Genomic DNA, 51,586 nt, shown 5'->3' on the forward strand with positions numbered 1-51,586 from the left:
GGCGCTGCGCGATAGCGCGGGCGGGGTATCGGCGTCTCTCCCCTAAGAGAGGGGGGTGCGCTTTGCGGGAAGGGGGGGCAATATGGCTCCCTGGCACGCTGGAGGCCGTCCCACGCGGGCCGCCTCCACTTCGTCCGGCCGCCTCGGCTACCCGCTGACGGCGGGGATAACCAGAGGGCCAAGAATAATAATGCACCCCGACAAATTGCTCGTTTCCACCAAGCTGGCGCCGCCGCGCGTCAGCCCCAACTCGATTCCACGCCAGCGCCTGCTGGAGCAACTGCAGCGGATGGAGCACTGCTCGGTCGGCGTGATCGTCGGCAGTCCCGGCTTCGGCAAGACGACGCTGCTGGTGCAGTGGCGGCAGACCATGCTCAAGGCGCGCGCCGAGGTGGCCTGGCTGAGCCTCAGCAGCGAAGACCGGCACCTGGCCTCGTTTTTCACCTACCTGCGGGCGGCCCTGCAGCAGCTGGGCATCGACATCGAGAACGACATTCCCCTGGAGGGGGCCAGCGGCGAGTCGCTCGATGGCCTGGTGGCCGCCATCGTCGAAGGCGCGGCCAATCTGCGCAAACAGCTGTACCTGGTGCTGGACGATTACCACCTGGTCAGCGATTCGCGCTCGCACCGGCTGGTGCAGAAACTGCTCGATCATTGCCCGGAGAACCTGCACTTCGTCATCGCCTGCCGCGCGGAGCCGCCGCTGAGCCTGAGCCGGCTGCGTCTGCTGGATCAGGTGCTGGAAGTGGACTGCGCCGGCCTGCCGTTCGACCTGGCCGAAACCCGGGCGTTTCTGGAGGCGCATCTCGCGGCGTTGAAGCTCAATGCCGAGGAGGTTCACCTGATTTATGAGCTGACCAGCGGCTGGCCTGCCAGCCTGCAGCTCATCGTGCTGTTGCTGCGCGGACGCCCGGAAGCGCGGCGCACGCTGCGCGACCTGGGCTGGAAGTCCGACGACCTGCAGACCTACCTGGCCGAGGATGTGATGGCGCACCTGCCGGCCGAACTGGCCCGGTTCATGGAATGCGTCAGCCTGTGCCGCCGCTTCAACGCCGCCCTGGCCGCGCAGTTGAGCGGTTGCTCGAATGCGGGCGAGCTTCTGCAGCGACTCGAGGACGAGAACCTGCTGATCTTCCGTATCGTCGGCGACGACCGCCAGCCCTGGTATCGCTTCCATCCGCTGTTCGGCGACTTTCTCGCCGCACGCCTGGAGCGCCGCGATTCGACCCTGGTAAACGAGCTGCACCTGCGCGCGGCTCGCTGGTTCGCCGAGCGCAAACTGCTGGCCGAGGCGCTGCGCCACGCGACCCAGGGCGGCGACCTGGACTTTGCCGCCGAGGTCGTCGAGCGTTCGGCGCCGACCAGTTGGGGGCTCGACCAGGTCGGGCCGTTGCTGCGCCTGCTCGACCGGCTTCCCCAGGAAACCCTGTTCCGCCACCCGCGGTTGTTCTTCCGTGGCTGCCTGGCCTACGTCCTGACCGCGCGACCGGCGAAGGCCGAGGCGTGGCTGGAGGAGTACCAGCGCAGCGGCGCTACCCAGGACGGCGACGTGCTCCAGCACTTGCGCATGGTCCAGGCGGCCATCGCCATCCAGCGGGACTGCTCCGAGCCCATCATCGAGCTGCTGGAGGGCGCCGGGCACAGCAACGACGCTTATTCGGTGGTGCGTTACGGCCCGTCGGCCATGCTGGCCATCGCCTATTCGGCGGCCGGCAGGCATGCCGATGCGCTGCGCTGCATGGATGAGAACCCGATCGCGGCGGCCGACCGCGATGACGAAATGGCGCTGGTGGTGGAGGGGGCCAGGACGCACTGCTACCTCCTCGAGGGGCGCATGGACGACGCCCTGCGAATCGGTCAGGACCTGTTCAGCCGCGCGGTGACCGCCCATGGCCACCATTCGTCGAGCGCGTACCTGTGCGCCGCCACGCTGGCGGTGATCTATTGCGAGCTGGACCGCATCGATGAGGCGCGCGAGGTTCTGGCCAATCGCGTCGGCCTGCTGCAGTGGTCGATGCCCGATACCATGTTGCGCGCCACCATCTGCCGGGCCCGTCTGGACCTGTTGCAGGAGTCGGCGGCGGCCGCGCTGGCGTTCCTGGAGCGCCAGGAACGGCATTTCCGCAGCCTCGGCCTGGACCGTGGCGTCGTCCATTGTCTGGCCGAGCAAGTGCGCATTCGACTGGCCGAGGGCGATGAGGAGGGCGCGTCGACCTGCCTGGCGCGGATCGCCCCGCTGCAGGCGGTGTACCAGGACGCCAGGGGGTTCCAGAGCGAGATTCCGATCATGGTGCGCTTGTCGCGGGCGCGCATGGCCCTGGCTGCCGGCGACCATGCGGTGGTCCAGGAGGAGCTGCAGATCGTGCGCGACTATGCCCAGAGCATGGCGCGCGGGCAGTTCAAGGTGACGGCGCTGCTGCTCTCGGCCCTGGGCTGCAGTGCCCAGCGGCAGCAGGTGGCCGCCGAGGCGTTCCTGGTCGAAGCCCTGCAACTGGGGATGCGCAGCGGTCTGGTGCGGACCTTCGTCGATGAGGGCAGCGGGATATTCAAGCTGCTCAGCGCACACCGTAGCCGCCTGGTGGCCCAGAGCGACCTGACGGCCTACCTGGACGAGCTGCTGGCGCGCTTCCGCCGTGGCGAGGTCACCGATCACGCCACCCTGTCGCCGCGCGAACTGGCGATCATGCAGCTGGTCAGCCAGGCGATGTCGAACAAGCGCATTGCCCTGGCGCTGAACATTTCCCTGGAAACGGTGAAGTGGAACCTGAAGAACGTCTTCGCCAAGCTCGGCGTGTCGAGTCGCTACGACGCCCTGTCCTGGGCTCGCAAGCACGGCCTCATCCGCTGAGCGGATGACCTGGGCCGAGGGGGAGCCGCGCGGTTCCCCCTCGGCCATATCCCTCGTTCGATCTCGCCACCCTGCAAAAGGGCGGGCCAGGCTCTGGAATCGTGCATCACGGCCCGGAGCCCCCCTCCATCCGAGGGTGGAGGAGGGGGTACAAGGCCCCCGGTGTTGCGCCTATCGTCGCCTCAAGCCTGCCGCGCTTCCGCGGCCCTGAACCGGCACCGAGGAGACCCCGCATGATCCCCCGCACGTTGTTCGAGCATGAGCACGAAGAGTTCCGCAACACCGTCCGCCGCTTCCTGGCCGACGAGTGCGTGCCGAACCATGAACACTGGGAGGAGCAGCATTGCGTCCCGCGTGAAATCTGGCGCCGCGCCGGCGAGCTGGGCATGCTCAACGCCACCACGCCCGAGGCCTATGGTGGCCTGGGCCTGGATCGGCGCTTCTCGATGATCGCCGTGGAGGAGGTGGCCCGCGCAGGCACCTCCGGCCTGAACGGCTTCAACGTCCACGACATCGTCGCCGGCTACTTCATCAACTTCGGCACCGAAGAGCAGAAGCAGCAGTGGTTGCCGAAGATGGCCAGCGGCGAGGTGATCAGCGCGGTGGCCATGACCGAGCCCAATACCGGCTCCGACCTGCAGGCGGTGAAAACCCGCGCGGTGCTCGATGGCGACGAGTACGTCATCAACGGCGCCAAGACCTTCATCTCCAACGGCACCAACAGCGACATCATCGTGGTGGTGGCGCGCACCGGCGACACCGGCAAGGGCTCCCGCGACCTGTCGCTGGTCCTGGTCGAGGCCGATCGCCCCGGCGTGACCAAGTCCAAGCCGCTGCGCAAGGTCGGCCTGCATGCCCAGGACACCACCATGCTGTTCTTCGAGGACGTGCGCGTACCGAAGGACAACATTCTGGGCGGCGTGCCTGGCCAGGGCTTCATCCAGCTCATGCAGGAACTGGCCTGGGAGCGCCTGAGCATCGCCATCCTCGGCATCGCCGCCAGTCAGGCAGTGCTGGAGCAGACCATCGACTACACCCGCGGCCGCACGGTGTTCGGCAAGCCGATCATCGACTTCCAGAACTCGCGGTTCCGCCTGGCCGAGCTCAAGACCGAGATCGGCGTGGGCGAGGCGTACGTCGACCGCTGTATGGAGCTGTGCCTTGAGCACCGCCTTTCCAGCGAAGCCGCGGCCGCCGCCAAGCTGTGGTGCACCGAGCTGTACTCGAAGGTCGTCGACCAGTGCCTGCAACTGCACGGCGGCAACGGCTACATGCTCGAGTACCCGGTGGCCCGCCACTACCTCGACAGCCGCGTCAACCGCATCTACGGCGGCGCCAACGACATCATGCGCGAACTGGTCGCGCGCACCCTCTGACCCCGCTGCAAGGAGTCCCTATGACCCCGTTGATCCCGCGCACCCTGTTCGATTCGGAGCACGAGGCCTTCCGCGACACCGTGCGGCGCTTCCTCGCCGAGGAGTGCGCACCGAACCTGGAACAGTGGGAAGCCTCGCATTGCGTGCCGCGTGCCATCTGGGAGCGTGCCGGCGAGCTGGGCATGCTCAACGCCACCACGCCCGAGGCCTATGGCGGCCTGGGCCTGGATCGGCGCTTCTCGATGATCACCGCCGAGGAGATCAACCGCGCCGGCCTGGCCTCCGGCTTGATTGGCTTTGGCGTGCACGACATCGTCGCCGGCTACCTGGTCAACTTCGGCAGCGAGGCCCAGAAGCAGCAGTGGCTACCTGGCCTGGCGGCGGGCACCGTGATCGCCGCGGTGGCGATGACCGAGCCCAACACCGGTTCCGACTTGCAGGCGGTGAAGACCCGCGCGGTGCTCGACGGTGACGAGTACGTCATCAACGGCGCCAAGACCTTCATCTCCAACGGCACCCTCTGCGACCTGGTGGTGGTGGTGTGCAAGACCGGCGACAGCGGCAAGGGTGCCCAGGACATCTCGCTGATCCTGGTGGAGAACGGTCGCCCGGGCTTCAGCAAATCGAAGCCGCTGCGCAAGGTCGGCCTGCATGCCCAGGACACCACCATGCTGTTCTTCGAGGACGTCCGCGTGCCACGGCAGAACGTACTCGGCGGCGCGCCGGGGCAGGGCTTCGTCCACCTGATGAAGGAACTGGCCTGGGAGCGCCTGTCCATCGCCGTCAGCAGTATCGCCGGCGCCAGCGCGGTGCTCGAACAGACGCTCGACTACACCCGTGGGCGAACCGTGTTCGGCCAGCCGATCTTCGATTTCCAGAACACCCGCTTCCGCCTGGCCGAATTGCACGCCGAGCTCAGCCTCGGCCAGGTCTACGTCGACCGCTGCATGGAATTGTGCCTGGAGCACCGCCTGACTCCCGACGCCGCGGCCTCGGCCAAATTATGGTGCTCAGAGCTGTACACCCGGGTCGTCGACCAGTGCCTGCAACTGCACGGCGGCAACGGCTACATGCTCGAGTACCCGGTGGCCCGCCACTACCTCGACCACCGGGTGCTGCGCATTGCCGGCGGCGCCAACGAAATCATGCGCGAGCTGGTTGCCCGCACCCTCTGATGACTTCGCGGCGGCCCGAGCGGTCGCCGTCACCCGACAAGAACAAACCCCGAGGAGAACGAACGTGTCACAAGAACTGAGTTTCGACGGCAAAGTTGCCATCGTCACCGGCGCCGGTAACGGCCTCGGTCGTGCCCACGCGCTGCTGCTGGGCTCCCGCGGCGCCAAGGTGGTGGTCAACGACCTGGGCGTCACCACCGCCGGCCTGGGCAGCTCGTCCGCCGCGGCCGACGCCGTGGTGGCGGAAATCCGCGCACTGGGCGGCGAGGCCGTGGCCGACTACCACTCGGTCACCGAGGGCGAGAAGATCGTCGCCACCGCGCTGGAAAATTTCGGCACCGTTGACATCCTGATCAACAACGCCGGCGTGCTGCGCGATACCTCTTTCCACAAGATGACCGAGGAGCAGTGGGACCTGATCCAGGACGTGCATGTGAAGGGCGCCTTCCGCCTGACCCACGCGGTCTGGCCGATCATGCGCGACAAGGGCTACGGCCGCATCGTCATGACCGCCTCGGGCGCTGGCATCTTCGGCAACTTCGGCCAGTGCAACTATTCCACCGCCAAGTCAGGCCTGATCGGCTTCGCCAATTCGCTGGCCATCGAGGGTGCGAGCAAGAACATCCGCGTCAACACCATCGCCCCGATCGCCGCCTCGCGCATGGTCATCGCCAGCGGCATCTTCACCGAGGACATGCACGCCAAGCTGCGCGTCGAAGACGTTGCGCCCCTGGTTGGCTGGCTGTGCCACGCGGACTGCCAGGACAGCGGCGGCCTGTTCGAAGTCGGCGGCGGCTTCCACGCCAAGTACCGCTGGGAACGTTCCCAGGGCCGCTTCCTGCACACCGACACCCTGAGCCCGGAGCTGGTGCGTGACAACTGGGAGCGCATTACCCGCTTCGACGAGCATGCCGTGCACCACGCCGACGGCGGCGAAGGCTTCAAGGAGCTGTTCGAGCGCATGGAGTCGACCGTTACCAAGGGCGGCAACCAGTACGTCGACATGGAAGTGGCCGGCAAGGCGGTGTCCCACCTGGAGACCGAGTACGACCAGAACGATGCCGCGCTGTATGCCCTGGCCGTCGGCGCTGCGAAAGATCCGCTGGATCGCACCGAACTGCTCTACGTCAACGAGTTCGTCGGCGAGAACTTCCGCGTGCTGCCGACCATGGCCGTACTGCCGGCCACCGAAGTGTTCCTGCGCGCGGTCAAGTCCGGCGAGCCGCAGCTCGAAGGGCTGAACCTGCCGTTCGGCAAGGGCCTGCATGGCGAGCAGTACACCGAGATGTACCGTCCGCTGCCGCCGGCCGCCAAACTCAAGCACACCATGCGTCTGAAGGCCGCCATCGACAAGGGCAAGAGCTCGGTCAGCGTGCTCGCCATCGAGACCACCGATGAGCACGGCACTCCGTTGTTCTACAACGAGGTGACCGGCTTCTATCCGGGGGTTCCCGGCGCCGGCCTGCAGCGTGTGCCCAGCGAAGAAGTCAACGTGCCGCCGGCACGCGAGCCGGACGCCGTGCTGGCCGACCAGACCGACGTCAACCAGGCCCTGCTGTACCGCCTGTGCGGCGACTGGAACCCGATGCATGTGGACCCGGACTACGCGGCCAAGGCCGGCTACGAGAAGCCGTTCCTGCATGGCCTGTGCACCTTCGGCTACCTGGGGCGCCATGTGATCAAGGCGTTCTGCGGCAACGACTCGCGCCTGTTCAAGAGTGTCCGCGCGCGCTTCGCGTCCATCGTGATGCCGGGCGACACACTGGAGACCCGCATGTGGCGCGAATCGCCGACCCGCATCATCGTCGAGATGCGCGCCGTGGAGCGGGACGTGATGGTGCTGAAGAACGGTGCGGTCGAGCTGTTCGAGAAGGTACCGGAGTGAATGCAGGGAAGGGCGCCGCTGGCGCCCTTCGTCTGCCGCCAGTTGCCGCAGGGGCGGTAACGACTGTCTCAGGAGAGGCCAACAGATGAATCGTCGGGTCAACGTGATTGGCGTGGGCTTGCGCCCATTCTTCCTGCCGTCCGATCCTCGCGCCGCGGCGGTGCCGGCCAGTGAGGCGGTGCGCCTGGCGCTCGCCGACGGCGGGATCGACTACGCCCGTGTCGAGGCGGTCTATTGCGCCAGCGCCGACGGCCGGCCGTGTGCCGGGCAGGCTGCCTGCGCGCCGCTGGGGCTGACCGGCATTCCCATCTTCAACATCGAGAACGGTGGGGCGAGCGGTGCCAGCGCCCTGCACCTGGCGCGCCAGGCCATCGCACTGGGCGTGGCGGACTGCGTGCTGGCGTTGGGCACAGAGGCGGGCGGTAGCGCCGGGCAGTCCGAGGTCGAGCGCGGCAATGCGCTGTTCGCCCGCGCGGCGAGCGAATACCTGGCGCGGCACGCCGTACGCCGCGAAAGCCTGGCGATGATCGCGGTGAAGGCCCGCGAGCATGCCGCGCAGAATCCGCTGGCACTGTTCCGCGAGCCCTTGCGCCTGGAAGAGGTCCTGGCGGAAGCGCCGCTGTTCGAGGTTCTCGGTGCGTCGCAATGCTGCCGTCCGGCGATGGGCGCCGCGGCCGTCGTGCTGTGCTCCGATGCCTTCGCGCGCAAGCACGGCCTGGCGTCTGCGGTGCAGATTCTCGCCCAGGCGCAGTGCAGCGGCCTGGCCGGCGAAAGCGCGCTGTGGGCCACCGGCTATGACGCCAGCGTCGCCGCTGCCCGCCAGGTCTACGAAGAGGCCGGCATAGGCCCGGAGGAAGTGGACCTGTGCGAACTGCACGATGCCACCAGCATCGGCGAGATACTGCTCTATGAGGCGCTGGGATTCTGCCGCGAAGGCGACGCCGAAAAGCTCATCGAGGACGGCGACAATACCTATGGCGGCAATCGCGTGGTGAACCCATCCGGCGGCCTGCTGGGCCGGGGGCATGCACTGGGAGCCAGCGGGCTGGCACAATGCGCCGAACTGGTATGGCAACTGCGCGGCGTCGCCGGGGACCGTCAGGTGCCGCAGGCGCGGCATGCCCTGCAACACAGCCAGAGCCTGGACGGCGCCGCTGTCGTCGCGCTGTATCGCCGGGACTGAGTCGAGTAGAACAACCATCCGTGGGCGCGATGGCGCCCGCATGTCGTAGGACTCGCAATGAACGACCAACAACAAGAACCGACATTGCTGCAGCGCTTCCTCCATTGGGAAAGTCGCATGCCCGACAGCCTCTACCTGACCCAGCCGTACGGGCAGGGGCAGGTCGACACCTATAGCTGGCGTGAGGTGGGGGATCAGGCCCGGCGCATGGCCAGCTACCTGCTCTCGCTGGACCTGCCGGCGCAGTCGAACATCGGCATCCTGGGCAGGAACAGCGCGCACTGGATCATGGCCGACCTGGCCATCTGGATGGCCGGGCACGTCAGCGTACCGCTGTATGCCTCGGCCAGTCGCGACACCGTGGCCTATGTGCTGGAGCACGCCCAGGTGCGCCTGCTGTTCCTCGATCATCTGGACGGCGGCAACGCCGGCTGGGAGAAAGTGCAAGGCGCCGTGCCGCGCGGCCTATCGGTAGTCGAACTGCCGTTGTCAGCCGTGGCGGCCGGGCAGCACTGGCAAGCGCTGATCGACGCCTGGGCGCCGTTGCAGGCGGTGGCGCAGCCACGCCGGGCGGACCTCGCCACCCTCATCTACACCTCTGGCAGCACCGGGCAGCCCAAGGGCGTAATGCACAGCTTCGACAGCATGTGCCGGGGCTGCGAAGCCTCCACGGTCATGTACGCCGGCGGTCGCGGCGCCAGCTCCAGCGACCGCCTGCTGTCCTACCTGCCGCTGGCGCACACCGCCGAACGCGCGGTGGTCGAGACGCTGTCGCTCTATCACGGCTGCCAGGTGTTCTTCAATGAAAGCCTGGAGACCTTCGCCGCGGACCTGCGCCGTGCGCGGCCGACCATCTTCCTGTCGATGCCGCGCTTGTGGGGCAAGTTCTACCACGGCATCTGCGAGCGCATACCGCTCGCCGCGCAGCAGGCGGCGCTGGCCGATCCGCAGCAGGCCGCGGCGATGCGCCAGCAGATACTCGGCGCCCTTGGCCTGGACCAGGTGCACACCGCGCTGTCCGGCTCGGCGCCGCTGCCGGTCGCGGTGCTGGAGTGGTACCGCCAGCTGGGGCTCGAGTTGCTGGAGGGCTATGGCATGTCGGAGAACTTCGGCTGCTCGCATTTCAGCGTGCCGGGGCAAGTGCGCGTCGGCTATGTCGGTGCCACCATTCCCGGCGTCGAATGCCGTATCGCCGGGGATGGCGAAGTTCTGGTGAAGAGTCCGGGGCAGATGCTGGGCTATTACCGGCAACCGGATCTGACCCGCGACTGCTACGGCGAGGACGGTTTCTTCCACACCGGCGACCGGGGCGAAGTGGATGAGCAGGGGCGGCTGCGCATCACCGGGCGGGTCAAGGAGCTGTTCAAAACGGCCAAGGGCAAGTATGTGGCGCCGGTGCCGATCGAGGCCCGCCTGGGCAACAATGGCCACGTCGAGGGGGCCTGCGTCGCCGGGTCGGGGCTGGCACAGCCGATAGCCTTGCTCAACGTGTCCTTGGAAACGCGCCAGTCGCTGGCAGATCCGCAACAGCGCGCGGCCCTGGAGGACGAGCTGGAGACCTTCCTGGGCGAGCTCAACGGGCAGCTCGAAGCCCATGAGCGGCTCGATTGCCTGGTGGTGGTCAGTGAGCCCTGGACCATCGAGAACGGTCTGCTCACGCCCACCCTGAAGATACGCCGCAACCTGATCGAGGAGCGCTACCAGGGGCGCTTCGACCCGTGGTGCGCAAGCCGTCGCAAGGTGATCTTCGAGTAGTCCCACCCACCGCTCTACGCCGCCCCCTCCGTGGGCGGCGGTCCCCTCCAGAACCTGTCTGCCGCCCCCCCCACGCGAGGGGATTCAGCACCCTCGGTGTTCCTCCCTACCATGCCGGTACAAGAGCCTGCTCCGCACCCTGGAGCCTCAACGGGAGAAGAAGCAATGACGCGCAAAGTGGTGGTCGCCGGGGTCGGCATGATCCCTTTCACCAAACCGGGCGCCAGCCTGAGTTACGACCTGATGGGCGCGCAGGCGGCGCGCCAGGCGCTGCAGGACGCCGGAGTCCAGTACCCAGCCATCCAGCAGGCCTACGTTGGTTACATCTACGGTGATTCCTGCTGCGGCCAGCGGGCGCTCTATCCGGTCGGGTTGAGCGGCATCCCGCTGATCAACGTCAACAACAACTGCTCCAGTGGCTCCACCGCGCTGTTCCTGGCCCGCCAGGCGATCCAGAGCGGCGCCATCGACATCGCCCTGGTGCTGGGTTTCGAGCAGATGACGCCGGGCGCACTGGCCAGCCAGTACAACGACCGGCCCAACGCTGCCGATCCCTTCATCGAGCGTTGCGATGCCCTGGTCGGCGTCGCCGAGCTGCCCACCGCGCTGCGTATCTTCGGCGGCGCCGGTCTGGCCCACATGCAACGCTTCGGCACCCCCCTCGAAAGTTTCGCGAAGATCCGCGCCAAGGCCAGCCAGCACGCCGCGCGCAACCCCCTGGCGGTATTCCGCAAGGAAGTCAGCGCGGATGACGTACTCAATGACCAACTGCTCTGGCCGGGTGTGATGACTCGCCTGATGGCTTGCCCGCCGACCTGCGGCGCCGCTGCCGCGGTGCTCTGCAGCGAAGACTACGCTCGTCGCCACGGCCTGGACGCGCGGGTCTGGATCGCCGCCCAGGCGATGGCCACCGATGATTCGCGCAGCTTCGAGGAAGACCTGCGCTACGCCGCCGGCTATGGCATGGCCCTGGACGCTTCGCGCCAGGTCTACGAGGCCGCCGGGATCGGCGCCGAGGATGTCGACGTGGTGGAGCTGCACGACTGCTTCGCGCATAACGAGCTGATCACCTACGAAGGCCTGGGCCTCTGTCCCGAAGGCGGCGCCGCGCAGTTCATCGACGACGGCGACAACACCTATGGCGGCCGCTACGTGGTCAACCCGTCCGGCGGCCTGCTGTCCAAGGGTCACCCGATCGGCGCGACCGGCCTGGCGCAGTGCTACGAGCTGACCCAGCAGTTGCGCGGCACTGCCGAGCAGCGCCAGCTCGAGGGCGCGCGCGTGGCCCTGCAGCACAACGTTGGCATTGGCGGCGCCTGCGTCGTCACCCTGTACCGCAACTGAGGAGGCCGCCATGGATTTCCAACCCGACGCCGGCCTCGACATCTTTCGCCAGGAAGTCCGCGACTTCCTGCGCGACAACCTGCCGGCGGACCTGGCCGGCAAGCCCAGCTGCAGCATCCGTTCGGCCTTGCCGGACCTGGTGCGCTGGCAGCGCATTCTCGACGCCCGGGGCTGGGGCGCCCCCTACTGGCCGAAGGAGCACGGCGGTACCGGCTGGAGCGTGCTGCAGCGACTGGCATTCGACGAGGAGTGCGTGGCCGCCGGCGCGCCGACCCTCGACGGCTTCGCCCACAAGCTGCTCGGCCCGGTGATCAACCATTTCGCCTCCGATGGGCAAAAGGCCGAGCACCTGCCGGGCATCTTCCAGGCCACCCGGCTCTGGTGCCAGGGCTTCTCCGAGCCGGGTTCGGGTTCGGACCTGGCCTCGCTGCGCACCCGTGCCGAACTCGATGGTGACCACTACGTAGTCAATGGCCAGAAGATCTGGACCAGCTATGCCCATCAGGCCGACTGGATCTTCCTGCTGGTGCGCACTGACGCCAGCGCACGCAAGCAGGCCGGTATCAGCTTCCTGCTGGTGGACATGAAGACGCCCGGCATCACCGTGCGGCCGATCCACAGCATCGATGGCTGCCACCACCTCAACGAGACCTTCTTCGACAACGTCAGGGTACCGGTGCACAACCGCATCGGCGCCGAGGGCGATGGCTGGAAGATCACCAAATTCCTGCTCAACAACGAGCACGCCACCGCCGCCGATCTGCCGATCCTGCGGCGCTACCAGCAGCAGTTGCGCGCACTGCTCCGTGAGCTGCCGGCCGGCGCCGAGCGCCTGCTCGAACAGCCGGGCATCGTCCTGCAACTGGTGCGCTTCGAGGCGGAGCTCGACGCCGTCGCCATGCTGGTCAAGCGTGTCGCGGCGATGGAGCAGGCCGGCGACCACGGCCCGGCGGCCCATGCCCTGGGCTCGGTGCTCAAGGTGAGTGGCACCGAACTGCAGCAGCGCGTCACCGAGTTCATGGTGGAGGTCCTGGGTGATTACGGTGCCATCGCCTATCCGACGCCGGAGGCGATGGACACCACGGCCGAGCGACTGCCGCGCGAGGAGCTGGCCCGTGGCATTGCCATGGAAATGCTGTTCCGGCGCGCCTCGACCCTCTACGGCGGCACCAGCGAAGTGCAGCGCGGCATCATTGCCAAGCTGCTTTTCCAACTCTGAACGAGCCTTGCGACCATGAATTTCACTCTTTCTTCCGAGCAGCAGATGCTGCAGGACAGCGTGCGGCGCTTCGTCGACCGGGAGTACGGCTTCGAGACGCGCAGCGCGCTGCTCCGCGCCGGCGTCGATGACGGCCACTACTGGGATACCTTCGCCGAGCAGGGCTGGCTCTGTGCCGCGCTGCCCGAACTGCACGGTGGCCTGGGCGGCTCCGGCATCGATAACCTGCTGATCGCCCAGGAACTGGGTCGCGGCCTGGTCCTGCAGCCTTTCAGCGGCTGCGCCGTGCTGGCGGCCCAGACGTTCATCGCCGCCGCGACTTCCTTGCAGCAGGCCGACTGGCTGCCGGGCCTGGCGGACGGTTCGCAGCGTCTGGCCCTGGCCTATGCCGAGGAGCAGACCCGCGGCCTGCCCGAGGGCCAGTTGGCACGCGCCGAACCGGTGGCAGGCGGTTATCGCCTGAGCGGCCGCAAGACGCTGGTGCTGGGTGGCCCGCAGGCGAGCGCGTTCATCGTCTCCGCGCAGACCCGCGAGGGTTGTTCGCTGTTCCTGGTGGCGGCCGACAGCCCGGGCCTGCAGCTCCGCACCTTGCCGTTGCACGACGGCAGCCAGGCCGCCGAGCTGACGCTAGAGCGGGTAGCCGTCGACGACACGGCCTTGCTGGGCCAGCCCGGCGCCGGACTGGATGCCTTGCGCCAGGGCCTGGCCCATGGCATCGCCAGCCTTTGCGCGGAGCTGGTAGGGGGCATGGAGCGTGCCATCGAGATCACTGCCGACTACCTCAAGGTGCGCCAGCAGTTCGGCGTGCCCATCGGCAGCTTCCAGGTGCTGCAACACCGCATGGCGGACATGGCGGCGCAACTGGAGCTGGCACGTTCGTCGCTGTTCGTGCTGCTCGATGCGCTGGAGAATCCGGCAGACCATGACCTGCGACTGCGCGCCTCGCAGGCCAAGGCACTGGTCGGACGGGCCGCCAGGTTCGTCTGCGGCCAGGCCATCCAGTTGCATGGCGGTATTGGCACCACCGAAGAGTGCAGCGTCGGCCATTACTTCAAGCGTGCGGTAGTGGCCGACCTGCTGCTGGGCAGCGCCGAGCGCCACGAAGCCTGGTGCGCCGAGCACCTGCGCGCAAACCTGGTAGCCCTGGCGCGCTGAGACACCGCACCTGCCTTCGCCACTCCCGTGGCGAGGGTAGGGCGTTATTCTGCCGGGTCGAGGGAGGGCGCCGTGTTCTCCATCGCCACGCGGTTGCACTCGATCAAGGTGTCGATGGCTTTCTGCGCGATCGGCGTCAGGGTCCGGTGCGCCAGGTGAACGATAGCGAACTGGGTGGAGAAGCCCACCGAGTCCTCGAAGACGATCTGCTGCAGGCGGCCATCGTGCAATTGCTCGCGCACTGAGCTCAGCGGCGCACAAAGGATCACATCGGCGCGTTGCGCGAGGCTGCGCAGCACTTCGAAACTGTTGCACTGCACGCTGAAGTTCACGCTATCCGCCGCCCCGTAGCGCATGACCTTGCGCAGGGCTTCACGCGCATCGTCGGGGATCGGCACGCAGGCCACCGCCAGGTCGCGCAGCAAGGCGACCTTCAAACGGCGCTCGCGGAAGATCGGGTGCGCAGGGCGGGCGAACCAGCCACAGGGCATCGCCGGCAACAGCAGGGTATCGAGTTCCGCCGATTCCGGCATGGCCTGGCGCGTCGAGACCACGAAGTCCAGTGACTCGTTGCGCAGGCGTTGCAGCAGGGTGCGCCAATCCTCCACGGCCGCCTGGATGCGCAACCCCGGATGCGCCTGGCTCAATTGCGCCAGGGCGTCGCCGAGCAGCGTCGCAGCGGGGAAAGGGCCGATGCCGAAGTGCAGGTCGCCCAACTCGTAGTTATTGAACAGGCGCACGTCGCGCTCCAGTCCGCGCAGTTCGAACAGCGCCTTGCGCGCGCGCTCCAGCACCAACCGACCTCCCGGCGTCAGCGTGATACCGCGCGGTTGCCGGTCGCACAGCGGTATGCCCAGGGTCTCTTCCAGGCTCTGGATGCTGCGGGTCAGCGCGGACTGGGTGAGATGCACGCGGGCTGCCGCCTTGACGAAGGAGCCTTCATCGGCGAGTGCCACCAGGTGTTCGAGCTGACGCAGGTTCATGGTATGAGTCCAGTGCAAGAAAGGCATTCAACATATGCAATAGAAGTATATCAACTTCTGCCTTAGCCTGCTGGCAGCGCCCTGGAGGCGACCTACAAGAACAAGATGAGACGTTGCCCATGAACTCCCTTGACCTATACGACGTGAGCGGTATCCGCGCCATCCTCGATCGGCAACGCGCGGCCTTCCTCGCCGACCCCGCGCCCACCGCCGAACAGCGCATCGAGCGCCTGGAGCGCGCTGCGCAATTGCTGCTGGTGCATGCAGGCGAGCTGACCGAGGCACTCAACCGTGACTTCGGCGTGCGCAGTCCCACCTTCACCCACGGTGTGGAGATCCAGTACCCACTGGCCAATATCCGCCAGACCCAGGCCGACCTCGAACGCTGGATGCGCAGCGAGTCGCGGCCCAGCCCGCAGGGCAGCGCCTGGGTGCAGTACCAGCCGCTGGGCGTGGTCGGCGTGGTGACACCGTGGAACGGGCCGGTGAACATGTTGTTCAACGGCCTTGCCGGTGCCCTGGCCGCCGGTAACAGGGTGATGCTCAAGCCCTCGGAACTCACCCCCTGCACCAGTGGTTTGCTGGCGCGCCTGCTGCGCTCGGCCTATGCAGAGGATGAGGTGGCGGTGATCACTGGCGGTGCCGAGGTCGCCCGCGCATTCTGCGCCCAGCCCTTCGATCACCTGCTGTTCACCGGCGCCGGCAGCATTGGCCGCGAGGTCATGCGCGCGGCGGCGGACAATCTGGTGCCAGTGACCCTGGAGCTGGGCGGGAAATCACCAGTGATCCTTTCGCGCTCGGCCGATCTCGCCAGCGCCGCGGCCATGGTCGCGGTAGCCAAGATGATCAACTCCGGGCAGATCTGCGTGGCGCCCGACTACCTGTTCGTTCCGGAGGAATCGCTGCAGGCGTTCGTCGCCACGGCTCGGGCGGCCATCGCCGCGCGCTTCCCCAGCCTGCGCGACAACCCCGAGGTGACCTCGATCATTAACCAGCGCCATTTCCAGCGTCTGCATGGCTACATCGACCAAGCGCGCGCCGCTGGCGTCGAGGTGATCGAGCTGAATCCTGCGCAGGAAGACTTCGCCGGACAACCCTTCTACAAGATGTGCCCGACCCTGCTGATCGATCCGCCGGATGAGCTGGGGGTGATGCAGGAGGAAATCTTCGGCCCGCTGCTGCCGGTGAAGACCTACCGCGAGATGGATGAGGTACTGGCCTACATCAACGCTCGGCCGCGTCCACTGGCGCTGTACTACTTCGGTCAGGACGCCGGCGAAGAGCAGCAGGTGCTCAGCCGTACCTGTTCCGGCGGGGTGACGGTGAACGGCATTGCCCAGCACGCCAGCCTGGAGAGCCTGCCCTTCGGTGGGGTTGGCGCCAGCGGGATGGGGGCCTACCACGGCATCGACGGTTTCCGCCGCTTCAGCCACGCCAAGGCTGTGTTCCGCTCCGCCTGAGTCGGCGAAGCCTGCCTCCAATCCCTGCAGGCGTTCGCGCCTGCGCTCCCTTGAGCTGCATTTGTGGATCACAGCATGACTTACGATTACATCATCGTCGGCGCAGGCTCGGCCGGTTGCGCCCTGGCTGGCCGCCTGGCCGACGCTCGGGTGGGCAGCATCGCGCTGCTCGAAGCCGGCGGCCACGACCAGAAGCGGGTAATCAGCATCCCCATCGGTTTCGCCGCGACCGTACCCAAGGCCGGCCCATTCAACTATGGCTTCAACAGCGTGCCCCAGCCCGGCCTCAACGGCCGGCAGAATTACCAGCCGCGCGGTCGTGGCCTGGGGGGGACCTCGTCGATCAACGGGATGATCTATATCCGTGGCGTGCCCAGCGACTACGACCAATGGGCCGAGCAGGGCTGCGATGGCTGGAGCTGGCGGGAAGTGCTGCCGTACTTCAAGCGCTCGGAAGCCAACGCCCGCCTGGCCGGTCACGCCGACAACGACCTGCACGGCGGACGCGGTCCGCTGAAGGTCGCCGACACCCGCAGCACCAACCCCTTTGATCGCCGCTTCATCGAAGCGGCGCTGGCGGCGGGACACCCGTACAACCACGACTTCAACGGCAGTACCCAGGAAGGTGTCGGCTTCTACCAGCGCACCCAACGCGATGGAGAGCGCTGGAATGCAGCGCGCGCCTACCTGCACGGTGGTAGCGGCGCGCTCAATGGAGGGCGCGAAAACCTTGAGGTGCTGACCGAGACGCAGGTGTTGCGCATTGTCTTCGAGGACAAGCACGCGGTCGCGGTGGAAGTCATCCGCAATGGCCAGCGCGAAGTGCTGCGGGCTCGCAGGGAGATCATCCTCAGCGCTGGGTCCTTCGCTTCGCCGCAATTGCTGATGGTTTCTGGCGTCGGTCCGGCGGATCAGCTCGCCGAGCACGGTATCGAGATGGTCCGGGAGGCGCCTTCGGTCGGCCAGAACCTGCAGGAGCACGTCGACCTCAAGCTGCATCACCGGCTGTTCAGCACCGACCTCTATGCCGCCAGTCTGCCCGGTGGCCTGCGCTTGCTGCGCGAATGGCGGCGCTACCAGCGTGAGCGTTATGGCATGTTCGCGTCGATCATCGTCGAGACCGGCGCCTTTCTGAAAAGTCGCGCTGACCTGGTCGATCCGGACTTGCAGTTGCATTTCGGCACCGCCCTGGGCGACCCGCAGAAACTCACCAGACACGGCTACAACTGCCATGTCTGCGTGTTGCGGCCACACAGTCGCGGGCAGGTTCGCCTGGCCAGCGCCGATGCGCGGGTGGCGCCACAGATCGATCCCAACCTGCTGGGCGACCCGCGTGACCTGGAAACCCTGCTGGCCGGAGCGCGCATCGTCAAGCGCATCCTCGATCAGAAGCCGTTGGCGGCGCTGGGTGGCCACGCGCATTTCCATGCGCACCTGAAGTTCGATGGCAGCGATGACGAGGCGGTGAAGCAGATGATCCGCGAGCACGCGGAAACCGCTTTCCACCCGGTCGGCACCTGTCGCATGGGCTCGGATGAGGCCTCTGTGGTCGACCCGCAACTGCGTGTACGTGGCGTACAGGGCCTGCGGGTGGTGGACGTATCGATCATGCCTACCCTGATCGGCGGCAATACCAATGCCCCGGCGATGATGATCGGCGAGAAGGCCGCTGATCTGCTGATTGGAGAACAACAAAGATGAAGTCGAACCTTTTCCCCCGTGCCGGCATCTGGTGCCGGAGTGCACTGGCGGTCGCCGTGGTCGGTGCCAGCCTGGGCGTGGCCCGCGCCCAGGAACAGAGCTCCCTGGCCCTGGCCAAACCGGCCAGCGCGGCGACCCAGGCGAGCAACGCAGCAGTGCTGAAGGCCTTGCCATTCAATGACCGTCAGGACTACGCGGATGCCACCAGGGGACTGGTGGCGGCATTCTCCGGATCAATTACCGATGCCAACGGCAAGGTCGTCTGGGACACTCGCCAGTATGACTTCCTCAGTGCCGATACGGCGCCGGATACGGTCAATCCGAGCCTCTGGCGGATGGCCCAGCTCAATGCCAACGCCGGGTTGTTCCAGGTGGCCGAGCGGATCTACCAGGTACGCGGCCTGGACCTGGCGAACATGACCATCATCGAGGGCGACAAGGGCCTGCTGGTCATCGATCCGCTGATGACCAGCGAGACCGCCCGCGCCGCGCTGGACCTGTATTACCGCAAGCGTCCGCGCAAACCGGTGACGACGGTGATCTACACCCATAGTCATATCGACCATTTCGGGGGCGTGCGCGGGGTGATCGACGAGGCGGACGTCAAGTCCGGCAAAGTGCAGGTGTATGCGCCCAGCGGCTTCATGGAGGAGGCGGCCAGTGAAAACGTGTTTGCCGGCACCGCCATGTTCCGCCGTGCGCAGTACCAGTCCGGCGCTGTGGTGCCACGCGGTGAAAAGGGCCAGGTCGACACCGGCATAGGCAAGGGCGGCGTCAGCGGCGGCAGCGTCGGTCTGATCGCACCGACCGTGCTGGTCGACAAGCCTTACCAGCAGGTGCGCATCGATGGCATCGACATCGAGTTCCAGCTCACTCCCGGCAGCGAGGCGCCGGCGGAGATGAACCTCTACCTGCCGCAGATGCGCGCGCTGTGCATGGCCGAGAACGCCACCCATACCCAGCACAACATCCTTACCCCGCGCGGCGCGCTGGTGCGCGACGCCAAGGCCTGGAGCCAGTACCTGGATGCCAGCCTGGTGCGCTACGGCGACCGTGCCGAAGTGATGTTCGCCCAGCACAACTGGCCCACCTGGGGCGGCGAGCGCATTCGCACGCAACTGGCAGATCAGCGCGACATGTACAGCTACCTCAACGACCACACCCTGCACCTGCTCAACCAGGGCCTGACGCCCAGCGAGATTTCCGCGGTGATGCAGAAGCTTCCCGGGGACCTGGACCGCAAGTGGTACAACCGCGGTTACTACGGTTCGCTCAGTTTCAACTCGCGGGCGGTATACCAGCGTTACATGGGCTTCTACGACGGCAATCCGGCCAACCTGGACCCGTTGTCGCCGCAGGAGGCTGGCACGCGTTACGTCGAGGCGCTGGGGGGCGCGGAGCATGCGCTGGAGCTGATGCGCGCGGCGATGGACAAGGGCGACTATCGCTGGGCAGTGGAGCTGGGCAACCACCTGGTCTTCGCCCAGCCGGACAACCGCGCGGCACGCGACGCCCAGGCCGACGCGCTGGAGCAACTGGGCTACCAGGCGGAAAGCTCGCTGTGGCGGAACATGTACTTGTCCGCCGCCGTCGAACTGCGCAAAGGCGTGGTCGAAGCGACCTTGCGCAAACCCGCCGCCGACCTGGTGAGGGCACTGGAGCCGGCCATGTTCTTCGACTACCTGGCGGTACGGTTGAATGCCGAGCGCGCCCAGGGCCACGACATGCAGGTGAACTGGACCTTCAGCGACCGCAAGCAGACCTTTGCCCTGACCCTGCGCAACGGCGTGCTGACCTATCGGCAGGACAGCCGTCATGCGCATCCGGACGCCTCCCTGAGCATCGACAAGGCAACCCTGGACCGTATCAGCCTGAAGGAGCTGGATTTCCCCGCCGCGCTCAAGCAGGGCCTGGCCAAGGTCGAGGGCGACCCGAGCAAGCTGGGCGAGCTGATGGGCCTGATGGACAACTTCTCGCCGAACTTCAATATCGCCACGCCCTGATCGAGGGCGCTGCCAAAGGCCACCTACGGGTGGCCTTTTTGCTTCGATCGGTTCGAGCCGGTTTCAACTGCGCGCCGGCGGGAGCGGCAGCGCTGGTGACCTGGTGACCTGGTGACAAACGATAACGCCCGGTGCAGGGCACCGGGCGCTGGTTCGCGAGTTCGCTGTCAGGCGTCCTTCAGCGTGGCCATGTCGATGACGAAACGGTACTTCACGTCATTGTTCTGCATCCGCTCGAAGGCGCCGTTGATGTCCTGCATGGCGATCATCTCGCACTCGGGCAGCACCTGGTGCTCGGCGCAGAAGTTGAGCAGCTCCTGGGTGGCAGGCAGGCCGCCCATCAGCGAGCCGGCGATGGAGCGGTCGTTGATCATCAGCAGGGCGCCGTGGATCGGCTCCAGCGGTTCCAGTGCGCCGATCAGCACCAGGGTGCCGCCGCGTGCCAGGAGCATCAGGTACGGGTTGACGTTGTGCCGGGTGGGGATGGTGTCGAGGATGAGGTCGAAGCTGCTCGCCGCTGCCTGCATGGCCGCGGGCTCCTTGGACAGCAGCACGTGGCTGGCACCCAGGGCGCGGGCGTCATCGGCCTTGCTGGCGGAGGTGGTGATCACCGTGACCTCGGCGCCCAGCGCCTTGGCCAGCTTGACCGCCATGTGGCCGAGACCGCCCAGGCCGATGACGGCCAGGCGCGTACCGGCCTTGACCTGGTGCTTGCGCAGCGGTTGCCAGACGGTGATGCCGGCGCACAGCAGCGGCGCGGCATGCTTGAGGTCCAGGCCGGTCGGCACGCGCAGGACAAACTTCTCGCGCACCACGATGGACTGTGCGTAGCCGCCATAGGTGATGTCGCCGCTGACCCGGTCCTTGCCGTTGTAGGTTGGCGTGGGCAGGGTCACGCAGAGCTGCTCCTGACCTTCGGCGCAGGGCTTGCAGTGTTGGCAACTGTCGACCATGCAGCCCACGGCCACCGCGTCACCCACCTGGTAGCGGTCGACAGCGGAGCCGATGGCGGTGACGTGGCCGATGATCTCGTGGCCGGGAACGCAAGGGAACACACTGCTGTTCCAGTCGTTGTGGACGTAATGCAGGTCGGAATGGCAGACACCACAGTAGGCGATGGCGATCTGCACGTCGTCCTCGCGCAGGGCGCGACGCTCCACGTGCATCGGGCTCAGTGGTGCATGGGCCGCTGCGGCGGCGTAGGTCAGGGTTCGAGTCATGGGGATACCTGCGAAAGGAAAGGGCGCGCCCGGCACTCCGGGCGTGCAGCGGGGTTAGAGGGAAGGGCGCAGCCAGGGCGCGGGGGTGGTTTCCGGCGAAGCGATCTGATTGGAGATCCACTTGCCCATGCGTCGCATCGGCTCGATGGCATCCTGCGGCGCCTGCCATTTCATCGCCGCCGCATAGCCCAGCGAAACGATGCGCTGGGCGCCATACAGCGGCAGTACGTTCTTCAACTGGTCCTTGACCGACTCGGGGTAGACACCGACGGTCTGGGTGTAGGCATCCACCGCGTCCATCACTTCGTCCAGCTCGTCCACCGGCACCAGGTTGGCGGTGCGGTCGTCAAGCAGAGTGGAGAAGGGCACCGCCTCGGGGATCTGCGAGCAGATGATTGCGCCTTCGCCATCCTGGCCGCCGATCACCTTGTACCAGTCGTCATCCAGGCGCAGCGCGTCAATGTGGGCCTTCAGGCCCTGGTCGTAACGCTTGGGCGCGGTGCTCAGGGTATTGGGGAGCGCCAGCATGGCGTCGTAGACATAGCGACCGAAACGGTTCAGGCGCTCAAGGCCGGCTTCGTCGGTGCCGCTCTGCACGTAGATCACGCGGGCGCAGACGCAGCCCTTCTGGTTCAGCGCGCCGATGTCGGTAGCCAGCCGCACGGCCGCCTCTCGCTGGCTGGCTTCGCTGGCGAATGTGTCGGCGCCGATGACGCTGGCGCTGCGTTTGGGGTCCAGCGAGATCAGTTCCAGGCCTGGCTGGATGTACTGGGTGACGTGCTTGAGCGCAGCGTAACCGCCCCAGGCGACGACCTTCTCGATGTTCTGCGGCTGGTAGAGGCGCTGCTCCAGGGCCTGGTCGCCGCCTTTCCAGTAGGCGACCGAAAGGTGCCGGGTCAGCGGGTGGTCCGGCGCCATCTCGACCATCGTGCGGGCGATGGCCAGGGCGGTGAACGGGTCGTTGGACGGCGCCTTGATGATCGCATCGCTGCGCAGGACCATGTTGCGCAGGATGGTCACCAGCGACAGCGGCGCCGCGTTGCCGGCGACGATGTGCAGGGTGCGTGCACCGAAGCAGCGGGTTTCCAGTTCGGTGCCGTCACGCAGTTGCTGCTTGACCCAGCCTTCGAGGTACTTCACGCCGACGGTGCTTTCGACCATCTCGACGATGAAGTCGCGGTCGAGGTACTGGCGTAGGCTCATGTACGCGGCCTTGAGCATGGTCGGGGTGACGGGCGCGGTCTGGTAGGACAGCTCGCAGGCTTCCTGCAGGAACGGGTTGCTGGCGAAATCCAGGCGTTCGGCCAGGGCGCTGGCGTAGTCGAGGATGTCCTCGAAGCTCAGCTCGTAGAGATCGGCCAGTTTCGCCGGGTTGCCCAGCGGCAACTTGTCGACGTACTGGTGGGCGTCAGGCGTGAGGAAGCTCAGATCGCCGCCGCGGCCACCCACTTCGATCAGGTTGTCGGTGATGACCTCGCCACGAATGATCATCGGCGCGATGGGTTTGCTCATGTTGTTCAGCCCTCGAAGGTATTCAGGAAGTCCATCGCCTCGCGGTGCGCGTTTTCCGACGCGGCGCAGGTGATCTTGTCGTCGCCGCCGTTCTTCTCGCTGTAGCGCTGGATCGCGCCCACCACGTAACGGCTCGGACGCCCGCAGGCGCAGGGCTGGTCCCATTCGACGGTGATTTCGTCGCCGGTGATGAAGCCTCCCCAGTGCACGTCGGCGCCCAGGTCATAGAAGGCGGCGCGGCCGGTGACTTGGCCGGTACGCGGCAGCGGCTTGCTGGTTTGCGGATCGAGCAGGAAGGGGATCACCGTGGGCGCGAAGTGGTAATGGCCCTCTTCGCAGCGCAGATGCGAGCCACTGACCACTTCGGACATGGCGTAGGACTCGTTGATGCGCTGGGCACCGGTGAAGCGCAGCACATCGTCGCGCCAGCCTTCAGGCTGGATTACGCCTTTCGCACCGCCGGTGGTGGCGATATAGGAGTCAGGGTGGAACACGCCCTCCAGGCCTCGCTCCAGACCGGCCTTGGCCATGCCGTGGAGGAGGTTCCAGGTGCCGCCGATATAGACCCGCTTGCCCTTCAGTTCGCTGGCCATGCGGTCGAAGAACGCCGCCAGGTGCTGAGGCATCTGCGCCTGCAACTGGTCGAAGGATTTCTTCTTCGCCAGCAGCGCCGGGCTGATCACCAGGCGGTCGAGGGTGCCCTTGGACTGTGCGGCGCGCAGCTTGGCGCCCAGGTGCAGCACGTCGCTGGAGAGGGTTTCCGGATAGGCAGCGTGGAAGTTCGACTCGCTGGGCAGCAGCAGCTTCATCAGCGCGACGTTGCCGCGCAGGTGGCTGAGGTAGCCTTTGCGGTAATAGGGGTAGGCGGTGTGCATGTCCGGATGCGGCGAGTCGGGACCTTCCTGCTTCCAGGCGAACATCCTTCGCACGGAAACGGCTTTCTCGTATTCGCGGCTGCTGTTGGGCAGGAAGGAGAGGGTGCCCGAGGTGCCCGAGGTGTGACTGATGCACAGTTGCGGCAGCGCCGCGTCCATGGTTTCGAACCAGTCGTCCAGGCCCTGACAGGCGCTGACGTCCACTGCCGCGATAGCCTCGCCCATGTCGGACGTCACCAGCTTGGCCAGCCATTTGTTGATGGCGGTAAAGTTGTTCTTTTCCAGCAGTGACGGCGGGTAGGACTTGAAGACGGTGTGCTCGAACAGCAGCGGCACCACATCGTCGAATTGTTCGACGCGTTCTACCGCCTGGGCGTCGGCGAGCTTCTTCAGCGTGGGCACGTTGTCGCGCAATTCGCCGAAGCGCTGCTGCAGCGCGGTGAGTTGCAGGGCATCCATTTCGCCGCGAGGCAGGTGGCTCCAGGTCTGGCAGGAGTGCCCGGCGAGGGCGACGGGGTCATTGAGCAATAGCTTTACTTGTTCTTCTGTCGATGCAGGCATCGGTGAGCTCGCTACTCCGGGGGGAAGGCCGGCGCCGGGCGCCGGATCGGGCGGCAGCGGGAGCACAGGCAATCCACACTGATCCGTGGAGTCAGTATAAGGACTGACCAGGCGGCGGACGTTCCGGATTCCGCGCGCGACCAGTGCTCATAACTCATTGAAATTAATGATTAAAATGATGTTTCTCGGGCGACTGAAAACGGACATTCTGGATTTGCCGGTCGACACGTGCCGGCACGTACCGTGTGACGTGCGCCCCCTCTACCGGAGGGGGCTCGCGCGCCTATTTGCGCGCCCTAAGCTGGCGGTGATAGAGGAGCCGCCTGAGTTGCGCAGACGCCTTTCAGGCCGGGGTTCCGTCCATTTGACACTCGCCTGAAGGGAGTCCTGATGCGTACGCTGACTTTCATTACCACCCCGTCCATCCTCGTCGAGCGGGGCGCCGCCGCGCGCCTGGCGGAGCGGGTGCGCAACATGAATTGCCGCTCGGTCCTGCTGGTGACCGACCCCGGCGTGCTCGGCACCGGCCTGCTGCAGCCGGTCATCGAGGACTTCGAACGCACCGGTGTGGCCTTGCAGGTTTTCGCCGAAGTCCAGGCAGACCCGCCGGAGTCGGTGATCCAGGCGGCGGTGGACGCGGCGCTGGATTGCTCCGCCGATTGCGTGATCGGCTTTGGTGGCGGCAGCTCGCTGGATGCTGCGAAGCTGGCGGCCCTGCTGGCATGCAGCGATGAGTCGCTGAGCAGCGTGTATGGCATCGACGTGGCGCGCGGCCCGCGTCTGCCACTGGTGCTGGTGCCCACCACGGCGGGCACCGGGTCGGAGGTGACCGCGGTGTCGGTGGTGACCACCGCCAGCGGCGAGAAGAATGTGGTGATCTCGCCGTTGCTGTTGCCCGACCTGGCGGTGCTCGATGCGGACCTGACGGTGGGGCTGCCGGCGCATGTGACCGCCGCCACTGGCATCGACGCCATGGTGCATGCCATTGAGGCCTACACCACGCGCCTACGCAAGAATCCAATCTCCGATTGCCTGGCTCGCGAAGCGCTGCGTTTGCTGTCGGGCAGCCTGGACAGGGCCTGCGACGATGGCTCCGACATGCAGGCGCGCGAAGACATGTTGCTCGGCGCCTGCCTGGCGGGTATGGCCTTCGCCAATGCCCCGGTGGCGGCGGTACACGCCCTGGCCTACCCACTGGGCGCGCGCTTCCACGTGCCGCATGGACTGTCCAATTCACTGGTGTTGGCGGCCGTACTGCGGTTCAACCTCGATGTGGCGGCGCCGTTGTATGCCGAGCTGGCGGACATCGTGCTGCCGGGCCTGAGCGGGGATGCGCGGAGCAAGGCGCTGGCGTTGGCCGAGCATTTCGCCCAGTTGCCAGGGCGCTTGAAGCTGCCGACTCGCCTGCGCGAGGTGGGCATCGTCGAGTCTGACCTGGACGCCTTGGCCCAGGATGCACTGAAGCAGGTACGGTTATTGGGTAACAATCCACGCGAGGTTCGCCTGGAGGATATTCGCGCCCTGTACCAGGAGGTGCTGTGAGCACCCGCGCGGTACGGCTGCGGCGGGAAGACTTCAGCTGCTTCTATCCCGTCACCACCCGCTGGGGTGATCACGACTCATACGGGCACGTGCACAACGTGGTCTATTACTCGTTCTTTGATTCGGCCATCAGCCAATTCCTGGTCGAAAGCGGCACCCTGGATATCGGCTGCAGCCCGGTCATCGGGTTGATTGCCGCCTCCAACTGCACCTACCACGCATCCATCACTTTCCCCGAGCGGGTCACGGTCGGCCTGCGCATCGCGCACCTGGGCAACAGCAGTGCGCGCTACGAGCTGGGTGTGTTTCGTGAGGACGACGAGCAGGCAAGCGCCACCGGGGAGGTGGTGTATGTCTATGTCGATCGGCAGAGCCAGCGCGCCGCGCGCATCCCCGCGCCGATCCGCGAAGAGCTCGCCAGTCTGGCTGTGTGAGTGCTCCGCCCACCCCGTCGATCCGACGGGGTGGGCGTTGCGCCGTGCCCGCTTTACACTGACAGCTCATTGCTGTGAAGGAGCTCGCCAATGAGCAAATCACCCCCCCAGCAGAGCAGTGTGCCGGAGGAAATGAGCGTGCCGGTGGCCATGCCGCCCGGCCCTCGCAAGGAGCCGAAACAGGCCCGTTCGATTGCACTGGTGGCCGCCCTCAAGCAGGCAGGTCGGCAGTTGCTGGAGGACGGTGGGCGCGATGCGCTGACCGCCTCACGACTGGCGGACGTTTCAGGCGTGGCGATCAGCTCGATCTACGAATATTTTCCCGCCATGGACTCATTGATCGCGGCGATCTTCGAGGACTACCGCACGGAAGTCAGCCAGGAGTTGCTGAACGAGATCATGGCGCTGCCTGCCCACGCGACGCTGTTCGACGGCATCGTCATGGTGTTGCGCTTCGGCCTCGCGGTACACCATCGCAAGGCCTGTCTCGACCCGGAATTCAGCCAACGCTCCACACGCTACGATGAGCTGGTCCGCCTGGACCTGGTGGAAGCCCGGCAGTCCTGGTCCGCCGGCGCCACGCCGGCGCTGTTCAATCGCTTCGCCGATGAAATCCACGTCACCGATCGCGAAACTGCACATTTCCTGGTCTACCAGACCCTGCTGACCCTGCCACGGGCGGTGGCGCTGGCGCACCCGGAGTATCTCGCCAAACCGGGCACCGCTGTACTCATCGCGCGCATGGTGCATGCCGTCCTCACTGAAGCTTCCCCTTCCCAAACGCAAACGCCCCGCTGAAAAGCGGGGCGTTTGCGTTGGCGCGAGGAAGGGTCAGCGGATACCGGCGTTACGCAGGGCGGCTGGCTTGAAGTCATTGATGGAGAACTTCTGGTCGTACAGGGTGCCGTGCTTGGATTCGTTGATCATCCCAAGTACCACGTAGCGGCCGGCGATCAGATCGTAGAGCGTCTGCGCGGCGTAGCTGGCGATACCCTGCTGGTAATCGCTGACCAGATGCCCCTCGGCAACGCGCCAGAGCTGGCCACGGCTGTCATAGTGATCGACCTCCACCAGTGCCCAGCTGTCCTCGTCGAAATACATGTGGCGCTTGGCGTAGATATGGCGTTCGCCGGGTTTGAGCGTGCCTTCCACTTCCCACACGCGGTGCAGTTCGTAGCGGGTCAGGTCCTGGTTGATGTGGCCGGGCTTGATGATGTCGGCGTACTTCACCGAGGGCGACCACAGCCGGTAGTTGTTGTACGGGATGTACATCTCCTTCTTGCCGATCAGCTTCCAGGTGTAGCGGTCCGGCGAGCCGTTGTAGAGGTCGGTGTTGTCGGTGGTGCGCATGCCGTCGGCGGCCGTGCCCGGACCGTCGTAGGCGATTTCCGGGGCGCGTCGCACGCGGCGCTGGCCGGCGTTGTAGGTCCAGGCCTGGCGCGGGTCCTTGAGCTGGTCGATGGTTTCATAGGCCAGGTTGACGGTACCGGTCAGGCGCGCCGGAGCGATGATTTCCTGCTTGTAGAGGAACAGGATGTTGGCCGTTTGCGCCGGATCGCTGTCGGCCAGGTATTGCGGCATGCCCATGGTTTCGCGGAACCCGACCTGTACGTAGTCGCCCTTGGCTTGCGGCACCGCCTGGGCGCTGTAGCGCAGGTAATTGGTGCCACGGTAGCGCGTCTCGTGGTTCCAGACGACCTCTACACCGCTCTTGGGTATCGGGAAGGCGTAGTAGTGCGAGGTGAAGTTGCTCAGGCCGTTGCCGTCGTTGATCAGCTGGGTGGTCTGCGCGCTTGTCTTCGCCGCGTCGTAGATGCGCTGCGGGGCCGAGAAGGTGCGGTGGCTGGGGTATACCGGGATGCGATAGCTGTCGGGGTAGCGCTTGAGCAGTGCAAGCTGGCCAGGGGTCAGCTTGTCCTTGTACTGCTCGGCGTTGGCCGCGGTGATGACGAACTGCGGCTTTTCGTTGGCGAAGGGGTCGCCCAGGAAGCTGTTCTGTACCGGCGCGGCATCGGCCTTCAGGCCGCCCGTCCAGGCCGGGATGCTGCCGTCGGCGTTGCCGGCCTTCTGCGCACCGAGCGGAGTCAGGCTGCTCCCCAGTTGTTCGGCTTCCTGCGGCGAGACGGCGGCCATCACGCTGGAGGCGAGCAGGGTCAGCGCCAGGGCGCCGGTTTTCATCAGGATGGTGTTCTTCATGCTTGGTTACCTGCCTTAGAAGTTCACGCCGAAGCTGAGTGCGACGAAGTCGCGGTCGGTCTGGGTATTGAAGTGGCCGCCGAAGTAGTCGGTGTAGGCCAGGCTGGCCGTGTAGGTGCTCTGGTAGTCGGCGTTGAGACCGACGCTGACGGCCTTCTGGCCCTCTTCGAAGTTCGGCCCGTAGCCGCTGACGTCCTGCGACCAGGCGAGGTTCGGCGACAGGTTGATACCGGCGAAGACGTTGGGGTAGTCCAGCTGCGCGCGGACGCGGTAACCCCACGAGCTGCTGGTGTAGAAGCCGTTGTCGTTGCATTCCTGCTGAGGGTTGCTGGCGTTCGGCGTGCCCTTGGCGGAGCCGACGCAGACCGCCTGGTTGTTCAGCTGGCCGGCGCCGAACACCGGGTTGCGGCCGAAGCGGATGTCCGTGCCATCGGCATCGCCAACGCCGCCGATGTGGTTGTAACCCACCTCGCCGACGACGGTCAGACGCTCGGCGGCCAGTACCTGGTTGAACAGCTTGGTCGCGGTCAGCTGCGCCTGGGTCACTGGCATGCGCTTGTAGCCGGGGATGTCGGCGCCGGCGTGCAGGCTCTGCTGACCGCTGACGTAGACCGGTGAGGTGGCGCTGCCCAGCGCCGCCAGGTTGAGGTCGGCGGTGTTGATCTGCAGCGGCATGTTCGGCCGGAAGCTCAGTTCGCCGCCCAGCGAAACGCCATGCAGGTTGGTGGCGAAGCTCAGGCCGTAAAGGCGGATGTCCTCGGGGTAGTCGATGAAGTAGCGCGCACTACGGATCGCCGCCAACTGGTTAGTCAGGGTTTTCGCGGTGGTCAGGCTCAGGTAGGGCGAGCGGCTGTGGTAGTTCATCGCGTAGGCGGCGAACTCGGTGTCGTTCAGCTCCGGGACGAACCAGCGCAGGGCCAGGCCGTACTGGCCGCCGTCGCGGGCATCGCGGTCCTTGCTGCGCGGGATGTAGGCATCGTCGGTGCCGCCGCGCACCAGGGTGGCCGGGCCGCCGGTGTTGTGGGCAACGCCGGGGGCGAGGTCGTCGCCGGTCACCACCAGGCGGTCGTAGCAGCCGGCGGCGACACCGTCGGCACCGAAGAAGGTGCCGCAGTTGTCGACCACCGTGTGGTCCCACTCGATCTGGTAGAAGCCCTCGGCGGTGAGGTTTTCGGTCAGGCCCTGGGACAGGTAGAACATGTTCACCGGTACCAGCGCTTCCTTGACCTCGGAGCCGGGGCGGCGCAGCGCCGCAACGTCCACCGGGTTGATCGCGCTGATGCCGTTCTGGATGAAGGTGCTCTCGCCCCAGTTCACCACCTGCTTGCCCACGCGCACGTTGCCCGGCAGGTCGCCCAGGTTGTAGTTGTGGTAGACGAACGCATCGAGAAACTGGCCGCCCTTGGTGCGCGCTGCCTGGTCGCGGCCGGCGTCGTCGATGTCGTAGAAGTGCTGGCTGCCGTCGGCCTGTTCGAAGTCGTACCAGTATTTGCCTCGGAGGAAGGCGCCGCTGTCCCCGTAGCGCAGTTCCAGGTCATGCAGCCCCTTGAAGATGGTCGAGAAGTTTTCGCCGGAGCGGAAGTTCAAGCGGCCATCGTCGGCGGTACGCGAGGCGGACTTGCCTTTGGCGCCCTGGGAGTTGAAGTTGGAAATGAAGTTGGGGTTGGCCCCGGTAGTGGACCAACTGCCGCCGATGGATAGCGACGAGTCGAACTTGCCTTCGATTTCGCCGATGTTGAAATCGACGGCACCGGCCTGGGACGCCATGCCCAGGGCGATGGCGGCGGCAAGCAGGTGGGGTTGGAAGACTGCGGTTTTTCTTATTGTCATGCGCTGCTCCAATACAGGGTTCCTCGACATTCGGGATGACCTTCGAGGTCAGTCCGGCGCCGGGACGGACAGTGCACGAGCCAATGACGGAGAGGTCGGCGGGCTGTCGTGGTCCCGGCGTCTGCGGGTTGCGCCGTGTTCTGACGGCAGGCTCATCCTGTACCTGCCGCACTACCACCTCCTCCCCTCGGCGGACGATCGTGCCCCCTCCCATAAGGGGGGGTATGCCGGAGCACGCTCCTGCGGCGGCCCGTCCCCCTCGACGGGAGGGGGGTGGCCTCCAGGGGGGAGGGGATGTCGCTGGACGGCCCCTCGGCAACCATCGACTCCAGCTTGTCCGGTTCGTCGCACGCGGCGCCGGTCGCCTTCCGCCCCATGAGTCTGGAGATAGTGATGTCGCAGAAAACCTACGTTGCCGGCGTCGGCATGATTCAGTTCGCCAAGCCCGGCGCCAGCGCCAGCTACATCGAGATGGGCGCTCAGGCCGTGCGCCTGGCCCTGCAGGATGCCGGCATCGATTACCGCCTGGTGCAGCAGGCCTACGCCGGCTACGTCTATGGCGACTCCACCAGCGGCCAGTCGGCGCTCTACGAAGTCGGCCTGAGTGGTATCCCGGTGGTCAACGTCAACAACAACTGCGGCAGCGGCTCCACCGCGCTCTGGCTGGCGCGCCAGGCCGTGGAAAGCGGTGCGGTGGACTGCGCCCTGGCCTTCGGTTTCGAGCAGATGCAGCCCGGCGCGCTGAAGGATCACTGGACCGACCGTCCGGCGACCATCGGCAAGGGCAATGCCGTGGCCGATATCGTCTTCCCCGAGGGCGTCGGCATGCCCAATGCCTTGCGCTTCTTCGGCGGCGCCGGCAAGGAGCACATGGAGAAGTACGGCACGAAGATGGAAACCTTCGCCGCGATTCGCGCCAAGGCCAGCCGTCATGCCGCCAACAACCCGCTGGCGGTCTTCAAGAAGGTCATCAGCGTCGAGGACGTGATGGCCGACCAGGTGATCTTCCCCGGCGTGATGACTCGCCTGATGGCGTGCCCGCCGACCTGTGGCGGCGCCGCGGCGATCATCGTCTCCGAGCGTTTCGCGAAGAAGCACGGCTTGCGCACCGACGTGACCATCCTCGCGCAGGCCCTGGTCACCGACCAGCCGGAAGCCTTCGAGCCGCCCTCGATGATCAGCGCCGTGGGTGTGGGCATGACCCGCCAGGCCGCCACCGAGGTCTATGAGAAGGCCGGCGTCGGCCCCGAGGAAATCCGCGTCTGCGAACTGCACGACTGCTTCGCCCAGAACGAGCTGCTGACCTATGAAGGCCTGGGCTTCTGCGCCGAAGGCGAGGGCGAGAAGTTCGTTCTCGACGGCGATAACACCTACGGCGGCCGCGTGGTCACCAACCCGTCCGGCGGCCTGCTCTCCAAGGGCCACCCGCTGGGTGCCACGGGCCTGGCGCAGTGCTACGAGCTGACCAACCAGTTGCGCGGCAACGCCGGGGCGCGCCAGGTCGAAGGCCTGCAGCATGCCCTGCAGCACAACCTGGGCCTGGGCGGCGCCGGCATCGTGACCCTGTTCGGTCGCGGCTGATGCGCCTGCGCGCGTCCACCCGGGCGTGCGCTTCCACCTCTTTGACTGGAGAGCCGTGAAGTGGCAGACAAAAGCCTGATCGGTCGTTCGCTCGGCGTGACCAGCGCCGAGCTGGAAAAGGGCCAACTGCGTTTCTTCGCCAAAGCCATCGGCGAGACCGACCCCGTCTACACCGACGAGGCCGTGGCCCAGGCGGCGGGCTATCCGTCGCTGCCGATGCCGCCGACCTTCCTGTTCTGCCTGGAGCGGGAAGGGCGCGATACCGACCGCATCATCGAAGGCATCATGGGTTTCGACCTCGGCCGCATCCTGCATGCGGAGCAGTCCTTCGATTATCACCGCATGGCCTTCGCCGGCGATGTGCTGACCTTCGACGCTCGGGTTGTCGACGTGTACGAGAAGAAGGGCGGCGCCCTGCAGTTCGTGGTCTGCGAAACCCGTGTGACCAACCAGCGCGGCGAGCACATCGCCGATGTCCGCTCGTCCACCGTGCAGCGCTGAGGAGCCGAGCATGAGCATTCCGCAATTTCGCGAGGTGCAGGTTGGCGACGAGTTGCCGACGCTCACCCTGGCGCCGATCAATCGCACCACCCTGGCGCTGTACGCCGGGGCCTCCGGCGACCACAACCAGGTGCACATCGATCTCGATTTCGCTCGCAAGTCGCGGCAACCGGACGTGTTCGCCCACGGCATGCTGTCGGCTGCCTACCTTGGCCGCCTGCTGAGCGCCTGGGTGCCGCAGCCGCGAATCCGTGCGCTGTCGGTGCGCTTCGTCGGCATCACCCAGCTCGGCCACATTCCGCACCTGAGCGGCCGCATCGTCGAGAAGTTCGAAGTCGAGGACGAGAAGCTCGTTCGCATCCAACTGTTGTGCGCCAACCAGTACGGCGAGCCGCGCCTGACCGGCGAAGCCGTGGTTGCGCTGGCCTGAACCCCACAAGAACAAGGTAAGCAAGCATGAAGAAACTTGAAGGCAAGGTGGCTCTGGTCACCGGGTCCGGCCGTGGCATCGGCCGCAGCGTCGCCCTGAAACTGGCCCGCGAGGGCGCCCGCGTAGTAGTCAATGACCTCGATTCAGCTCCCGCCGAGGAAGTGGTCGCCGAAATCCGCGCCGCCGGTGGCGAAGCCGTCGCCTGCGTCGGCAGTGTCACCGCCGTGGATTTCGCCGAGCGCTTCATCAAGACCGCGATGGACAGCTACGGCACCCTCGACATCATCGTCAACAACGCCGGTTACACCTGGGACAACGTGGTCCAGAAGATGACCGACGAGCAGTGGTACGCCATCCTCGACTGCCACATCACCGCGCCGTTCCGCATCCTGCGTGCCGCACAGCCGATCATCAGCGCGCTGGCCAAACAGGAGGCCGCGGAGGGCAGGGTGGTCAACCGCAAGGTGGTCAACATCTCCTCGGTGTCCGCCGCCGGCAACCCGGGCCAGATCAACTACTCCACGGCCAAGGCTGGCGTATTGGGCATGACCAAGGCGTTGTCCAAGGAGTGGGGGCGCTACAAGGTCAACGTCAACGCCGTCGCCTTCGGCCATATCGAGACGCGCCAGACCCAGCCCGTGGAGGGTGACCCGAACTACATCGAGATCGAGGGCCGACAGATCAAGGTCGGCATCAGCCCGGCGACCGTCGAGGCCTCGAAGAGCCTGATTCCGCTGGGCCGCCCCGGCACCCCGGACGAGGCGGCCGATGCCGTCTACCTGTTCTGCATTCCCGAGTCGAACTACGTCTCGGGGCAGGTGCTGGTCTGCGGCGGCGGTCTGGGCACCGTGTGAATGCGAGGGGCTCTCCGGAGCCCCTTGGCTTTTTCCGAGGAGGGATCTGGTCATGCAAGAGAGCAAACCGGCGCGCCGATTGCTGCATACCCGCCAGGTGGAGTGCATCGGCTATGAACGCGAGGACGGGCTGTTCGAGATCGAAGGACGCCTGCTCGACACCAAGGGCCAGGACACCGATTTTCCCTACGGCACCATCGTCGCTGGCGGCACGCTGCATCGCATGCGCCTGCTGATGGTGCTGGACCGGCAACTGGTGATCCGGAGCGTCGAGGCTTTCACCGAGCAGGCCCCAACGCCCGTGTGCGGGCAGATCACGTCCGCCTACCAGGCTCTGGCCGGAGTGCGCATCGGCCCCGGCTTCAGGAAGAAGGTTGCCGAGCGCGTCGGCGGGGTAAGCGGCTGCACGCACCTGACGGACCTGCTCGGCCCGATGGCCACCACCGCCATCCAGACGCTCGCCCCCCTGGTGCAGAAGCGTCTGCGCGAGCGCGCAGCCCATGACCCCGCCTTCGAGATGCCGCACCACTGGGTCATCGGCACCTGCCATGCCTACCGCCCCGATGGCGATGCGGCCCGCCGGGTCAGCGAATGGAGGCCCTATGGCGACGCCCGGCGTGCCAAACGCCGCTGAAGTGAAACCGTCCGATCTTCTAACCGGGCCCGGCAATGGCCGGGCGAAAATGGAGGCTTACGTGTACAACAACAAGAAATCCTCGCTCCTGCTTTCGGCTGCTCTGCTCACGACGTTCACAGTGGCCCAGGCTGCCGAGCTGACACCGGCCGAAGCCAGGACGATCGCCAGGGACGCCTATGTCTACGGCTTTCCCCTGGTCGATCACTACCGCATCCAGCACGCTTTCTTCGTCGACCACGAGGGCGACCAATACAAGGGCGCCTGGAACCAGGTGCATAGCGAAGCGCGGGTGTTCACCCCGCAGGACACCGCGATCCAGACGCCGAATTCGGACACACCCTATTCGCAATTGGGCGCCGACCTGCGCACCGAGCCGCTGGTACTGAGCATGCCGGCGGTGGAGCCGGGCCGTTACTACGCGGCGCAATTCATCGACGCCTACACCCACAACTTCGCCTATGTCGGCAGCCGCACCACCGGCAACGGCGCCGGCGACTACCTGCTCGCCGGGCCGGACTGGAAGGGCCCGGTGCCCAAGGGCATCAAGCAGGTGTTGCGCTCGGAAACCGAGTTCGCCTTCGTCTTCTATCGCACGCAACTGTTCGGCCCGCAGGACATCGATGCGGTGCGCAAGGTGCAGGCTGGTTTCCGCGTTCGCCCGCTGTCGGCCTACCTCGGCCAGCCGGCGCCGGCCGCCGCCCCAGCGGTGGATTTCATCAAGCCGCTGACAGTGGAACAGGAGCGCGGCTCGCTGGACTTCTTCAAGCAGCTCAACTTCATCCTCGGCTTCTGCCCGACCCATCCCTCCGAGCGTGAACTGATGGAGCGCTTCGCGCGGCTGGACATCGGCGCCGGCCGGCATTTCGATCCCGCCAGCTACAGCCCGGAAGTCCGCCAGGCCATCAGCGACGGCATCGCCGATGCCTGGAAGGAGCAGGACAAGCTGCAGGCGCTGGCCGGTGCCGGCAAATTGACCAGCGGCGATCTCACCGGTGACCGCGCATCGCTGAAGAACAACTACCTGTATCGCATGCGCGCGGCGATGGCCGGCATCTACGGCAACTCCAAGGAAGAGGCGATCTACCCGGTGTACTACCAGGACGCCCACGGCCAGCGCCTGGATGGCTCCCGCGCCTACGTACTGCGCTTCGCGCCAGGGCAGTTGCCGCCGGTGCGGGCCTTCTGGTCGCTGACCCTGTACCAGTTGCCGTCGCGCCTGCTGGTGGACAATCCGCTGAACCGCTACCTGATCAATTCGCCGATGCTGCCGCAGCTCAAACGCGACGCCGATGGTGGCCTGACCCTGTACATCCAGCACGACTCGCCGGGCAAGGCCCTGGAGAGCAACTGGCTGCCGGCGCCCCAGGGGCCCTTCGTGGTCGCCATGCGCCTGTTCTGGCCCAAGCCTGAAGCCCTCGACGGCCACTGGAGCAAGCCGCCGCTGCAGGTCAACGCCACCCTGGCCAGCCAACCCTGAAGGAGCCTTCCATGAAAAAGCTGCTATCGGTTTCCCTGTCGTTCGCCCTCGCCATGCCGCTGCTGGTGGAGGCCTCCGCCGCGCAGGAGGTGACCGTGGACAACTTCGCGCACGCCGAATCGACGCGCTTCTTCACCCGGACCGTCGCCCGCGGCGGCTTCGGCAAGTTCGTGCACAACCCCGAGCTGGTGCCGGTCACCAGCCAGTTCATCGTCCGGCCCAACCGCGACACCCTGTATTCCTCGGCGGTCTTTGACCTCGACGCAGGGCCGGTGAGTATCAGCCTGCCCGATGCCGGCAAGCGTTACTTCTCGCTGATCGCCATCAGTGAGGAACAGTACACGCCGGGCGTGTCCTATGGCGCCGGGACCTATCGATTCGACCGCCAGCAGATCGGCACGCGCTATGTGCTGATCGGCGTGCGCACCCTGGTCGATCCGAACGACGCGAGCGACCTGCAGGCCGCCCATGCTCTGCAGCAGCAGATCAAGGTCAGCCAGCCGGGTGGTCCGGGGAGTTTCGAGCAGCCAGCCTGGGACCCGGCCAGCCAGGACAAGGTGCGTTCGGCCTTGCTGGGCCTGGCCGAGACGGTAGGAGATTCCCGCGGCATGTTCGGCACGCCCGGGAACGTCGATCCGGTGCGCCATCTGATCGGCAGCGCCTCCGCCTGGGGCGGCAATCCGGAGCGCGATGCGCTGTACCTGAACCGGACGCCGTCGCAAAACGACGGCAACCAGGTGTACCGGCTGAAGATCGGCCAGGTGCCGGTGGATGCCTTCTGGTCGGTCAGCGTGTACAACGCGGCCGGCTACTTCCAGACCAATCCGCTGAGCGCCTACACGCTCAACAGCCTCACCGCCAAGCGGGGTGCCGATGGGTCGGTCGAGGTGCGTTTCGGCGGCTGTGACGCCGAGCAGGCGAACTGCCTGCCGATCATGCCGGGGTGGAACTACATGGTGCGCCTGTATCAGCCGCAGGCGGCGATCCTTGACGGCAGCTGGAAGTTTCCCGAGGCAACACCGCTGCGCTGAGGGCGTCGAGCAAAATAAAACGGGGCCCAATGGGCCCCGTTTGTCGTTTCCATCGCCCTAGAGCGAGCCCACCAGTTGCCCGCCATCCACCGCGATCACCTCGCCGGTCATGTAGGCACCCGCGTCGCTGGCCAGCAGCAGGAAGGGGCCTTCGAGCTCGTGCAACTGGCCGAGGCGGCGCAGTGGCACGGCATCGCGGATGTAGGCCTGGCCCTTCTCGCTGTCGAAGTAGGCGTCGTTCATCTCGGTCTTGAAGTAGCCCGGCGCAAGGGCATTGACGCGAATCCTCTGGCGCGCCAGTTCCAGGGCCAGCGATTTGGTCAACTGCACCACGCCGGCCTTGGCCGCGCAGTAGTGGCTGTAGCCGGTGCCCACGCGCAGACCGAGCATCGAGGCGATGTTGACGATGCTGCCCGGTACGCCGGCGCGCACCATGCGCTGAGCGGCACACTGGGCCACGCGCCAGACGCCGTCGAGGTTGGTGGCGAGCATCCGGCGCCAGTCTTCCTCGGTGATGTCCAAGGCGCGCTGACCGCTGCCGATGCCGGCGTTGTTGAGCACCACGTCGACCGGGCCAAAGGTTTCCTCGGCCGCCTGGAAAGCGGCTTCGACGCTTACCCGGCAGGTGACGTCGAGCGGCACTGCCAGGGCCGTGCCGCCGTCGCGGCGGATCTCGGCGGCGACTTGCTCCAGGCGCTCGACCCGCCGGGCGGCGAGCACCACGCGGGCGCCGGCACGGCTGGCGACCCGCGCCAGGTGCGCGCCGATGCCACTGGAGGCGCCGGTGACCAGGACGGTCCTGCCGGCGAGGGAGAACGGATCGCTGCTCATCAGTACACCTCGAACAGGCCAGCGGCACCCATGCCGCCGCCGACGCACATGGTCACCACCACGTACTTCACACCGCGACGTTTGCCTTCCAGCAGGGCGTGGCCGACCATGCGCGCGCCGCTCATGCCGTAGGGGTGGCCGATGGCAATGGCGCCGCCGTTGACGTTCAGCCTGTCGTTGTCGATGCCTAGCTTGTCGCGGCAGTAGAGCACCTGGCAGGCGAAAGCTTCGTTGAGTTCCCACAGCCCGATATCGTCGACCTTGAGGCCGTGCTGCCGCAGCAGCCTGGGTACCGCGAGCACCGGGCCGATACCCATTTCCTCGGGGGCGAGGCCTGCCACGGCGATGCCGCGATAGGCGCCCAGCGGCTGCAGGTTGCGCTGTTCAGCCAGGCGCGCGTCCATCAGCACGCAGGCACTGGCGCCGTCGGAGAGCTGGCTGGCATTGCCGGCGGTAATGCTGCCGTCCTTGAGGACGGGTTTGAGGTTGGCGAGGTCTTCCAGTCGGGTCTGCGGGCGATTGCCTTCGTCCAGCGCCAGGTCGACCCGCTCCTCGCTGACGGCGCCGGTCGCCTTGTCGAGCACTTGCCGGGTCACGCTGACCGGGACGATTTCCTCGGCGAACAGCCCGGCAGCCTGGGCTGCTGCGGTCCGCTGCTGCGATTGCAGGGCATAGGCGTCCTGGGCCTCGCGGTCGATGCCATAGCGCAGGGCAACGAACTCGGCCGTGTTGAGCATCGGCATGTAGGCGTTGGGTTCGTGCTTGAGCACCTGGCGGTCGTGGTGTTCGCCGACCCAGTCCATATGGCGGTTCTGCACCAGGGAAATGTGCTCCTGGCCGGCACCCACGGTGACCTGCATGCCGTCTACCATGATCTGCTTGGCCGCGGTGGCGATGGCCATCAACCCGGAAGCGCACTGGCGATCGAGGGTCTGGCCGCTGACCGACAGCGGCAGCCCGGAAGCCAGCACGCTCATGCGGCCCAGGTTCCAACCGGCGGTGCCGGCGGGCATGCCGGTGCCCAGCACCAGGTCTTCGATCTCCGCCGCCTCGATGCCGGAACGCTGGACAGCCGCGCGGATGGCGAAGGAGGTCATGGTGGGGGAGGGGGTGGCGTTGAAGGCGCCACGGAACGCCTTGGCGATGGGCGTACGGGCGGTGGAGAGGATGACAGCTTCTTTCATCTTCGTTTCTCGGGGCTGGGGCCGCCCGGCGGGACGGCCAGGGCTTCAGATTTTCTCGATGCGCGAGTGGCCGGCAGCGACCAGCCGCTCCAGCAGCGGGGCGGGCTGGAACCACATCCGACCGTACTCGCCGAGGGCGTCGCGGTACTCGCGGATGCCGGCCAGCACCTTGTCCAGGCCAAGGTTTTCGGCGTAGTGCATGGGCCCGCCGAGCCAGGCCGGGAAGCCGTAGCCGTGGGTCCACACCAGGTCGATGTCACCGGCGCGCAGGGCGATGCCTTCGTCGAGCAGCTGGATGCCTTCGTTGATCAACATGAACAGGCAGCGATCGTGGATTTCCCGGTCGCCGAGCGATCGACGCTCGACGTGCAACTCGCCGGCCAGGCGCTCGGCAATAGCGAGCACCTCCGGGTCGTCATGGCGTTGGCGGCCCTCATAGAGGTAGAAACCGCGCCCGGTCTTCTGTCCATGGCGGCCCAGGGCGTGGAGCGCGTCGCCGACCCGGTAGTAGCTCGGGTCATGGGCGAAAGCGGCGCGATTGGCGTCGCGCACCAGGAAGTTCACGTCGACGCCCGCCAGGTCGGTCATGGACAGCACGCCCATGTTCAGGCCGAGGTCGGTCAGTACGCCGTCCACTCGTGCCGGGGTGGCGCCTTCCAGCACCAGGCGATGGGCTTCGCGGTTATAGGGCTCGAGCATGCGGTTTCCGATGAAGCCGAAGCACACCCGCGATACCACCGCGACCTTGCCGATGCGCTTGGCCAGCTTGAGGGTAGTGGCCAGCACGTCCGGCGCGGTGGCCGCGCCGCGCACCACTTCCAGCAGACGCATGACGTTGGCCGGGCTGAAGAAGTGCAGGCCGATGACGTCCTGCGGCCGCGAGGTCACCGTGGCGATAGCGTCGACGTCGAGGCTGGAGGTGTTGGTGGCGAGGATCGCGCCGGGCTTGCACACCTCGTCGAGGGTGCGGAATACCTGCTGCTTGACTTCCAGCTTCTCGAACACCGCCTCGATCACCAGATCGGCGTCGGCGATATCGGCGTAGTTCAACGTGCCGTGCAGCAGGCGCATGCGCTGCTCCAGCTCAGGTTCGCTCAGCTTGCCGCGCCGGATGCTGATCTCGTAGTTCTTGCGGATATTCGCCAGGCCACGTTCCAGTGCCTCGGCCTGCTGCTCCAGCAGGACGACCGGAATCCCGGCATTGGCGAAGTTCATGGCAATACCGCCACCCATGGTGCCGGCGCCGATCACCGCGACCCTGGCGATTGGCCGCAGGGCGATGCCCGGCTCGATGCCGGGAATGCGCCCGGCTTCGCGCTCGGCAAAGAACAGGTGGCGCAGGGCGACCGATTGCGCGGAGCTTTCGGCCTGGCGGAACAGCACCTGCTCGCGCTCCAGGCCGGCGACCAGGGGCAGTACGCAGGCGGCCTCCACGGCGGCGAGAATCAGGCGCGGCGCCTGGCGATTCTTCCAGCGGGGTTCGTTGGCGCTGCGGTAGTCATCGAAGAACTGCTCTGCCAGGGCGTCGGCCGGGGCCGGGTAGCGCGCGGGCGGCTGCGCCGGGGCTGGTCGCTCCAGCAATTCGCGGGCGAATGCCTGGGCGGCGTCGAGCAGAGGCTGGTCAGCCGCGGCGAGCCGATCCAGCAGGCCCAGCTCCAGCGCCCGGTGTGCGCCGAGCGGTTGGCCGGCAATCATCAGGTCCAGCGCGGCCTCGACGCCGATCAGCCGTGGCAGGCGCTGCGTACCGCCAGCGCCGGGGAGCAGGCCGAGGTTGATTTCCGGCAGGCCGAGGCGTGCGCTGGCGTCGGCGATGCGGTAGCCGCAGGCCAGCGCCAGCTCCAGGCCGCCGCCCAGGGCGGAGCCGGCGATGGCGGCGATCAGTGGCTTGGGCAGGCGCGTCAGGCGGGTCAGCAGGTCGGGTAGCGACGGTGCGGCAAAGGCTGTCGGGCTGCCGAATTCGCTGATGTCGGCGCCGGCGCTGAACAGGCCGGCCTCACCGTGCACGATGATCGCGCGCACCGATGTGTCGGCGGCGGCCGCTTCGCAGGCTTCGAGGATGGCGGCGCGCAAAGGTTGGCCCAGGGCATTGACGGGGGCGCGGGCGAGGCCGAGGAGGGCGAGGCCGTCCTCGACGCGGTAATGGACCAATGGGTTCATGAGGTTTCCTGTCGGTAGAGCGGGCTTGGGGGGAAAGGCAGTCAGAACCAGGCGTCCTGCATGTCCAGGTTGAGTCGGTTGCCGGAGCGCAGCAGGTCGGCCTGTGCCGCCAGCGGTGCCAGTTCCCAGGTCATGAAGTAATCGGCGGCGTGCAGCTTGCCGCGGTAGAAATCGGCTTGTTCAGCGGCCGCGCCGTTGTCCAGCGCGCGACCCGCGAGCAGCGCCATGCGCAGCCACAGCCAGCCGACCGTGACGCGGCCGAACAGGTCGAGGTAGACGCTGGCGTTGGCGAGCCCGTGGTCGGCGTCCTCGGTCACCTGCGCCTGAAGGGCTGCGGTGACTTCCTCCAGCCGTCGCAGCGCATCGCTCAACTGATCCGCCAGACGAGCACAGTGCGCATCGCTGGCGGCCTGCTCGACGGTGGCGCGGGCCTGCTTCAGGAACAGTTCATAGCCGTCGCCACCGCGCGGACCGAGCTTGCGCGCCAGCAGATCGATGGCCTGGATGCCTTCGGTGCCTTCGTGGATGGGGTTGAGGCGGTTGTCGCGGTAGAGCTGCTCCAGCGGGTACTCGCGGGTATAGCCGGCGCCGCCGAGTATCTGGATACCGATATCCGAGGCGATCAGGCCGTAGCGCGACGGCCAGGACTTGACCATGGGGGTCAGCAGGTCGAGCAGCTCGGCGGCCTCGCCGCGCGCCTGTGCATCCGGCGCGGTGTGCGCGTCTTCCACCAGGCTGCTGGCGTACAGGCACAGCGCAAGGCTGCCCTCGGCGTAGACCTTCTGCTGCAACAGCATGCGCCGCACATCGGCGTGCTCGACGATGCGCACCTGCGGCTGCACGGGGTTCTTGTTGCCCGGCGTCCGCCCCTGCGGGCGCTCGCGAGCGTAAGCCAGTGCGTGGCGATAGCTCTCATAGGCCAGGCTGGCCGCGCCCAGGCCGACGCCGATGCGCGCCTCGTTCATCATCTGGAACATGTAGGCCAGCCCCTGGCCGGCCTCACCGACCAGGTAGCCTACGGCGCCGTCCTGCTCGCCGAAGTTGAGCACGGTGGAGGTGGTGTTGCGGTAACCCATCTTGTGCAGCAGCCCGGCCAGGGCGACGTCGTTGCGCTCGCCCTGGCTGCCGTCCGGGTTGACCAGGAACTTGGGCACCAGGAACAGCGAAATCCCCTTGGCACCGGCCGGCGCGCCTTCGATGCGCGCCAGGACCATGTGGACGATGTTGTCGCACAGTTCGTGGTCGCCGCCGGAGATGAACATCTTCTGCCCGAACACACGGTAACTGCCATCTGCCGCCGGCCGCGCGCTGGTGCGCAGGTCACCCAGCGCCGAGCCCTGGCCCGGTTCGGTGAGCGCCATGGTGCCGCTGCACTGGCCGTTGAGCATGGCCGGCAGGTAACGCTGGCGCAGGGCGCCTTCGGCGAAGCTGCTGACCAGGTTGGCGGCGCCGATGGTGAGGAAGGCGTAGGCCGTGGTGCTGATGTTGGCCGCGTTGAAGTAGGCCATGCAGGCGCGCAGCAGCACCTCGGGGAGTTGCAGCCCGCCATCTTCGGCGTCGTGGTGGGCAGCGAGGAAGCCGGCCTCGGCGAAGGCCTCCCAGGCTTCCCTGGTTTCCGGGATCAGATGGACCCGCTCGCCGTCGAAGGTCGGCTCTTCGGCGTCGCCCTTGTGGTTGTGCGGGGCGAAGCACTCACTGGCCAGGGAACGTGCCGTGTCGAGGGTGGCGCGCAGCACGTCGAGGTCCAGGTCGGCATAGCGCGGGCGCTGGAGCAGGGCACGGGTGTCGAGGAATTCATAAAGCAGGAAGTCGAGTTCGCGCTCGTTCAGCAGGGGGGCGGTCATGGACACCTCGTCAGCAGTTGGCTTCGACGGGCCGGCGGCCCTGGGAAGTATTGAATCGACGAAGTGAAGCGCGAAACGCAGCCCGAACGGTCCCCCTAGGACGATGGCGCGGCCCCTCCCTTTTAGAGGGGAGGGCACGACGGGGTGGCCCTCCCGCAGGCGCGATTGGCCGCCCTGCGGGTGCATGCGCGCGCGCTCGCCTATGCTTGCTGCGCCAGGAAGGAACAGGCAAAGGGAGGCGACATGGCAACCGTATTGCTGGTGGACCCGACGCCGATCGTACGCAGCGCGCTGCGCGATCTGCTGGAAAGCATGGGGCATGTGGTGCTTGAGGAGGCCGACGACGTTCCGACGGGGCTTGGCATTGCCCGCGCGGCGCAACCGCAACTGGTCATCCTGGAAATGGCGCTCCCCGGCGCCGGTGGGCTCGACCTGTTGCGCCGGCTGCGCGCGCGGGATCCCGCGCAGAAGCTGCTGGTGTACAGCCGGCAGAACCCCGCGCATTTCGCCCCGCTGTGCTTCCAGGCCGGGGCCAGTGGCTTCGTCAGCAAGGACGAGGACCTGGCCGGGCTGCGCAAGGCGATACTCGACGTGCTGGCCGGGCGCGCGCACTTCGCCCGCGAACACATGCAGCCGGGCAGCGGCAATGAACTGGCCAGCCTGACGCCGCGGGAGCTGGCGGTGCTGCAGTTGATCGCCGAGGGCCACCCGAACGTACGGATTGCCGAGCAACTGCGCATCAGCTTCAAGACCGTCAGCACCTACAAGGGGCATCTGCTCGAAAAGCTCCATGTAGGCTCCAACGTCGAACTGGCCGAGATCGCCCGGCGAAACGGTCTGCTGACCGAGCAGGAACCTGCTGCCGGTGCGGTCTCCAGCGAAGAGTTGCCTCTGGAACTGGGCGTTCTGCGCGGTCTGGTGGACGCGGCTCCTACGCCGATGCTGGTGCGCAACATCGAAGGCCGGTTGCTGTTCTGCAACCAGCGCTTCCTCGATTACTTCCGCATCACGGCGGACGAAGCACTGCATTCGGGGCTCACCGATGCGCGCTGGTTTCCCCCGGCCTTGCGCCAGACGCTGCCCGAGTCCTACCGCCGGCTGGTCAACGACGGCATCCCGGTGGCGGTCACGATGCGCGTGGAAATCTTCGGTGAGCCCCGGGTCCTGCATTACTGGATGGTGCCGTACCGCGATGCCTCCGGCCGGCCCACCGGCGTGCTGGGCGGCTTGCAGGACATCACTTCCAGCGAGGAGCACCTGATCGAGCTGCGTGACCGCGCGTTGCTGGTCGAAAGTCGCCTGCGCCAGCGCACCGAGCTCTATACGGCTTCGCTGACGGAACTGGCCGGGCGGCTGGACGACATGGGGCTGCATCCGGCCACGCCGGGCCTGGCCAACCTGAGCGCGCGGCTGGAGCGCTTGCGGCGGATCTGTGACCTGGAGGACGGCCAGGTGGCCAGCGCACCGGTCGCCTGCGAGCTGCACCCGTTGATCAGCCGCAGCCTGGCAGGACATACCGCAAGCCTGTTCGGCATGCCGAGCCTGGGAGTCGATCGGGTCTGGCTGGATGCGCAGGCTTTCTCGGAGTGGATGACCAGCGTACTGGCGCTGTTCCATGCCGACGCCCGTATTCCGCTCACGCTCCGGCTCAGTGTGACGATGCGCGGAGCAGGGCGCATCGGCGTCAGCCTGGAAGTGTCCGGACAACCCGCGCCGGAGAGCGTCATCGACCGTCATCATGCCGAACGCCTGGCCGAGCATCTGGAAGGCCGGCTGCGCTATGAACGCACGGAAAACGAGCTGCTGGTGGTGCTCGAACTGGAGCTATTGCTGGCCAGTGTCGGTTAACTATCGAAGAACTCTGATATCGCCGCCTGAAGGACTCTGAGTTCGCTCGGACGGCCCTCTCCCTAGCATGTGCGCAACTCGTCTACTTGCGGAGTTGCCGCCATGAACCTCACCTCCAAACTGTCCTGCCCGCGCCGCCCCGGCGCACTGTCCATGCTCGCCATTGCCCTTTTGATCGGCAGTGGCGTGGCCCTTGCCGACCCGGTCGGCGCAGCGAAGCAGCCTGCCCAGCCGATGGTGCTGCTGGCCCACCAGCAACTGCTCGAAGGCGACCTCGGCGCCGCCCAGGCCCTGCTTCGCGAAGCCGCGGCCGAAGGGCAGGGCGGCACCCGTGCCCTGGCGGAGCAGGCCTTCCTCGAAGATGCCAACGGCCGCCACATGCGTGCCCGGCAGTTCTACGACGCCCTCAAGGGCAGCGACCAGAGCGCTGTCATCGCCGTGCCTTCGGCGGTGAACCTCACGGCCCTGGCGCGCTTCGACCTGGCCCGCAATGCCTTCGCCGACCTTCAGAAGCACTCGTCGAATCCGCAGGTAAAGGCCTACGCCGGCCTCTGGGGGCTGTGGCTGGGCGCTCGCGGCGCCAGTGACGCCGGGCTCAAGCCGGACGCCGCCAAGGCGCGGGTGCAGAAGCTCGCCCGTAGCGTCAAGGCCGTTACCCCGCAGCAGCGCGCACTGGTTGCCCTCTACCAGGGCAAGACCGACAGCTCGGCAGTGTTCGCCGAGATCGATGCGCTGCAGGCCCCCGAAGCGGTCAAGCGTGACCTGCGCACCGAGGCCGGATTGTTCGCCGGTGCCTACCTGGACTACGTCCGTCAGGACCATGCCGGCGCGCTGCGCCTCTACCAGCGCGCCCTCTACCAGCGCGCCCTCGACCAGTCCCGCCCTTCGGCCATGGAGCGCCCGCTGCTGATCCAGTCCAGCCGCGCCCTGCAACTGTCTTCCCGCTGAATTCCCCCTACCCACGCCAGGGCAACCCCCTGGAAGGAGTTTTCTCATGAACAGGATTTATCGTCTGGTCTGGTCCAAATCCCAGCAGTGCTGGTGCGTCGCCTGCGAATTCGCCCGGCACTCGGGCAAAGGTGGCCGCGCGCTGGCTGTCCTCGGGCTCGGTACCCTGGGTGGCCTCTACTTCGGTGACGCGCTGGCGGCTGACGGCTCGAACTACGAGAAAGGCATCGCCGGCAATCCCGGTCTGTACGTCAACGACAGCACCGATTCAGGTTGCGTCTTCGTCCACGACACCGGTGTCACCGGTGACATGGGCTGGAAGTACGACGGCAACAACAGCAACTGCAAATCCGGCGACAAATCCACCCAGACTGGCCGTGTGCTCTTCTACGGCACGGGCAGCCAGGCAGCCGGCACCAACTCGCTGACCCTGGGCGATGAACTGTTCGTCAACGGCGGGCGCATCGGCCTGAACAACAAGATCGATGGCACCAACTCCCTGGCGATCGGCAATGTCGGCACCGACGCATTGGGCAACCCGACCGGGACCCGCGCCAGCGCAGCAGATTCAGTCGCCATCGGCAACAACGCGCTCGCCAGCCAGCAGAACGCCCTGGCCCTGGGGACTGGCGCCCAGGCACTGGCTCAGGAGGGGGTAGCCCTGGGCGCAGGCTCGGTGGCTGGAACGGCGGCCGGTGTGGCCGGCTATGTGCCCGGTGGCGCAACCCAGGCCCAGGCCGATGCCATTGCCGTCACCGGCAGCACCCTGGGCGCTGTCGCCGTGGGGGATGCCGCTACCGGCAAATTCCGCCAGATCACTGGCGTGGCCGCCGGTGCGCAAGACAGCGATGCGGTCAACGTGGCCCAGCTCAAGGGCGCGGTCGGCAGTGCCACCGCCGATGCGGTGATGTACGACAACAGCACCCATAACAGCGTGACCCTGGGTGGCGACACCTACAACAGCACCAGCAAGACTGGCGGCACCCGTATTACCAACGTGGCCCGCGGTGAAGGTGATAGCGACGCGGTGAACATGTCGCAGCTCAACGAGACCAACCAGCAAGTCAGCAATATCGACAACCGGGTCAGCAATGTCGACAACCGGGTCAGTAACGTTGACAACCGCGTCACCAATGTCTTCGGCGATGACAGCGAGGCCAACATCGAGCAGAACGGTCGCGGCATCCGCTATGTGCGTACCAATGACAACGGCCTGCCGCTGGAGGATGCCTACGCGAAGGGGCAGGGCTCCACGGCGGTGGGCTACCAGGCACAAGCCACCGGCGACAGCGCCCTGGCTCTGGGCCGCAACGCCAGTGCCACGGCTGATAACAGCGTGGCGCTGGGCGCAAACAGCACCACCACGGCGGACCTCAGTCGTCCGGCCTATACACCCTACGGTGCGCCAGTGGCCGGCGTCGCCACTGGCGAAGTCTCGATCGGCACTGCCGGTGCCGAACGCCGGGTGACCAATGTCGCGGCGGGTGCGGATGAAACCGACGCGGTGAACGTCTCGCAACTCAAGGGCGTCTCCGACCGCACCGAGAAGCTGGCCCAGGACGCTCTGTTGTGGGACCCGAGTGCCAACGGCGGGCAGGGTGCCTTCAGCGCCGACCATAACGGCACCGGCCCGAACAAGATCACCCAGGTGGCCGACGGCGACGTGAACGCGACTTCCACCGACGCCATCAACGGCTCGCAGCTCAACCAGACCAATCAACAGGTCGCCAACGTCGACAACCGCGTCACCAATGTCTTCGGCGATGACAGCGAAGCCAACGTCCAGGAGAACGGTCGCGGCATCCGCTATGTGCGCACCAATGACAACGGCCTGCCGGTGGACGATGCCTACGCCAAGGGGCAGGGTTCCACGGCGGTGGGCTACCAGGCACAAGCCACCGGCGACAGCGCCCTGGCTCTGGGTCGCAACGCCACTGCCACGGCCGACAACAGCGTGGCACTGGGCGCCAACAGCACCACCACGGCGGACCTCAGCCATCCGGCCTTTGCACCCAACGGTGCGCGGGTCGCCGGCGTCGCCAGCGGCGAAGTCTCGGTCGGTGCTGCCGGTGCGGAACGCCGGGTGACCAACGTCGCGGCAGGTGCGGATGAAACCGATGCGGTGAACGTGTCGCAGCTCAAGGGCGTGTCTGATCGTACCGATCAGTTGGCCCAGGACTCACTGCTCTGGGACCCGACCGCCAACGGTGGCAACGGTGCCTATAACGCCAATCACGGCGGCCGTGGTCCGAACAAGATCACCAACGTGGCCGCGGGTGACATCAGCACGGATTCGACCGATGCCATCAACGGCTCGCAACTGTACGAAGTGACCACCCAGATCAACAACATCAGCCTGGGCCGTACCAAGTACTTCCACACCACCTCGGAGAAAGACGACTCGGTCGCCAGCGGCAGCGACTCCATCGCGGTCGGCCCGGCTGCCCAGGCTTCCGGCGCATCGTCGCTGGCAATGGGTGACGGCGCCAACGCCAGCGCGGACAAGGCCAGCGCCATCGGCAGCGACGCCAGTGCCAGCGGTACGGCTGCCACGGCAATGGGCAATGGTGCCAGCGCCAGTGGCACTTCCTCGGTGGCCATGGGCGACGGCGCCTCCGCCAGCGGCGAGCGCAGCTCGGCCATTGGTGCAGGTGCCAACGCCCAGGCCAACGACAGCGTGGCATTGGGTGCAGGCTCGGTGGCTGATCGCGAAGGCAGTGTCTCGGTCGGCAGCGCCGGCAACGAGCGGCAGATCGTCAACGTCAAGGCCGGCGAGGCCGATACCGATGCCGTCAACGTGTCGCAGCTGCGCCAGCAGGGCGACACCATCAACGGCAACATCAGCAACGTCGATGCCCGCGTGACTCAGGCCGGGGTGAACATCAGCAACCTGCAGAACGGCACCGACGGCATGTTCCAGGTGAACAACAGCAGCCACCTGCCCAAGCCTCGCCCGAGCGGAGCCGACTCGCTGGCCGGCGGCGCGGGCGCCGAGGCCACCGGCGACAACAGTGCAGCAATCGGTACTCGCTCGCGTGCCGGTGGCCGCAATGCCACGGCCCTGGGTAACGGTGCCGATGCCCAAGCGACCAACTCCGTGGCCCTGGGCGCCGGCTCGGTGGCCGACCGCGAGAACAGCGTGTCGGTGGGCAGTGCCGGACAGGAGCGGCAGATCACCAACGTTGCCGCCGGCACCGCAACCACCGATGCCGTCAACGTCGGCCAACTGCAGAAGAGCATGGGTGACATCTCCAACCAGTTCTACGACTACACCGACTCCCGCTACAACGCGCTGCGCCACGACCTGAAGAAACAGGATGACATCCTCAGTGCGGGCATCGCCGGCGCCATGGCCATGGCGACCCTGCCGCAGCCGTACTCGCCGGGGGCCAGCATGGCCGCCGTGGGTCTGGGCAACTACCGCGGCCAGGGTGCGCTGGCGGTCGGTGTCTCGAAGATCTCCGACAACGGCAAGTGGGTCACCAAGCTGCAGGGCAGCACGACCAGTCAGGGTGATACCGGCGTCTCCGTCGGTGTGGGTTACCAGTGGTGAGTTTTTCCATCCAGGCCCGGCTCCGGCCGGGCCCCTTCGAGGAGATCAAGATGAACGCTTTCAAACCTTTCGCCGTACGGACTCTCGTCATCGCCTGCGCCAGCCTGCTGCTGGCTGCCTGCGGCACTCACAGCTCGGTCGACGAGCAGGGCCACAGCGCCGCTCCGCAGTTCCCGTCGATCAGCGACTCCTACCGCCCGCAGGGCAGCTACGTGAACCTGGAAAACCTGGCCAAGGTTCAGCCGGGCATGGGCAAGGTCCAGCTGTATGAACTGCTCGGTACGCCGCACTTCCAGGAGGGCCTGTTCGGTGTGCGCGAGTGGGACTACATCCTGCGCTTCCGCCGCCCGGCCCAGGCCGACCTGGTCTGCCAGTACAAGGTGCTGTTCGACAAGGACATGCAGGCCCAGAGCTTCCTGTATTCCCCGGCTGACTGCCAGGACCAGCTCAAGCCAGCCGTGGCACCTGCGCCGCAGCCGGTGCGGAGCATCACCCTGTCCGCCGACACTGCCTTCGCCTTCGACCGCGCACAGTTGAGTGCCGCCGGCCAGGCCAGCCTGCAGCGGCTGGCCAGCCAGCTCCAGGGCCAGCATCCGAATGCGATCTCCATCACCGGGCACACCGACCGGCTGGGCTCCCGTGCCTACAACCTCGATCTGTCGCTGCGCCGCGCCGAAGCCGTGCGCGACTACCTCGTCGGGGCCGGCGTGCCCGCTGGGCTGATGCAGGTTCATGGGGTTGGCGCAGCGCAGCCAATCACCGATTGCCCGGACGCTCCGCGCGACCAACTGAGCCAGTGCCTGGCAGCCAACCGCCGAGTCATCGTCGAAATCACCGCCGCCGTGGCGCAACCCATCAAGAGCGAGGAATGAGCCATGACCACTTCCAGCAAATGGCTGACTGTGATGCTTCTGCCAATCTGCCTTCTGGCCGGCTGCAAGGACGCCGACCAGACCACCGCCAGTGCGGCTGCCAAGCCTCCAGTACAACCGCTGCGCACCCTGGAATACCCCGCGCTGCCGGTGATCCGCAACGCGATCTTCAGCATGTCGCCCCTGGTGGATGGCAAGCGCAATCCGGCCGTCATGCAGCACATCTGCGGCCTGGCTCGCGGGGAGATGAAGCAGTCGGAGGTCGACCGGTTCGTCAGCGCCAGTGGTGAGACGAACGCAAGCCTGACGAAAAAGGGCGGTGTCACGGCGCTGCTGGTCAGCGGTAACCACAGCGGCCAGGAAATCGCCTGCGCGGCTTACCTGGCCACGGCGCCGCTCATCCAGGTCGATGGCGCGCAGTTCATCGCAGCACAGAAGGGCGCCGATGGGAAAATGCAGGTCGACCAGGCGCGCTTGAGCGAAGTCATGGCTGTGCGCATGGCCCTGGCCCGCACCGATGCCGAGTACTTCACGCTGATCACCGAGAAGTTGCAGCAGACCCCAGGGCTTACCGATGCTCAGTACCAGGCGCGTACACGCGAGCTGTTCTCCGAACTGGCTCCGGCCTTCCTCAAGCGCGTCAAGCAGCAGATGCCCCTGGCCGGCACCCGTTTCGACCTGAAGCGTCTGGATAACGAACGCTTCGCCTTCGGCACCTCCAACGGCGGCGAATACGAGTACAGCAACGATGGCATGAGCCTGCGCCAGGACAACATCACCTGGTACGGCGAAGGCCAGCTGATGGGGCAGCGCCGTACCTTGCAGATCGCCTACTACCCGGACGAAGTCATTCAAAGACTCAACTAATGATTAGAAGTTGCCCCAGGGAAGCGCCGGCTGGAAGGCCGGCGCTGATGCAGAACCGAGGTCTACCCCATTTGCTCTGGCATTGCCGGAGCATCAGTGCCTTCAATGCCCCCAAGTACCTGATCGTGCATTCAATTATCAGCGTCTCAATAATGATCGGTTAGCAGGGCAGTGGAGGGCAGGGCACTGAACCTGTGACTAGAGACCGCCTGGTTAGCCATTCAGAGAACAAACCTGGACGGTGTGACTTTCGAAACGACCTGAGAGGGCTTTGGCGGCGGCAACAAAGCTCGCATCGATCCTCTTGGCGAGTGCCTGAGTTGTGAGCAGCGTGATAAGGCTGGACTCGTAAGCAACGAGGCTGCTGGGCGTGGAACAACGGAACGAGCACAGTCAGCAGCGACATTCTGGTCCCGCACCAGCAGCGACATGTGTTGGCCGGCGGACACACGGCACCGAGTCAGGGTGATCTGCAAAGGGCAAGATGAAGGTGGTCCAAATACGAGCGTGGAAGCCTAAAGGGGATAGGGGATTGTCGAATCAGGACCTTATGCTCTCTGAACTGAAGTTCGGGAGCCTGATCATACTCGGCGCTACAGCGTTATGACTGACTGAGATTCAAACTCAATCTGGGGCTTCGCGATGCTGCCAGTGAATCGCCCCGGATTCCCTAGACACTTTCCAGGCTCAGTAAATGTCGCTTCTCAAACTCTA

General features: G+C 66.4%; 37 protein-coding genes. 27 read left to right on the forward strand and 10 right to left on the reverse strand.

Annotated features, from left to right (window positions below; translation table 11 throughout):
* Positions 1 to 190 precede the first annotated feature (190 nt).
* The 9 genes from CTR55_RS20340 to CTR55_RS20380 all read left to right on the forward strand — a co-directional run bounded on the left by CTR55_RS20340 (position 191) and on the right by CTR55_RS20380 (position 13,940).
* Entirely contained in the window at positions 191 to 2,848 is a 2,658-nt protein-coding gene (locus tag CTR55_RS20340) for a LuxR C-terminal-related transcriptional regulator (protein ID WP_296288794.1), read from the forward strand.
* Positions 2,849 to 3,081: 233 nt separating this feature from the next.
* Entirely contained in the window at positions 3,082 to 4,224 is a 1,143-nt protein-coding gene (locus CTR55_RS20345) for an acyl-CoA dehydrogenase family protein (protein ID WP_296288796.1), read from the forward strand.
* 29 nt (positions 4,225 to 4,253) lie between these two features.
* A complete protein-coding gene (locus CTR55_RS20350) occupies positions 4,254 to 5,399 on the forward strand; it encodes an acyl-CoA dehydrogenase family protein (RefSeq protein WP_296288860.1) in 1,146 nt (381 codons plus the stop codon).
* A 64-nt stretch (positions 5,400 to 5,463) separates the two neighbouring features.
* On the forward strand, positions 5,464 to 7,284 hold the full coding sequence (locus CTR55_RS20355; protein ID WP_296288798.1) for an SDR family oxidoreductase: 1,821 nt from the start codon (positions 5,464 to 5,466) through the stop codon (positions 7,282 to 7,284).
* 85 nt (positions 7,285 to 7,369) lie between these two features.
* On the forward strand, positions 7,370 to 8,467 hold the full coding sequence (locus CTR55_RS20360; RefSeq protein ID WP_296288799.1) for a lipid-transfer protein: 1,098 nt from the start codon (positions 7,370 to 7,372) through the stop codon (positions 8,465 to 8,467).
* A gap of 57 nt (positions 8,468 to 8,524) precedes the next feature.
* A complete protein-coding gene (locus tag CTR55_RS20365; protein ID WP_296288801.1) occupies positions 8,525 to 10,222 on the forward strand; it encodes an AMP-binding protein in 1,698 nt (565 codons plus the stop codon).
* Positions 10,223 to 10,387: 165 nt separating this feature from the next.
* Entirely contained in the window at positions 10,388 to 11,566 is a 1,179-nt protein-coding gene (locus tag CTR55_RS20370; protein ID WP_296288802.1) for a lipid-transfer protein, read from the forward strand.
* A gap of 10 nt (positions 11,567 to 11,576) precedes the next feature.
* Complete coding sequence (locus CTR55_RS20375; protein ID WP_296288804.1) at positions 11,577 to 12,785, forward strand: acyl-CoA dehydrogenase family protein; 1,209 nt, start codon at positions 11,577 to 11,579, stop codon at positions 12,783 to 12,785.
* A gap of 15 nt (positions 12,786 to 12,800) precedes the next feature.
* Positions 12,801 to 13,940, forward strand: coding sequence for an acyl-CoA dehydrogenase family protein (locus CTR55_RS20380; protein WP_296288806.1), 1,140 nt, complete (start codon positions 12,801 to 12,803; stop codon positions 13,938 to 13,940).
* 44 nt (positions 13,941 to 13,984) lie between these two features.
* Here the strand turns inward: CTR55_RS20380 and CTR55_RS20385 are convergent, their stop codons facing one another.
* Positions 13,985 to 14,923 (reverse strand): LysR family transcriptional regulator, encoded by a 939-nt coding sequence (locus tag CTR55_RS20385; protein WP_296288808.1) that lies wholly within the window; start codon positions 14,921 to 14,923, stop codon positions 13,985 to 13,987.
* 119 nt (positions 14,924 to 15,042) lie between these two features.
* Here CTR55_RS20385 and CTR55_RS20390 point away from each other — a divergent pair, with 119 nt between their 5' ends.
* The 3 genes from CTR55_RS20390 to CTR55_RS20400 all read left to right on the forward strand — a co-directional run bounded on the left by CTR55_RS20390 (position 15,043) and on the right by CTR55_RS20400 (position 20,087).
* On the forward strand, positions 15,043 to 16,383 hold the full coding sequence (locus tag CTR55_RS20390; protein ID WP_296288810.1) for a coniferyl aldehyde dehydrogenase: 1,341 nt from the start codon (positions 15,043 to 15,045) through the stop codon (positions 16,381 to 16,383).
* A 75-nt stretch (positions 16,384 to 16,458) separates the two neighbouring features.
* On the forward strand, positions 16,459 to 18,084 hold the full coding sequence (locus CTR55_RS20395) for a GMC family oxidoreductase N-terminal domain-containing protein (RefSeq protein WP_296288811.1): 1,626 nt from the start codon (positions 16,459 to 16,461) through the stop codon (positions 18,082 to 18,084).
* On the forward strand, positions 18,081 to 20,087 hold the full coding sequence (locus CTR55_RS20400; RefSeq protein WP_296288813.1) for an alkyl sulfatase dimerization domain-containing protein: 2,007 nt from the start codon (positions 18,081 to 18,083) through the stop codon (positions 20,085 to 20,087). The genes CTR55_RS20395 and CTR55_RS20400 overlap by 4 nt, the downstream gene beginning before the upstream one ends.
* 167 nt (positions 20,088 to 20,254) lie before the next feature.
* Here the strand turns inward: CTR55_RS20400 and CTR55_RS20405 are convergent, their stop codons facing one another.
* From CTR55_RS20405 to CTR55_RS20415, 3 genes are read right to left on the reverse strand one after another with little or no spacing between them, the layout of a single operon-like run.
* Positions 20,255 to 21,307, reverse strand: coding sequence for an NAD(P)-dependent alcohol dehydrogenase (locus CTR55_RS20405; RefSeq protein ID WP_296288815.1), 1,053 nt, complete (start codon positions 21,305 to 21,307; stop codon positions 20,255 to 20,257).
* Between the two features lie 54 nt (positions 21,308 to 21,361).
* Positions 21,362 to 22,819, reverse strand: coding sequence for an acyl-CoA reductase (locus CTR55_RS20410; protein WP_296288817.1), 1,458 nt, complete (start codon positions 22,817 to 22,819; stop codon positions 21,362 to 21,364).
* 5 nt (positions 22,820 to 22,824) lie between these two features.
* A complete protein-coding gene (locus tag CTR55_RS20415) occupies positions 22,825 to 24,255 on the reverse strand; it encodes a hypothetical protein (RefSeq protein WP_296288819.1) in 1,431 nt (476 codons plus the stop codon).
* Between the two features lie 390 nt (positions 24,256 to 24,645).
* Between CTR55_RS20415 and CTR55_RS20420 the strand changes: the two genes are divergently transcribed.
* From CTR55_RS20420 to CTR55_RS20430, 3 genes are all read left to right on the forward strand, one after another.
* Entirely contained in the window at positions 24,646 to 25,797 is a 1,152-nt protein-coding gene (locus tag CTR55_RS20420; protein WP_296288821.1) for an iron-containing alcohol dehydrogenase, read from the forward strand.
* On the forward strand, positions 25,794 to 26,231 hold the full coding sequence (locus CTR55_RS20425; protein WP_296288823.1) for a thioesterase family protein: 438 nt from the start codon (positions 25,794 to 25,796) through the stop codon (positions 26,229 to 26,231). Before CTR55_RS20420 ends, CTR55_RS20425 begins: the two co-directional genes overlap by 4 nt.
* A gap of 90 nt (positions 26,232 to 26,321) precedes the next feature.
* Positions 26,322 to 27,029 (forward strand): TetR/AcrR family transcriptional regulator, encoded by a 708-nt coding sequence (locus tag CTR55_RS20430; protein WP_296288824.1) that lies wholly within the window; start codon positions 26,322 to 26,324, stop codon positions 27,027 to 27,029.
* Positions 27,030 to 27,062: 33 nt separating this feature from the next.
* Here CTR55_RS20430 and CTR55_RS20435 read toward each other — a convergent pair whose 3' ends face one another.
* Positions 27,063 to 28,427 (reverse strand): DUF1329 domain-containing protein, encoded by a 1,365-nt coding sequence (locus tag CTR55_RS20435; RefSeq protein ID WP_296288826.1) that lies wholly within the window; start codon positions 28,425 to 28,427, stop codon positions 27,063 to 27,065.
* 15 nt (positions 28,428 to 28,442) lie between these two features.
* Positions 28,443 to 30,257, reverse strand: a complete 1,815-nt coding sequence (locus CTR55_RS20440; RefSeq protein ID WP_296288828.1) for a DUF1302 domain-containing protein — start codon at positions 30,255 to 30,257, stop codon at positions 28,443 to 28,445.
* 393 nt (positions 30,258 to 30,650) lie between these two features.
* On the opposite strand from CTR55_RS20440, the gene CTR55_RS20445 reads away from it, so the two are divergent.
* The 7 genes from CTR55_RS20445 (at position 30,651) to CTR55_RS20475 (ending at position 36,768) form a co-directional block, all read left to right on the forward strand.
* Positions 30,651 to 31,838, forward strand: a complete 1,188-nt coding sequence (locus CTR55_RS20445; protein WP_296288830.1) for a lipid-transfer protein — start codon at positions 30,651 to 30,653, stop codon at positions 31,836 to 31,838.
* A gap of 60 nt (positions 31,839 to 31,898) precedes the next feature.
* A complete protein-coding gene (locus CTR55_RS20450) occupies positions 31,899 to 32,339 on the forward strand; it encodes a MaoC family dehydratase N-terminal domain-containing protein (RefSeq protein WP_296288831.1) in 441 nt (146 codons plus the stop codon).
* A gap of 10 nt (positions 32,340 to 32,349) precedes the next feature.
* Positions 32,350 to 32,769: a MaoC family dehydratase gene (locus CTR55_RS20455; protein WP_296288832.1), complete on the forward strand. Its 420-nt coding sequence runs from the start codon at positions 32,350 to 32,352 to the stop codon at positions 32,767 to 32,769.
* Positions 32,770 to 32,795: 26 nt separating this feature from the next.
* Positions 32,796 to 33,623 carry an SDR family NAD(P)-dependent oxidoreductase gene (locus CTR55_RS20460; RefSeq protein WP_296288834.1) on the forward strand — a complete coding sequence of 276 codons (828 nt, stop codon included), beginning with the start codon at positions 32,796 to 32,798 and terminating at the stop codon, positions 33,621 to 33,623.
* Positions 33,624 to 33,675: 52 nt separating this feature from the next.
* Positions 33,676 to 34,257, forward strand: coding sequence for a DUF2889 domain-containing protein (locus CTR55_RS20465; RefSeq protein WP_296288835.1), 582 nt, complete (start codon positions 33,676 to 33,678; stop codon positions 34,255 to 34,257).
* 61 nt (positions 34,258 to 34,318) lie between these two features.
* Positions 34,319 to 35,737 (forward strand): DUF1254 domain-containing protein, encoded by a 1,419-nt coding sequence (locus CTR55_RS20470; RefSeq protein WP_296288837.1) that lies wholly within the window; start codon positions 34,319 to 34,321, stop codon positions 35,735 to 35,737.
* Between the two features lie 11 nt (positions 35,738 to 35,748).
* Complete coding sequence (locus CTR55_RS20475; RefSeq protein ID WP_296288840.1) at positions 35,749 to 36,768, forward strand: DUF1254 domain-containing protein; 1,020 nt, start codon at positions 35,749 to 35,751, stop codon at positions 36,766 to 36,768.
* 57 nt (positions 36,769 to 36,825) lie between these two features.
* Here CTR55_RS20475 and CTR55_RS20480 read toward each other — a convergent pair whose 3' ends face one another.
* The 4 genes from CTR55_RS20480 to CTR55_RS20495 are packed head-to-tail and all read right to left on the reverse strand — an operon-like array spanning position 36,826 to position 42,784.
* Complete coding sequence (locus CTR55_RS20480) at positions 36,826 to 37,599, reverse strand: SDR family NAD(P)-dependent oxidoreductase (RefSeq protein ID WP_296288842.1); 774 nt, start codon at positions 37,597 to 37,599, stop codon at positions 36,826 to 36,828.
* A complete protein-coding gene (locus CTR55_RS20485) occupies positions 37,599 to 38,783 on the reverse strand; it encodes an acetyl-CoA C-acyltransferase (RefSeq protein WP_296288844.1) in 1,185 nt (394 codons plus the stop codon). Before CTR55_RS20485 ends, CTR55_RS20480 begins: the two co-directional genes overlap by 1 nt.
* 45 nt (positions 38,784 to 38,828) lie before the next feature.
* Positions 38,829 to 40,940, reverse strand: coding sequence for a 3-hydroxyacyl-CoA dehydrogenase NAD-binding domain-containing protein (locus CTR55_RS20490; RefSeq protein ID WP_296288846.1), 2,112 nt, complete (start codon positions 40,938 to 40,940; stop codon positions 38,829 to 38,831).
* Positions 40,941 to 40,981: 41 nt separating this feature from the next.
* Positions 40,982 to 42,784, reverse strand: a complete 1,803-nt coding sequence (locus CTR55_RS20495; RefSeq protein ID WP_296288847.1) for an acyl-CoA dehydrogenase — start codon at positions 42,782 to 42,784, stop codon at positions 40,982 to 40,984.
* 243 nt (positions 42,785 to 43,027) lie between these two features.
* Between CTR55_RS20495 and CTR55_RS20500 the strand changes: the two genes are divergently transcribed.
* The 5 genes from CTR55_RS20500 (at position 43,028) to CTR55_RS20520 (ending at position 50,872) form a co-directional block, all read left to right on the forward strand.
* Positions 43,028 to 44,632 (forward strand): response regulator, encoded by a 1,605-nt coding sequence (locus CTR55_RS20500; protein ID WP_296288848.1) that lies wholly within the window; start codon positions 43,028 to 43,030, stop codon positions 44,630 to 44,632.
* A 102-nt stretch (positions 44,633 to 44,734) separates the two neighbouring features.
* Positions 44,735 to 45,580 (forward strand): hypothetical protein, encoded by an 846-nt coding sequence (locus CTR55_RS20505; RefSeq protein WP_296288850.1) that lies wholly within the window; start codon positions 44,735 to 44,737, stop codon positions 45,578 to 45,580.
* 46 nt (positions 45,581 to 45,626) lie between these two features.
* Positions 45,627 to 49,133, forward strand: a complete 3,507-nt coding sequence (locus tag CTR55_RS20510; RefSeq protein ID WP_296288852.1) for a YadA-like family protein — start codon at positions 45,627 to 45,629, stop codon at positions 49,131 to 49,133.
* 50 nt (positions 49,134 to 49,183) lie between these two features.
* The gene (locus CTR55_RS20515) at positions 49,184 to 50,005 is read left to right on the forward strand and encodes an OmpA family protein (RefSeq protein ID WP_296288854.1); all 822 of its coding nucleotides are present in this window, start codon (positions 49,184 to 49,186) and stop codon (positions 50,003 to 50,005) included.
* Between the two features lie 3 nt (positions 50,006 to 50,008).
* The gene (locus tag CTR55_RS20520; RefSeq protein WP_296288856.1) at positions 50,009 to 50,872 is read left to right on the forward strand and encodes a hypothetical protein; all 864 of its coding nucleotides are present in this window, start codon (positions 50,009 to 50,011) and stop codon (positions 50,870 to 50,872) included.
* Positions 50,873 to 51,586 lie beyond the last annotated feature (714 nt).

This window comes from Pseudomonas sp. (genome assembly GCF_002796985.1).
GTDB lineage: Bacteria > Pseudomonadota > Gammaproteobacteria > Pseudomonadales > Pseudomonadaceae > Pseudomonas.

What these genes read in the sequence shown, in the direction of transcription:
- CTR55_RS20340 (WP_296288794.1), top strand. Translation starts at nt 191, where the DNA reads ATGCACCCCGACAAATTGCTCGTTTCCACCAAGCTGGCGCCGCCGCGC.
- CTR55_RS20345 (WP_296288796.1), top strand. Translation starts at nt 3,082, where the DNA reads ATGATCCCCCGCACGTTGTTCGAGCATGAGCACGAAGAGTTCCGCAAC.
- CTR55_RS20360 (WP_296288799.1), top strand. Translation starts at nt 7,370, where the DNA reads ATGAATCGTCGGGTCAACGTGATTGGCGTGGGCTTGCGCCCATTCTTC.
- CTR55_RS20365 (WP_296288801.1), top strand. Translation starts at nt 8,525, where the DNA reads ATGAACGACCAACAACAAGAACCGACATTGCTGCAGCGCTTCCTCCAT.
- CTR55_RS20370 (WP_296288802.1), top strand. Translation starts at nt 10,388, where the DNA reads ATGACGCGCAAAGTGGTGGTCGCCGGGGTCGGCATGATCCCTTTCACC.
- CTR55_RS20375 (WP_296288804.1), top strand. Translation starts at nt 11,577, where the DNA reads ATGGATTTCCAACCCGACGCCGGCCTCGACATCTTTCGCCAGGAAGTC.
- CTR55_RS20380 (WP_296288806.1), top strand. Translation starts at nt 12,801, where the DNA reads ATGAATTTCACTCTTTCTTCCGAGCAGCAGATGCTGCAGGACAGCGTG.
- CTR55_RS20385 (WP_296288808.1), bottom strand. Translation starts at nt 14,923, where the DNA reads ATGAACCTGCGTCAGCTCGAACACCTGGTGGCACTCGCCGATGAAGGC.
- CTR55_RS20390 (WP_296288810.1), top strand. Translation starts at nt 15,043, where the DNA reads ATGAACTCCCTTGACCTATACGACGTGAGCGGTATCCGCGCCATCCTC.
- CTR55_RS20395 (WP_296288811.1), top strand. Translation starts at nt 16,459, where the DNA reads ATGACTTACGATTACATCATCGTCGGCGCAGGCTCGGCCGGTTGCGCC.
- CTR55_RS20400 (WP_296288813.1), top strand. Translation starts at nt 18,081, where the DNA reads ATGAAGTCGAACCTTTTCCCCCGTGCCGGCATCTGGTGCCGGAGTGCA.
- CTR55_RS20405 (WP_296288815.1), bottom strand. Translation starts at nt 21,307, where the DNA reads ATGACTCGAACCCTGACCTACGCCGCCGCAGCGGCCCATGCACCACTG.
- CTR55_RS20410 (WP_296288817.1), bottom strand. Translation starts at nt 22,819, where the DNA reads ATGAGCAAACCCATCGCGCCGATGATCATTCGTGGCGAGGTCATCACC.
- CTR55_RS20415 (WP_296288819.1), bottom strand. Translation starts at nt 24,255, where the DNA reads ATGCCTGCATCGACAGAAGAACAAGTAAAGCTATTGCTCAATGACCCC.
- CTR55_RS20420 (WP_296288821.1), top strand. Translation starts at nt 24,646, where the DNA reads ATGCGTACGCTGACTTTCATTACCACCCCGTCCATCCTCGTCGAGCGG.
- CTR55_RS20430 (WP_296288824.1), top strand. Translation starts at nt 26,322, where the DNA reads ATGAGCAAATCACCCCCCCAGCAGAGCAGTGTGCCGGAGGAAATGAGC.
- CTR55_RS20435 (WP_296288826.1), bottom strand. Translation starts at nt 28,427, where the DNA reads ATGAAGAACACCATCCTGATGAAAACCGGCGCCCTGGCGCTGACCCTG.
- CTR55_RS20440 (WP_296288828.1), bottom strand. Translation starts at nt 30,257, where the DNA reads ATGACAATAAGAAAAACCGCAGTCTTCCAACCCCACCTGCTTGCCGCC.
- CTR55_RS20445 (WP_296288830.1), top strand. Translation starts at nt 30,651, where the DNA reads ATGTCGCAGAAAACCTACGTTGCCGGCGTCGGCATGATTCAGTTCGCC.
- CTR55_RS20455 (WP_296288832.1), top strand. Translation starts at nt 32,350, where the DNA reads ATGAGCATTCCGCAATTTCGCGAGGTGCAGGTTGGCGACGAGTTGCCG.
- CTR55_RS20460 (WP_296288834.1), top strand. Translation starts at nt 32,796, where the DNA reads ATGAAGAAACTTGAAGGCAAGGTGGCTCTGGTCACCGGGTCCGGCCGT.
- CTR55_RS20465 (WP_296288835.1), top strand. Translation starts at nt 33,676, where the DNA reads ATGCAAGAGAGCAAACCGGCGCGCCGATTGCTGCATACCCGCCAGGTG.
- CTR55_RS20475 (WP_296288840.1), top strand. Translation starts at nt 35,749, where the DNA reads ATGAAAAAGCTGCTATCGGTTTCCCTGTCGTTCGCCCTCGCCATGCCG.
- CTR55_RS20480 (WP_296288842.1), bottom strand. Translation starts at nt 37,599, where the DNA reads ATGAGCAGCGATCCGTTCTCCCTCGCCGGCAGGACCGTCCTGGTCACC.
- CTR55_RS20485 (WP_296288844.1), bottom strand. Translation starts at nt 38,783, where the DNA reads ATGAAAGAAGCTGTCATCCTCTCCACCGCCCGTACGCCCATCGCCAAG.
- CTR55_RS20490 (WP_296288846.1), bottom strand. Translation starts at nt 40,940, where the DNA reads ATGAACCCATTGGTCCATTACCGCGTCGAGGACGGCCTCGCCCTCCTC.
- CTR55_RS20495 (WP_296288847.1), bottom strand. Translation starts at nt 42,784, where the DNA reads ATGACCGCCCCCCTGCTGAACGAGCGCGAACTCGACTTCCTGCTTTAT.
- CTR55_RS20500 (WP_296288848.1), top strand. Translation starts at nt 43,028, where the DNA reads ATGGCAACCGTATTGCTGGTGGACCCGACGCCGATCGTACGCAGCGCG.
- CTR55_RS20505 (WP_296288850.1), top strand. Translation starts at nt 44,735, where the DNA reads ATGAACCTCACCTCCAAACTGTCCTGCCCGCGCCGCCCCGGCGCACTG.
- CTR55_RS20510 (WP_296288852.1), top strand. Translation starts at nt 45,627, where the DNA reads ATGAACAGGATTTATCGTCTGGTCTGGTCCAAATCCCAGCAGTGCTGG.
- CTR55_RS20515 (WP_296288854.1), top strand. Translation starts at nt 49,184, where the DNA reads ATGAACGCTTTCAAACCTTTCGCCGTACGGACTCTCGTCATCGCCTGC.
- CTR55_RS20520 (WP_296288856.1), top strand. Translation starts at nt 50,009, where the DNA reads ATGACCACTTCCAGCAAATGGCTGACTGTGATGCTTCTGCCAATCTGC.